Raw genomic sequence first — 57,671 nt, forward strand, 5'->3', positions numbered from 1 at the left:
GTGGGCTGTGGCTGGGCGACGGCTATTGTGATGTGGTTCATGGCCATCGGTATGGTGGTCTGGACATGGCGTGGGGCAATCTACCAGTCGAGCAAGGTCTACAGCCATTTTGAATGGCCCCAGTGGGCGATTCTCAAGCGCTTGCTCAGCGTGGGCTTGCCGATTGGTATCGCGGTCTTTGCCGAGTCGAGCATTTTTGCGGTGATTGCGCTGCTGATCGGCAGTTTGGGTGCAACCGTTGTAGCGGGCCATCAGATCGCATTGAACTTCAGTTCACTGGTTTTCATGATTCCGTATTCGCTGGGCATGGCCATTACGGTGCGTGTAGGCCAGGCCTTGGGCCGCCAGCAACCTCGTGAGGCACGGTTTGTGGCTGGCGTCGGCATGGGCACCGCCCTGGTCTGGGCGGCCATTTCCGCCAGTCTGATCCTGCTGCTGCGTGAGCAAATTGCGACCGTCTATACCGCCGATCTAAGGGTGATCGAGGTGGCAACCATGCTGCTGATGTTTGCCGCGCTGTATCAGTTTTCAGACGTGATCCAGGTGACGGCCGCCGGCGCATTGCGCGGCTATCAAGACACGCGGGTGACGATGGTCTTGACGTTGTTTGCGTATTGGGGGATTGGTCTGCCGGTGGGCTACGCGCTGGGGCTGACGGACTGGTTTGGCGCAGCCAATGGCCCGAGCGGGCTGTGGCAGGGTTTGATCGTTGGCCTGACCTGCGCCGCGCTGATGCTTGGCGTGCGGCTGGCGCGCAGTGCGAAAAAACATATTCGCCGCAGCGCCTGACGTGTGGGAGTGAGCCTGCTCGCGAACGCCTCAATGCGGCGACTTTCGCGAGCAGGCTCGCTCCCACGGTAGCAACCTGAACGTTTAATCCTGCTTCTTGCGGATCCAGTACAGGTACTTGCCCGCCTCTTCCTGTTGCCCCACCAGTTCATGGTCCAGAAACACGCAGAACTTGGGAATGTCACGGCGAGTCGAGGGGTCGGTGGCGATGACTTTCAACAAGCCACCCGGCGCTAGATCGCGAATGTGTTGGTGCAGCATCATCACCGGCTCAGGGCAGTTGAGGCCGGTGGCATCCAGAGTGCCGTCAACCGGCAGGTCAGTAAAACTCATCAGTTACTCCCGAATCAGCGAGATTTAGGTTTTTTAACGTCCAGTCGACGCAAATGGCAGGTCACTTCTTCACGGTCGTGATACAGCTGCTTGCAGCCGATTTCAACCTGGATGCCACGAGCCTTGAAGCCGTCTGCAATCCGGTCGAGCAAGCGACGCACTTCGGCATAACGCTGCTTCATCGGCAGTTTCAGGTTAACCACCGCTTCACGGCAGTGACCTTCACCAATCCACTCTTCAAGCATCGCAGCATTGCGCGCCGGTTTCTCGACGATGTCGCAGACCATCCAGTCCACCGGCTGCTTGGGCTTGAAGGTAAAGCCATCGGCCATCAAGTGCTGCACCAGGCCGGTGTCCATCAGGCTTTCAGCCATTGGGCCGTTGTCGATGGCGGTCACGATCATGCCGCGATTTACCAACTGCCAGGTCCAGCCACCCGGGGCAGCGCCCAGGTCAACGCCGGTCATGTCGCTGTGCAAGCGCTCATCCCACTGATCGCGGGGGATAAAGTGATGCCAGGCCTCTTCCAGCTTGAGCGTCGAACGGCTCGGTGCCTCACGGGGGAACTTGAGGCGCGGAATGCCCATGGGCCACATGGCTGAGTTGTTGGCTTCTGCCAGTCCTAGGAATACTTCGCGGCCACTTTTAAAGGTCAGCAGCAGACGCGGCTTGTGCGCGTCGTCTTCAACCAGCTTTCCGGCCTTGATCAACGCCTTGCGCAGATGGGCATCAAACTTTTTGCAGAAATTGGACAGCTCTTTACCGTCATTGGTATCGACTATTTCCAGCCACAGACTGCCGCACACCGGAAAGTCCGCCATGTGCTCAAGGATAACGCTGATGCGGTCGGTTTCCGGAAGATCGACAAAGCCGCCACGGGCCCATTGGCGCGGGAAGATCAGCTCGGCAAAACGCAAACCTTTCATCAGGCGTTCAGCGCCGCCTTCTTCGGTGCACACAAATTCGGCGCAGGCAGTGCTCGGCTTGGCCTTGGCATAGCCAGACACATTGAGACGGGCGGCGTGTTCGGCAATTTCCGAGCAGACTTCGCCTTCAAACCCGGGCCGGCAGTGCATAAAAACGGTGTTCATTGAATTACTCCTGGGCAGCGGGCAGGAATTGGCCGGCTGCGCATCCTTGATTTGGCGCAAGGACTGTCACGAAAAGGTCGGCATGATAGCCGAGTTCGGAACCTTGAACCCGCAAAGACAGTCCAGTTATTAGCCAGAGCCCGGAATCAGAGCTAGGTTTGAAGCTCTGTTTATGCAACGTGATCCGTCTAAAGGAGTCATTTCATGTCCTCCCTCGATAGCCTGAATACCCTAGCCACATTAAAAGTCGACGATAAGACTTATCACTACTTCAGCCTCCCGCTCGCCGCCAAATCTTTGGGCGACCTGAGCAAGCTGCCAATGTCGCTCAAAGTGTTGCTGGAAAACCTGCTGCGCTGGGAGGACGGCAAAACCGTTACCGAGCCCGACCTCAAGGCACTGGCCGCATGGCTCAAGGAGCGGCGCAGTGACCGGGAAATCCAGTACCGCCCTGCCCGGGTGCTGATGCAAGACTTCACCGGTGTCCCGGCCGTAGTCGATCTGGCCGCCATGCGCGCCGCAATGGCCAAGGCGGGTGGCGATCCGCAGCGTATCAACCCGCTGTCCCCCGTGGACCTGGTCATTGACCACTCGGTGATGGTTGACCGGTTCGCCAGCGCCAGCGCCTTTGAGCAAAACGTCGACATCGAGATGGAACGCAACGGCGAACGGTATGCGTTTTTGCGCTGGGGGCAGAATGCCTTCGATAACTTCAGCGTCGTCCCGCCCGGCACCGGGATTTGCCATCAGGTAAACCTGGAGTATCTGGGTCGTACGGTCTGGACCAAAGACGAAGACGGCCGCACGTATGCCTTTCCAGACACGCTGGTAGGCACCGATTCCCATACAACGATGATCAATGGCCTCGGCGTATTAGGCTGGGGCGTGGGCGGGATCGAAGCTGAAGCTGCAATGCTCGGCCAGCCCGTGTCGATGCTGATCCCCGAAGTGGTGGGTTTCAAACTCAGCGGCAAACTCAAAGAAGGCATCACCGCTACGGACCTGGTACTGACCGTCACGCAAATGCTGCGCAGCAAGGGCGTTGTCGGCAAGTTCGTGGAGTTTTACGGTGATGGACTGGCGGATCTTCCTCTGGCGGACCGCGCCACCATTGCCAACATGGCCCCGGAATATGGCGCCACCTGCGGCTTTTTCCCAGTCGATGAAATCACCCTGGACTACCTGCGTTTGTCCGGGCGCCCAGAAGCCACCGTCAAATTGGTCGAGGCCTATTGCAAGACCCAGGGTTTGTGGCGCACAGCAGGTCAGGAACCGATATTCACCGAAACCCTGGCACTGGACATGAGCACTGTAGAAGCCAGTCTGGCCGGGCCAAAACGCCCGCAAGACCGGGTTTCGCTGCCCAATGTCGGCCAGGCCTTCGACGAGTTTCTCAGCCTGCAATTCAAACCCGCCAATAAAGAAGAAGGCCGCCTTGAAAGCGAGGGCGGTGGCGGTGTGGCCGTGGGCAATGCGGACTTGATCGGCGAAGCTGACTACAGCTTTGAGGGTCAAACCTATCGTCTGAAAAACGGCGCCGTGGTCATTGCAGCCATCACCTCGTGCACCAACACCTCGAACCCGAGTGTGATGATGGCCGCCGGATTGGTGGCCAAAAAGGCCGTCGAAAAAGGCCTGAAGAGCCAGCCCTGGGTTAAGACCTCATTGGCACCGGGTTCCAAGGTAGTGACCGATTACTACAAAGCCGCGGGCCTGACCCAGTACCTCGACCAACTGGGTTTCGCCCTGGTGGGTTATGGCTGCACGACCTGCATCGGCAACTCAGGGCCATTGCCCGAGCCCATAGAAAAGGCAATTACCCAATCCGATCTGACCGTGGCTTCGGTGCTGTCAGGCAACCGCAACTTTGAAGGGCGCGTACATCCATTGGTGAAAACCAACTGGCTGGCCTCCCCTCCGCTGGTGGTGGCGTATGCCCTGGCGGGTACCGTACGTATCGATATCAGTCGTGAGCCACTGGGTACAGGTAACGATGGCCAGCCGGTGTTCCTGCGCGATATCTGGCCCAGCCAGAAAGAAATCGCCGACGCCGTGGCCCAGGTCACGACCGGTATGTTCCACAAGGAATACGCCGAAGTGTTTGCCGGTGATGCCCAGTGGCAAGCCATCGAAGTGCCGCAAGCCGCGACTTATGTCTGGCAGGCTGATTCGACCTACATCCAGCATCCGCCGTTTTTCGACAACATCAGCGGACCTTTGCCGGTGATTGCTGACGTCAAGGCTGCGAATATTCTGGCACTGCTGGGCGATTCAGTGACCACCGACCACATCTCACCCGCCGGCAACATCAAGGCGGACAGCCCCGCCGGCCGTTACCTGCGTGATAAAGGCGTCGAGCCCCGTGACTTCAACTCCTATGGCTCTCGACGCGGCAACCACGAAGTCATGATGCGTGGCACCTTTGCCAATATCCGCATCCGCAACGAAATGCTCGGTGGCGAAGAAGGCGGCAATACGATCTACATTCCCACCGGCGAGAAAATGCCGATCTACGATGCGGCCATGCGTTATCAGGCATCCGGCACACCGCTGGTGGTGATTGCCGGTCAAGAATACGGTACCGGCTCCAGCCGTGACTGGGCGGCCAAAGGCACTAACCTGCTGGGGGTCAAAGCGGTGATTGCTGAAAGCTTTGAGCGTATCCACCGCTCGAACCTGGTCGGCATGGGCGTTCTACCTTTGCAGTTCAAGCTCGATCAGAACCGCAAGAGCCTGAACCTTACAGGCAAGGAGACCCTGGATATTCTGGGTCTGACCGGCGCCCAATTGCAGCCACGGATGAACGTGACGCTGGTGATCACCCGTGAGGATGGCAGCCAGGAAAAAGTCGATGTGCTCTGCAGGATCGACACGCTAAACGAAGTGGAATACTTCAAGGCAGGCGGGATTTTGCACTATGTATTGCGTCAGCTGATTGCCTCTTAGTCACACTTCAACCTTGTGGGAGCCTCCTCGCGATAGCATCACCGCGTTAATCCTGTGAAACGTATTGCATGCATCGCGAGCAGGCTCGCTCCCACAAGTGCCCGAATCGTTATACTGCCGCGCCCCGGACTGGATCCGGGGTGTTTTTTAACGATTCCAAGGATCTTCATGATTGTTCTGCCATGGCCTTATCTGGCACTTCTGACCCTCGGCTACGGACTTGCCCTGAGTTATGGGCAACTGGGTGTTCAAACCCTTATAGCCATTGGCCTACTGACCCTCAGCGGGCTCGCCGTTCTCCAACGCAAAAGCCATTACCTGCGCTATGCCGGACATGCACTGTTTGTAGTGCTGGCTGTGGCGCTGGCCCTGCATTGGCTACCCGGTTTTCATAACGGCCGCGCCATCAACCCGGCAAGGCTGACGCCGGATGCCGTGCCATTCTCGATGTACTTCAACCTGGACAAGCCGCTGATTGGTGTCTGGCTGCTGCTGGTGTGCCCATGGATCGCGCCCCGCTTTGCCTGGCGCGCATCCCTGGGCGCCACGTTGATGGGCCTGGCGCTGGCAGCCAGTATGGCGTTGGGCGGTGCAATGCTGCTGGGCATGATCACCTGGGCACCCAAATGGCCACATCAGGGCACCCTCTGGCTGCTGAATAATCTGCTGCTGGTGACACTGGTGGAAGAGGCTCTGTTTCGCGGTTATATCCAGGGCGGATTGAGCCGCAAACTGAAAATGCTGCCCTATGGCCAGACGGTAGCGCTGGTCGCCGCCTCGACCCTGTTTGGCCTGGCGCATGCGGCTGCCGGCTGGCAATGGATGTTGTTGGCGGGGCTGGCCGGGGTCGGCTATGGCCTGGCTTACCGCTTTGGCGGACTGGGCGCGGCAATTGCCACCCACTTTGGGCTCAATGTGCTGCATTTCGTGTTTTTTACTTACCCGATGCTCACGCCCTGACGGTCTGCATCAGCCGTGACGGGTTGTTCGCCGACAACCCGACACGTGAAATATAAATTAAACAATTTCTTGCCCATGCCGACAGCCTGTCAAAGTCTTGCGGATTGAAACGACATGCGTAACAACCAGCCCATCACTCAACGCGAACGCACATTCCCCGCGCAACAACGGTTGATCTCCACGACCGATGCCAAAGGCGTCATTTCCTATTGCAACGATGCTTTTGTCGAGATCAGCGGGTTTTCGCGTGAGGAGCTGATACGCGCACCGCACAATCTTGTGCGCCATCCCGACGTGCCGTCTGCCGTGTTCGAGCATATGTGGAGCACCCTGAAAAAGGGCGCGCCGTGGATGGGTATCGTCAAGAACCGCTGCAAAAATGGCGACCATTACTGGGTCAATGCGTATGTCACCCCGATCTTCGAGAACGAACGCGTGGTGGGCTACGAGTCGGTACGGATCAAACCGACCGCCGAACAGATCCGCCGTGCCGAAGGCCTGTACTCACGCCTCAACCGGGGCAAATCGGCCGTGCCGCAGCGTGACAAGTGGCTACCGGTGCTGCAGGACTGGCTGCCTTTTATTCTGGTCAGCCAGTTGAGCTTCATGATTGGTGCCCTGCTCAACTCCAGCTGGGGATTTGCCCTGGCAGCCGTGCTATCGATCCCGCTGGGATTGCTCGGCCTGAGCTGGCAACAGCGCGGGATCAAGCGCCTGTTGCGCCTGGCCGAACAAACCACGTCCGATCCGCTTATCGCCCAGATGTACACCGACAGCCGTGGCCCGCAAGCGCGTCTGGAAATGTCCATCCTGAGCCAGGAAGCACGCCTCAAAACCTGCCTGACCCGCCTGCAGGACACTGCCGAGCATTTGAGCGGGCAAGCCCGTCAATCCGACATCCTGGCGCACAAGAGCTCTGTCGGGCTGGAGCGCCAGCGTGTAGAAACAGAACAAGTGGCAACTGCGGTCAATCAAATGGCCGCGACCACTCAAGAAGTTGCCAGCCACGTGCAACGCACTGCGGACGCCACGCAGGAAGCCAACCGCCTGACCAGTCGCGGCCGAGATATTGCCGGTGAAACCCGCGAGGCCATTGAACGCTTGTCGGTGGTGGTAGGAGAAACCGGGGCCACGGTCACGCAACTGGCCAAGGACAGCGACGAGATCGGCGGCGTGGTTGATGTGATCAAGGGCATTGCCGACCAGACCAACCTGCTGGCCTTGAACGCTGCAATCGAAGCCGCGCGGGCGGGCGAAATGGGTCGCGGCTTTGCCGTGGTGGCTGACGAAGTGCGCCAATTGGCACAACGTACCAGCACATCAACCGGGCAGATTCACAGCCTGATTGCAAAGCTGCAACAGACTGCCGCCACTGCCGTGCAAACCATGAACGCCGGGCACCGTCAGGCTGAGGAAGGGGTGGCCCGCGTGCTGGAGGCGGACAAGGCCCTGGTGGGCATCAGCGAAGCGGTGGCCAATATCACCGACATGACTGCCCAGATCGCCGCCGCGACCGAAGAGCAAAGTGCAGTGGCTGAAGAAGTCAGCCGTAACATCAGCACCATTGCCGATCTCGCGGACCAGACCTCCGAGCAGGCGCAGCACTCGGCGCTGTTGAGCGAAGAACTGAGCCAGACCGTAAACAGCCAGTACTCGCTGGTAGCGCGGTTTAACCGCTGACCCTTGTGGGAGCGAGCCTGCTCGCTCCCACAAATCGTTCAAGGTTGCTGCAACCACCGCGCTATCTTGTCTGCCGCCGCATCCAGATGCTGCTCATGGGTCAACCCCGAAGCCTTTAATGGCTTCAGGTCGTGATCCCCCGACACGAGCCACGACACTTCAATACCCGGTGCCAGCGTGTAGGCCTCCACCGCCTCCCGGTTGCCCAGCGCATCACGCTCGCCCTGCACAATCAGAGTCGGCGTTTGCAGTTCAGCCAAGTGCGCCACACGCGGTTTTTCCGGTTTGCCTGCGGCATAAAACGGATAACCCAGGCACACCAGAGCGTGCGTCTCTAGCTCATCAGCAACCAGACTGGCCATGCGCCCGCCCATCGACTTGCCGCCGATGGCTAATTGCCCAGCGACATGCCGTCGCACCTCGGTAAATACCTCATGCCAGCATTCAAGCAATTTTGCCTGCTGATTGGGTGGCCTTTTACCACCATCTAGCCGTCGCTGAGCCATGTACGGGAACTCGAAGCGCAACACGCTCACCCCGCGTGCAGCAAGGCGCTCAGCCATGCCTGTCATCCAGGCACTGTCCATCGGAGCCCCCGCACCGTGGGCCAGAATCAGCGTCATGGATGAGGGGGTTGGCGCGCCATTCCACAGCCAGCCCCGCTGTTCCACGCACTTCAGCCATTGATCCCCGTCAATACCGTCCTTGCCTGCTACACCCATGCTTGCCTCGCTTTTAGTCTGCCTATAACTCCAGGCGTGCCTTTGTATTCGCCTGAACCGTGGATGGGGAACCATGAACACTTCTACAAGTACCGCCTACAACTACAAGGTGGTCCGCCAATTTGCCATTATGACGGTGGTTTGGGGCATCGTCGGTATGGGGCTCGGGGTATTTCTCGCCGCGCAGTTGGTCTGGCCAGAACTCAATTTCAATTTGCCTTGGACCAGTTTTGGGCGCCTGCGCCCTTTGCACACCAACGCGGTCATTTTTGCCTTCGGTGGCTGCGCCTTGTTCGCCGCCTCGTTCTACTCGGTGCAACGCACCTGCCAGGCCACGCTGTTCTCGCCCAAGATTGCGGCGTTTACCTTCTGGGGCTGGCAACTGGTGATTGTGCTCGCAGCCATCAGCCTGCCGCTGGGTTACACCAGCTCCAAGGAATACGCAGAGCTGGAGTGGCCGATCGACATTTTGATCACCATCGTATGGGTCGCTTACGCCATCGTGTTCTTCGGCACGATCATGAAGCGCAAGACCAAGCACATCTATGTAGGCAACTGGTTCTTCGGCGCGTTTATCGTGACCGTGGCCATTTTGCACATCGTTAACAATCTGGAAATCCCGGTCAGCTTCACGAAGTCCTACTCACTCTACGGTGGCGCCACTGACGCCATGGTGCAGTGGTGGTACGGACACAACGCCGTGGGCTTTTTCCTGACGGCGGGCTTTTTGGGGATGATGTACTACTTCGTGCCGAAACAGGCCGAACGTCCGATCTACTCCTATCGCCTGTCCATCGTGCACTTCTGGGCGCTGATCACCTTGTACATCTGGGCCGGCCCCCACCATTTGCACTACACCGCACTGCCGGACTGGGCTCAGTCGCTGGGCATGGTGATGTCGCTGATTCTGCTGGCGCCAAGCTGGGGCGGCATGATCAACGGCATGATGACGCTCTCGGGGGCCTGGCATAAGTTGCGCAGCGACCCGATCCTGCGCTTCCTCGTTGTGTCACTGGCGTTCTACGGCATGTCGACCTTTGAAGGACCGATGATGGCAATCAAGACCGTCAACGCCCTCTCCCACTACACCGACTGGACCATCGGTCACGTACACGCCGGCGCCCTGGGTTGGGTCGCGATGATTTCGATCGGTGCGCTGTATCACATGATCCCGAAAATCTTCGGCCGCCCACAGATGTACAGCCTGGGCCTGATTAACGCTCACTTCTGGCTGGCCACTATCGGCACCGTGCTCTATATCGCATCGATGTGGGTCAACGGCATCGCTCAAGGCCTGATGTGGCGCGCAGTCAACGAAGACGGAACGCTGACTTACTCCTTCGTCGAAACCTTGGTGGCCAGCCATCCGGGGTATGTCGTGCGACTGGTCGGTGGTGCGATCTTCTTCAGCGGCATGTTGCTGATGGCTTACAACACTTGGCGCACCGTGCGTAACGCCGAGCCCGCTGAAGTCGTAGCCGCCGCGCAGATGGCCTGAGGAGTTGGCAATGAAACACGAAGTCGTTGAAAAAAATATCGGCCTGATGCTGTTGCTGATGATTCTGTGTGTGAGTGTCGGCGGCCTGACGCAAATCGTCCCGCTGTTCTTTGAGGACGTGACCAACACCCCGGTGGAAGGCATGAAGCCGTACACCGCACTGCAACTGGAAGGTCGCGACATCTACATACGCGAAGGCTGCGTGCAGTGTCACTCGCAGATGATCCGTCCATTCCGTGCCGAGACCGAACGTTATGGTCACTACTCGGTTGCCGGTGAAAGCGTGTGGGATCACCCGTTCCTGTGGGGCTCCAAACGTACCGGGCCGGACCTGGCCCGCGTCGGAGGCCGTTACTCGGATGACTGGCACCGCGCGCATTTGTACAACCCGCGCAACGTCGTGCCCGAGTCGAAAATGCCAGCGTATCCATGGCTGGTGGAGGCTGCGGTAGACAGCAGCCATACCGAGAAAAAACTCGACGTGATGCGCACCCTGGGCGTGCCGTACACCGACGAAGACATCGCCAATGCCAAGCAGTCGGTACAAGGCAAAACGGAGATGGACGCGTTGGTGGCCTACCTGCAAGTGCTCGGCACTGCCATCAAGAGCAAGAGGTAAGTCATGGTCTTCGAGATGAGTAGTGGAATGATTCGCGGCTTGGGTACCGTGGTGGTGGCCGTGGCGTTTATCGGTCTGGCGTTGTGGGTGTTCAGCCCGCGACGCAAATCGGAGTTTGAAGACGCGACCTTACTGCCATTCAAGGACGATCCAGAGGCGATTCAACACGTCGAGCAAGAACAAGCGTCTAGGAGTAACAAAGCATGACCACCTTCTGGAGTCTCTATATATGCGTGCTGACCATTGGCACGCTGATCGGCCTGACCTGGCTATTGGTCAGTACGCGCAAGGGTGAAACCAAAAGCGATACCGTCGAGACCATGGGCCACAGCTTCGACGGCATTGAGGAGTACGACAACCCGCTGCCGCAATGGTGGTTCATGTTGTTCGTGGGCACGCTGGTGTTTGCGGTGGGATATTTGATTCTTTACCCGGGCCTGGGCAACTGGAAAGGCCTGCTGCCGGGCTATGAAAATGGCTGGACCGGCGTGCATGAGTGGGAAAAGGAAATGGACAAGGCTGACGCCCGTTTCGGACCGATCTTTGCCAAGTACGCCGCCATGCCCGTAGACCAAGTCGCACAAGACCCTGCTGCACTGAAAATGGGGGGGCGCCTGTTTGCCTCCAACTGTTCGGTGTGCCACGGCTCGGATGCCAAAGGTGCGTTCGGCTTCCCGAATCTGGCCGACAACACCTGGCGCTGGGGCGGCGATGCCGACACTATCAAGGCCACCATCATGGGCGGACGCATCGCTGCGATGCCGGCCTGGGGTGAGGTACTGGGTGAATCCGGGGTCAAAAACGTGGCCGCCTACGTACGTCACGATCTGGCCGGCCTGCCTTTGCCGCAGGACGCCACCCTGGATCTGGCGGCGGGCAAGCAAGCCTTCGATACCACCTGCGTGGCGTGTCACGGTGCAAACGGTAAAGGCATGCCAATGATGGGTGCGCCGGATCTGACACAACCTGCCGGCTTTATCTACGGCACCAGCCTGGCACAATTGCAGCAAACCATTCGCCACGGGCGTCAGGGTCATATGCCTGCGCAAAACGAGTTGCTGGGCAACGACAAGGTACAGCTGCTGGCGGCATACGTGTTCAGCTTGTCACATGGTAATCAAGAGGAAAAAACAGCCGAATAATTACCAGACATTTCCTGCCGCATCATTTTGGTGCGGCAGTTCCCGCCTCAAAGCGCGACCAAGTGTCGCACCTCTTTTTAGTCCGCCATTGCTCTCCCGCCATTCAGGACTAAGCTCTTGTCTTGCGTGTTCGGGATTTTCCCGGCGCTACGTCAAGTGAAATTAATCGGTAGGTTGAAGGGCACTGTTACGGGCCACACTAGTGGGTTTACAACGGCTGTCGTCCATTGCGAAGTTCGCCATGCTCTCGCCATGCCTTACCCCCAGTTGAACCTGCCCGCATCTCCCCCTTGGATTTTGCCCTCCGTGCGGCATTTTAGAGAGGTCCGTTTGACCTTACTCCCTGCATGGAAAGGCCGCAGAATAAGCCTTGGAAAGCATTGACCGGGGTCATGCTTCGTTGCAATACCCCTACGCTTTATACATACTTGCGACCGATTTTTATCCTAATAAAACACCTAAACCGTGGAACCTTAGAATGAGCACAGCAATCAGTCCGACTGCTTATAACTATAAGGTAGTCCGCCAGTTCGCCATCATGACGGTGGTCTGGGGGATCCTTGGCATGGGGCTCGGGGTTTTCATCGCGTCACAGCTTGTGTGGCCTGAATTGAACCTTGGCCTTGAATGGACGACCTTCGGCCGTCTGCGCCCCTTGCATACCAACCTTGTGATCTTTGCCTTTGGTGGCTGTGCATTGTTTGGCACCTCTTATTACGTCGTGCAGCGCACCTGCCAAACGCGGCTGATCTCTGACTCGCTGGCCGCGTTCTCCTTCTGGGGTTGGCAGGCCGTTATCATCGGCGCGATCATCACCTTGCCGCTGGGTTACACCACGAGCAAAGAATACGCAGAGCTGGAGTTGCCTCTGGCTATCCTGCTGGCAATCGTCTGGGTGGTGTACGCCATTGTGTTCTTCGGAACCATAACCAAGCGTAAAACCAAGCATATCTATGTCGGTAACTGGTTCTACGGTGCCTTCATTCTTGTGACTGCAATGCTGCACATCGTCAACCACGCATCCCTGCCGGTGAGCTTCTTCAAGTCCTACTCGGCATACGCCGGTGCGACTGACGCCATGATCCAGTGGTGGTACGGACACAACGCTGTAGGTTTCTTCCTGACTACTGGCTTCCTCGGCATGATGTACTACTTCGTGCCGAAACAGGCCGAGCGTCCGATCTACTCGTATCGCCTGTCCATCGTGCACTTCTGGGCGCTGATCACCCTCTACATCTGGGCAGGTCCGCACCACTTGCACTACACCGCCCTGCCGGACTGGGCCCAGTCGCTGGGTATGGCGATGTCGATCATTCTGCTGGCTCCAAGCTGGGGCGGCATGATCAACGGCATGATGACCCTGTCGGGCGCATGGCATAAATTGCGCACTGACCCGATCCTGCGATTCCTCGTTGTGTCCCTGGCCTTCTACGGCATGTCGACCTTCGAAGGCCCTATGATGGCAATCAAGACCGTCAATGCGCTTTCGCACTACACCGACTGGACCATCGGCCACGTTCACGCGGGTGCACTGGGTTGGGTTGCGATGATTTCGATCGGCGCCATGTACCACATGATCCCGAAAGTCTATGGCCAAAAGCAGATGTACAGCACCGGCCTGATCAACGTGCACTTCTGGCTCGCGACCATCGGTACCGTGCTTTACATCGCTTCGATGTGGGTCAACGGCATCACTCAGGGCCTGATGTGGCGTGCAATCAACGACGACGGCACGCTGACCTACTCGTTCGTCGAAGCGCTGCAAGCCAGTCACCCGGGCTTTATCGTTCGCGCCCTCGGCGGTGCCATTTTCGCCAGCGGTATGCTGTTCATGGCCTACAACGTGTTCCGCACCGTACGTGCGTCGAACCCGGCAGAAGCTGAAGCGGCGAGCAAGATCTCTGTAGTTGGAGCCCACTGATGAAGCACGAAACAATCGAGAAGAATATTGGCCTCATGGCCTTCTTCATGGTCATCGCCGTGAGCATTGGCGGCTTGACCCAAATCGTTCCGCTGTTCTTCCAGGAAGTGACCAACACTCCGGTTGAGGGCATGAAGCCTCGCCCCGCACTGGAACTGGAAGGCCGTGATATCTACATCGCCAACGGCTGTGTCGGCTGCCACTCGCAGATGATCCGTCCGTTCCGTGCCGAAACCGAACGTTACGGCCACTACTCGGTCGCCGGTGAAAGCGTGTGGGATCACCCGTTCCTGTGGGGTTCCAAGCGTACCGGCCCGGACCTGGCCCGTGTCGGCGGTCGTTACTCCGATGACTGGCAGCGAGCGCACTTGTACAACCCGCGCAACGTTGTGCCTGAGTCGATCATGCCCGCGTACCCGTTCCTCGTAGAGCGCAAGCTGGACGGCAAGGACACCGCGAGAAAAATGGAGGTCTTGCGCGACCTCGGCGTTCCTTACACCGACGAAGACATCGCCGGTGCCAAGGATGCCGTGAAGGGCAAAACTGAAATGGACGCACTGGTGGCTTACCTCCAGGGCTTGGGCACCATCATCAAAAGCAAACGGTGATCTGAATGGATATCGGGATGATTCGTGGCCTGGGCACTGTCGTCGTGATGGTGGCTTTTATCGGTTTGGCCTTGTGGGTATTCAGCCCGCGACGCAAGTCAGAATTTGACGACGCTACCTTGTTGCCGTTCAAGGATGATCCCGAAGCCATCAAGCACGTCGAGCAAGAGCAAGCTTCTAGGAGTAACAAAGAATGACTACGTTCTGGAGTCTGTACGTTACAGTCCTCACTCTGGGTACCATCTTCGCCTTGACCTGGCTGTTGCTGGCCACCCGCAAGGGCCAGCGCAGCGAGCAGACCGACGAGAAAGTCGGGCACGCTTATGACGGGATCGAAGAGTACGACAACCCAATGCCTAAATGGTGGTTCATGCTGTTTGTCGGCACCGTCATTTTCGCCCTCGGTTACCTCGTTCTGTACCCGGGCCTGGGTAATTGGAAAGGCCTGTTGCCGGGCTACCAGTACCTAGACACCAAAGAGCAAACCCAGTTTGCCAATGGCCAGACAGGCTGGACCGGCGTTCATGAGTGGGAAAAAGAAATGGCCAAATCGGACGCCAAGTTCGGCCCGATCTTCGCCAAATTCGCTGCCATGCCCATTGAAGAAGTAGCCAAGGATCCGCAAGCACTGAAAATGGGTGGCCGTCTGTTCGCATCCAACTGCTCGGTGTGCCACGGTTCTGACGCCAAGGGCGCCTATGGCTTCCCGAACCTGACCGACGCCGACTGGCGCTGGGGCGGTACGCCAGCTGACATCAAGACCACCATCATGGCCGGCCGTCACGCCGTCATGCCGGGCTGGTCCGAAGTGATTGGCGAGCAAGGCGTCAGCGACGTAGCTGCCTACGTACTGACCAACCTGGACGGCCGTAAATTGCCGGAAGGTGCAAAAGCCGACCCTGCCAAGGGCAAAGAGCTTTTCGCTACCAACTGTGCGGTTTGTCACGGTCCTCAAGGTAAAGGCAATCCGCTGATGGGCGCACCTGACCTGACCCATCCGGGGGCGTTCATCTACGGTTCGAGCTTCGCTCAACTGCAGCAGACCATCCGTTACGGCCGCCAGGGCCAGATGCCTGCACAGGCTGACCTGCAAGGGAACGACAAGGTTCACTTGCTGGCCGCCTACGTTTACAGCCTGTCCCATGGCGATGAAGCCAAGGCAGACGAATAACGCAGACGTCTGAACGCAGCAAAAAATGGCCCCGCCAACGAGAGTTGGCGGGGCCATTTTGTTTCAGGATCCGGCAAGCTGTTGCAGCGTCCGCCCAAAAGGTAGTAACGTTTCTACATTGTATTTTCAGGGGAGGAACAGCCCATGTCCATCACGACCATTTCAAGCCGCGATTTCAACCAAGACACAAGTGGTGCCAAAAAAGCAGCCCAGGCTGGGCCGGTTTACATCACCGATCGTGGTCGCCCCGCCCATGTACTGCTATGCATGGAAGAGTACCAACGACTGACCGGACTGAACGCCAGCATCGTCGACCTGCTCGTCATGCCAGAGCCAGCGGTCGAATTTGAACCCGAACGCGCAATCATCACCCCGCGCCCAGTGGACTTCTAATGTTCCTGCTCGATACCAACGTCATCTCTGAACTGCGCAAACCCCAGGCCAATCCCAACGTGGTGGCCTGGGCCAGCACTGTCCCAGCCTACAGACTGTACATCTCGGCGATTAGCCTGCTAGAAATCGAAACCGGCATCCTGCGCCTGGAGCGGCGTGACCCTACGCAAGCCGTACCGTTGCGCAACTGGCTGGACAACCATGTCATCCCTGCCTTTGCCGGGCGCGTACTGTCAGTCGACGGCAGCGTTGCCCGACGATGCGCCCGCCTCCACGTCCCTGACCGCAGCAATGAGAGCGATGCCCTGATCGCTGCCACGGCATTGGTTCATGACATGACTGTCGTCACCCGCAATACAAAGGACTTCGCCTTCAGCGGCGCCGCCCTGCTCAACCCTTGGGAGCTATGATTCAAGGCTGCGCGCAACTCACCTGCCGCCTTAAGTCAATTGATCTATGTCATGACTTGTTACAACTCCTATACCAACTTCTTCTTTTCCGGAACGCGACCAAAGGTCGCACCCTTGAGCTAGAGTCACAGGCGTATCATTACGTTACTGCAACACCTTCTGACCGCGGTCGGCATGTACTGACCGAGGCATTTTCCACTGCCGTGGGACGCACTAATGAGCAATCAGATTCCTGTACACGACGTCACTCCACCTGCCAAAAAAACCACTGAAAGCACCGATCTGTACGCAGCCCGGGAAAAAATTTACACCCGAGCCTTCACCGGTCTTTTCCGCAACCTGCGTATCGGCGGCGGAGCCCTGTTGTTTCTGCTGTATTTCGGAACGGTGTGGCTCAACTGGGGCGGTCACCAGGCGGTCTGGTGGAACCTTCCGGAGCGTAAATTTTTTATTTTTGGCGCCACGTTCTGGCCACAGGATTTCATCCTCCTGTCCGGGCTGTTGATCGTCGCCGCCTTTGGCCTGTTTTTTATTACCGTGTACGCCGGGCGCGTGTGGTGCGGCTACACCTGCCCGCAAAGCGTCTGGACCTGGGTGTTCATGTGGTGCGAAAAGGTCACTGAAGGTGATCGCAACCAACGCATCAAGCTCGACAAGGCGCCGATGAGCGCCAACAAGTTTCTGCGCAAGCTGAGTAAACACAGCCTGTGGCTGTTGATCGGCTTTGTCACCGGCATGACCTTTGTCGGTTACTTCTCGCCGATTCGTGAACTGGTCATCGACTTCTTCACCGGCCAGGCCGATGGCTGGGCGTACTTCTGGGTCGGCTTCTTCACCCTCGCCACCTACGGCAACGCAGGCTGGCTGCGTGAGCAAGTGTGTATTTACATGTGCCCGTACGCCCGTTTCCAGAGCGTGATGTTTGATAAAGACACCCTCATCGTGTCGTACGACCCGCGTCGCGGCGAAGTCCGTGGCCCGCGTAAAAAAGATGCGGACTACAAGGCTCAAGGCCTGGGCGACTGCATCGACTGCACCATGTGTGTGCAGGTATGCCCCACCGGGATTGATATTCGTGACGGCCTGCAGATCGAGTGCATCGGCTGCGCCGCGTGTATCGACGCCTGCGACAGCATCATGGACAAGATGAACTACCCGCGCGGCCTGATCAGCTACACCACCGAACACAACCTTTCGGGCCAGAAAACCCAAAAGCTGCGGCCGCGCCTGATTGGCTATGCCCTGGTGCTGCTGACCATGATGGGGCTGCTGGCTGCTGCATTCTTTACCCGCACACTGGTTGGTTTCGACGTCAGCAAAGACCGCGTGCTCTACCGCGAAAACGCTGAAGGCCGCATTGAAAACGTCTACAGCCTGAAGATCATGAACAAAGATCAGCAAGACCACACCTATGTGCTGGACGCCACCGGCCTGCCCGATCTCAAGCTGCAAGGCAAACGGGAAATCAAGGTCGCTGCAGGCGATATCGTCAGCCTGCCGGTGGAGTTGTCGATTGCCCCCGAGAAGCTACCGTCCAGCACCAACGAGGTGTTCTTTATCCTCAAGGATGCCGACAACAACGACATCAATGTTAAAGCCAAGAGCCGATTCATCGGCCCACAAATCAGATAAGAGAATTCGACATGCCCGCAGCAAAGCCCTCCAGCCCCTGGTACAAGCATCTTTGGCCGTGGATCATCATTGCCATCCTCGCCTGCTCGGTGACCCTGACCCTGTCGATGGTCACCATTGCCGTGAACAACCCGGATCATCTGGTTAACGACAATTACTACGAGGCCGGCAAAGGGATCAACCGCTCGCTTGATCGCGAGCTGCTGGGCCAGACCCTGCAACTGAAAGCCAAATTGCGTCTGGACGAGATGACCGGCGAAGTGGTGCTGTTGCTTGAAGGCAACAGCAAACCGCAGGTTCTGGAACTGAACCTGATCTCCCCGACCCAACCCGAGAAAGACCGCAAGATCAGCCTGACCCAGAGCGAGTCGGAACCAGGACGCTACATCGGCCAGCTGGATGACAAGATCGAAGGTCGCCGCTTTGTCGAATTGATGGGCGTTGAAGACGGCCAAACCTGGCGCCTGTTTGAAGAAGAACTGGTCGGCCACGACAAGGATCTGTTGTTGGGTGACGAGCCGCTGCAAGGCGCTGAAGACCACAACAAGAAGTAACCTCTTCGCGGTCAAGCCCGCGGCCACAGATGTGGCTGCGGGCTTGACCGCGATGACGTATTTCCCGGCGCCACCACACCGCGATAGACCGCCATGACCTCTCCCGTACCTTGCTATCACTGCGCTTTGCCCGTCCCGCCAGGCAGTCGGTTTACTGCCGTTGTTCTTGGTGACGTTCGCGAGTTTTGCTGCCCGGGCTGCCAGGCGGTGGCTGAAGCCATCGTAGCCGGCGGCCTTGAAAGCTATTACCAGCACCGCAGTGGAGCTTGCGCCAACCCCGATGCCCTGCCCGTGCAACTGGTAGAAGAGCTGGCACTGTATGACCGCCCTGACGTGCAAAAGCCTTTTGTGCGGCACGAGGGTGAACAGGCCGAAACCACTCTGCTGATCGAAGGCATCAGTTGCGCAGCCTGTGGCTGGTTGATTGAAAAACACCTGCGCCTTTTGCCTGCCGTGGGCGAAGCCCGTCTCAACCTGTCCAACCACCGGCTGCACGTACGCTGGGACCAGCGCCAACTGCCGCTGAGCGCGATACTGAGCGAGCTGCGGCATATCGGCTATGTCGCGCACCCGTATCAGGCCGATCGCGCCACTGAACAGCTTGCCAGTGAAAACCGACTGGCCTTGCGCCAACTGGGTGTCGCCGGACTGCTGTGGTTTCAGGCGATGATGGCAACCATGGCCACCTGGCCCGAATTCAATATCGACCTCAGCCCCGAGATGCATACCATCTTGCGCTGGGTGGCGCTGTTCCTGACCACGCCGATTGTGTTTTACAGCTGTGCTCCCTTCTTCAAGGGGGCCATGCGCGACCTGCGCACCCGTCATCTGACCATGGATGTGTCGGTGTCCCTGGCCATCGGCGGCGCTTACATCGCCGGAATCTGGACGGCCATCACCGGTGTCGGTGAGCTGTACTTCGATGCGGTAGGCATGTTTGCCTTGTTCTTGCTGGCCGGGCGCTACCTCGAACGCCGAGCCCGCGAGCGCACTGCGGCGGCCACCGCACAACTGGTCAATCTGCTGCCCGCCTCCTGCCTGCGCCTGGCTGACGACGGCCAAAGCGAACGCATCCTGCTGACCGAGCTTAAGGTCGGCGACAAGGTACTGGTGCACCCCGGCGCGATTCTTCCGGCAGACGGCCAAATCCTTGATGGCCAATCAAGCGTCGATGAGTCCCTGCTCACCGGCGAGTACTTGCCGCAGCCACGCCGTATAGGCGACGCCGTGACGGCGGGCACCCTGAATGTCGAAGGCGCTCTGACCATTGAAGTCACAGCCCTGGGCCAGGACACACGCCTGTCCGCCATCGTGCGCTTGCTGGACCGCGCCCAAACCGAGAAACCACGCCTGGCCGAAATTGCCGACAAGGCCGCGCAATGGTTCCTCCTGTTTTCGTTGATCGCTGCTGCCGCGATCGGCTTGCTGTGGTGGCAACTGGACCCGTCACGGGCCTTCTGGATTGTCCTGGCGATGTTGGTGGCCACATGCCCTTGCGCATTGTCCCTGGCAACGCCCACTGCACTCACCGCCGCAACCGGCACGCTGCACAAACTGGGACTACTGCTGACCCGTGGCCATGTGATTGAAGGCCTCAACCAGATCGACACCGTGATTTTCGATAAGACCGGCACACTGACCGAAGGCCGTCTGACGCTGCGGACCATTCGCCCCTTGAGCGACCTGGACAGCGATCAATGCCTGGCCCTCGCCGCCGCCCTCGAAAATCGCTCCGAACATCCGATTGCCCGTGCTTTTGGCCGCGCGCCGCAAGCCGCCGAAGAAGTCCACAGCACTCCAGGCCTGGGCCTTGAAGGACGGGTTGGCGAACAGCGTTTGCGCATCGGTCAGCCCGGGTTTGTCTGCGAGTTGAGCCAGTGCCGGGTCCCGGCCATGCCGGATGAGCCTGGGCAATGGTTATTGTTGGGTAATACCGAAGGTGTACTGGGCTGGTTTGTTCTGGATGACCGCCTGCGTGATGATGCTCCCGCGTTGCTGGCTGCGTGCAGGGCACGAGGCTGGCGTACGCTACTGCTCTCGGGAGACAGCTCGCCGATGGTGGCCAGCGTGGCTGGCGAACTGGGCATCGATGAAGCGCGAGGCGGATTACGCCCGGATGACAAACTGCAAATTTTGCAACAATTGCATGCACAGGGGCGCAAGGTGTTGATGCTGGGGGACGGGGTCAATGATGTCCCGGTACTCGCTGCGGCCGATATCAGCGTGGCAATGGGATCGGCCACGGACCTGGCCAAGACCAGCGCCGATGCGGTACTGCTCTCTAATCGCCTGGGCGCACTGGTGCAAGCCTTTAGCCTGGCTAAACGTACTCGACGGGTGATCATCGAGAACCTGTTGTGGGCTGGCCTGTACAATGGCCTTATGCTGCCATTTGCCGCACTGGGCTGGATCACACCGATCTGGGCCGCCATCGGCATGTCAATCAGCTCGTTGACCGTGGTGCTCAATGCCTTGCGCCTGACGCGCATGCCTGATCAGGCACATACTTCGGCCACGCCACACACCCGCCCGCATCCGGCCTGAACCGGTCGCCTGGAGCCTATATGCCAGCGCTATACGTCATGATTCCTGCGGCCCTGCTGATTGTCGCCATCGCCATCTACATCTTTTTCTGGGCCGTGGACAGCGGCCAGTACGACGATCTGGACAGCCCCGCCCACAGCATCCTGTTCGACGACCAGGACCCGCAACACACCGCCGCCGTCGAAGAAGCCAAGAACCAGCACCCGGAGTCGATTACCGACAACCACAACAAAACCCCGCCCCATGCTTGAGTTAGCGCCACTGCTGGTCTCGGCGGTCATTTTGGGCCTGCTTGGCGGCGGGCATTGCCTGGGCATGTGTGGCGGCCTGATGGGTGCGCTAACCCTTGCCATTCCCAAAGAGCAACGCAGCCGACGCTTCAGGCTGCTGCTGGCCTACAACCTTGGGCGAATTCTCAGCTATGCCACTGCAGGATTACTGCTGGGGCTGGCGGGCTGGGCAGTGGCCAATAGCCCCGCAGCAATGTTCATGCGCATCCTGGCCGGACTACTCCTGATTTGCATGGGCCTGTACCTGGCCGGCTGGTGGAGCGGCCTGACCCGAATCGAAAGCCTGGGGCGCGGCCTGTGGCGGCATATCCAGCCCGTGGCCACCCGTTTGTTACCCGTGTCGAGCCTGCCGCGGGCATTGCTGCTGGGTGCGCTCTGGGGCTGGCTGCCCTGCGGATTGGTGTATAGCACGCTGATCTGGTCCGCCAGTCAGGGCAGTGCGATCGACAGTGCATTGCTGATGCTGGCGTTTGGTCTTGGCACATGGCCCGTGTTGCTGGCCACCGGCCTTGCTGCCGAGCGGGTCACTGCACTATTGCGCAAACGCAGCGTGCGCATGGCCGGGGGGCTGCTGGTCATCCTGTTCGGCATCTGGACCCTGCCCGGCCCGCATCAGCATTGGTTGATGGGGCATTAGCTTCGAGCACCTTCCATCCGCAATCACAGCCCTTGATGCAAATCAAGATGCAACATCGACTCACCCCCTAGACTCTTGGGCATTGCCAGCCATCCCAGGGGAATGCCCGCATGCTCGACGCCATTCGTTGGGACCCAGATTTGATCCGCCGCTACGACCTGGCGGGTCCGCGCTATACCTCGTATCCGACCGCGATGCAGTTCAACAATCAGGTCAGCCCGTTCGACCTGTTGCACGCGCTGCGCGAAAGCCGAAAGGCGCTGCGCCCGCTGTCGCTGTATGTACACGTGCCGTTCTGCGCCAACATTTGCTATTACTGCGCCTGCAACAAGGTCATCACCAAAGACCGTGGCCGGGCACAGCCTTACCTGCAAAGGCTTGAGCAAGAAATCCAGATGATTGCCTGCCACCTCGATCCGAAACAAAAGGTCGAGCAACTGCACTTTGGCGGCGGCACGCCCACCTTTCTCAGTCACGATGAGTTGCGCCATCTGATGGCTACGTTGCGCCAGCACTTCAACCTGCTGGACGACGACTCAGGTGATTACGGCATCGAAATCGACCCGCGGGAAGCCGACTGGTCGACCATGGGTCTGTTGCGTGAACTGGGCTTCAACCGTGTCAGCATCGGCCTGCAAGACCTCGATCCAGACGTACAGCGAGCCGTCAATCGCCTGCAAAGCCTGGAGGAAACACGGGCGGTGATCGAAGCCGCACGCACCCTGCAGTTTCGCTCGATCAATATCGACCTGATCTACGGCTTGCCCAAGCAAACCCCCGAGGCCTTTGCCCGTACGGTTGACGAAGTAATCAGCTTGCAGCCGGATCGCCTGTCAGTGTTTAACTACGCCCATTTGCCTGAACGCTTCATGCCTCAGCGCCGGATCAATACGAGCGACCTGCCTTCGCCTGCCGCGAAATTGCAGATGCTCGAACGCACCATCGAGCAATTGACTGGCGCCGGCTATCGCTATATCGGCATGGATCACTTCGCGCTACCGGACGATGAACTGGCAATCGCTCAGGAAGAATCAACCCTGCAGCGCAACTTTCAGGGCTACACCACCCACGGCCATTGTGACCTGGTCGGGCTTGGCGTCTCGGCCATCAGCCAGATTGGTGACCTGTACTGCCAGAACGACAGCGACCTGGCCAACTATCAGCACACCCTCGCCAGTGACCAGCTCGCCACCCACCGTGGCCTGCTGTGCAATCAGGATGATCGCATCCGCCGGGAAGTGATCCAGCAGATCATTTGCAATTTGCACCTGCCGTTTGCACACATCGAGCAGGCCTTCAATATCGACTTCCGGGGGTATTTCGCACACCAGTGGACGATGCTCGAAACCATGGCGGCGGACGGGCTGATTGCTCTGGACGATCGGCAATTGACCGTATTGCCTGCCGGTCGGTTACTCGTTCGTTCGGTGTGCATGGTGTTCGATGCCTACCTGGAGCAGCAAACACGCCAGCGATATTCGCGGGTGATTTAAGGTCTCGAACACGGCCTCTATTGCATGAGATGAGTGCACTGGTGTGGTGCGGCTGGCCTAGCCTCCCCCACTGGGTTACCCTTGCATCTTATGTGTGTTTTCCTACAAGGATTTAAGAAATGCCCGAGCCAGTAAAAGTGCGCGCTCATAGCCAGGCCCAATGCAAGGACTGCAGCCTGGCACCTCTCTGCCTGCCACTTTCGTTGGACCTGGAAGACATGGACGCGCTGGAAGAAATCGTCAAGCGCGGGCGCCCACTGAAAAAAGGCGAGTTTTTGTTTCGCCAAGGCGACACGTTTGGCTCGGTGTACGCAGTTCGATCTGGCGCACTGAAAACGTTCAGCCTGAGTGACAACGGTGAAGAACAAATCACTGGTTTCCATCTGCCAAGCGAACTGGTAGGCCTATCCGGGATGGACACGGAAACCTACCCGGTATCGGCTCAGGCGCTGGAAACCACTCCGGTGTGCGAAATTCCTTTCGAACGTCTGGACGAGCTTTCTGTGCAACTGCCCCAGCTTCGTCGCCAACTGATGCGCGTGATGAGCCGCGAAATTCGCGACGACCAACAAATGATGTTGCTCCTGTCGAAAAAAACGGCCGACGAACGTATTGCGACCTTTTTGGTTAACCTGTCAGCCCGCTTCCGCGCCCGTGGTTTCTCGGCCAATCAATATCGCCTGAGCATGTCGCGCAACGAAATCGGCAACTACCTGGGTCTGGCCGTAGAGACTGTGTCCCGGGTGTTCACACGCCTGCAGGAAAACCAGCTGATCACAGCCGAAGGCAAGGAAGTGCATATTCTTGACCCGATCAAGTTGTGCGCCCTGGCAGGTGGTTCGCTGGAAGTCTAAAGCGGCTTGAGGGGTTATACTGGCGCGCTTAACGCACGCCAGGACACCTGATATGGTCTTCGACGATTTTTGCCTCAAATCCCTGATCCGCCCGGTAGTTGATTTTCCCAAGCCGGGCGTCATCTTTCGCGATATTACCCCGCTCTACCAATCCCCCCGCGCCATGCGCGTGATCGCCGACAGCTTTATCGAGCGCTACGTCGAGGCTGACTTCAGCCACATCGGCGCCATGGATGCCCGCGGCTTTTTGATCGGCTCGGTGCTGGCCCATCAGCTCAACAAACCGCTGGTCCTGTTTCGCAAACAAGGCAAATTGCCCGCTGACGTTTTGGCCGAAGGCTATCAGACGGAATATGGCGAAGCATTTCTGGAGGTTCACGCCGACAGTTTGTGCGAAGGCGACTCGTTGCTGATCGTCGATGACTTGATCGCCACCGGCGGCACCCTGATCGCCGCTGCCAATCTGGTTCGCCGCATGGGCGCTCAGGTATTCGAAGCGGCAGCGATTATTGATCTGCCTGAACTGGGCGGCTCGCAGCGCCTGCAGGATTTGGGTGTACCTACCTTCTGCCTGACCGAGTTTTCACTGACCGAGTAATACCGGCACATCACCCGTGGGAGCGGGCTGGCTCGCGATGCAGACACCGCGGCATTCAGTTGAACCGCGCTGATGCCATCGCGAGCAAGCCCGCTCCCACAGGCGTCACCCCCGGCAATCCCTATCAGAGCGTAATCGGTCGACGCCCCGAGAACGAGTGAGCCAGCGTGCCGCCATCGACCAGCTCAAGCTCCCCCCCCAACGGCACACCATGCGCGATACGTGAAGCGATCAGGCCTTTATTGCTGAGTAGTTGAGCAATGTAATGGGCAGTTGCTTCGCCTTCGACCGTAGGATTGGTCGCCAGGATCACTTCTGCAAAGGTGCCCTGCTCTGCAATGCGCGTCATCAATTGCGGAATGCCAATCGCCTCTGGCCCCAAACCATCCAGCGGCGACAAGTGCCCCTTGAGCACAAAGTAACGTCCGCGATAGCCGGTCTGCTCAACGGCATACACATCCATCGGCCCCTCGACCACGCACAGCAACGTGTCATCACGGCGCACGTCGGCACACTGCGGGCACAGATCGTCTTCGGTGAGGGTTCGGCACAGACGGCAGTGCCCAACGCCGTCCATCGCCTGGGTCAACGCCAAAGCCAGACGCGAGCCGCCACTGCGATCACGCTCAAGCAATTGCAGAGCCATGCGCTGCGCGGTCTTTTGACCCACACCCGGCAAGGTACGCAAGGCATCGATCAGTTGGCGAATCAGGGGGCTGAAGCTCATAGGGAAAGGTCCGACAAAACAACGAGACGCGGTTTATACCCGCGGTGTGGGATGACGTCAAATGCCCGTAAAAAAGGCAAAAAAATGCCAGGTTCAGGGCCTGGCATTCTAGAGCGCCTTAGAACGGCAGCTTCATGCCCGGCGGCAGTTGCATGCCGGCGGTCACGCCAGACATTTTGTCCTGGCTGTTTGCTTCGATCTTGCGAACGGCGTCATTGACCGCAGCGGCGAACAGGTCTTCCAGCACTTCACGGTCGTCTTCGCTGACGCCTTCCAGCAGGGCCGGATCGATGCTTACACGCTTGATGTCGTGACGACCGGTCATGACCACAGTCACCATATCGCCACCGGCCTTACCGGTGACTTCTGCATTGGCCAGTTCTTCCTGCATCTTGGCCATTTTTTCCTGCATCTGCTGCGCCTGCTTCATCAGGCCGGCCATGCCACCTTTCATCATGGGAATCACCTCAAACGTTATTTGGACAATGCACCCGCAATCACTACGACTGCGGGTTGTAAGTATTTATTCTGGCGTTGCTAAGCCGGGGCCTGGGCAACGTCTACAGGTTGAATCGTATCGTCTCGGACTGCCGCGCCGAACTGCTCGATCATTTGCTGGATCAGCGGATCGGCATAGATCGACTCTTCTGCCAGTCGCTGACGCTCTGCACGAAAACGCGAAGCAGCCTGGGCCGGGGTTTCCTGTTCCGGCTTGACCAGCTCGATAGTCACTTTGAGCGTGCGTTGAGTGTACTGGTTCAACGCATCGTTGAGTCGGCGCTGCTGGGTCAGGTTAAAGAGCGCACTGTGAGCCGGATCCAGGTGCAACAGCCAGTCATCCCCGTCAACGGCGATCAAGGTGCAGTTGGCGCCAATGCTGGCGGTCATGCCCGATACCGGTAATTTGGGGAACATATTCAGCCATTCAAGGGCCAGCCCGGTCGCAGGCATTGCGGCAGGCAAGGGCTCGGGTTCCGGCGCAGGCTCAGCCGCGTGCTCGCTGGCCAGTTCGTCGAGGTAGCTGTACGCCGCCGAATCCATGTCCGGCTCGATATAGTCTTCGTCCAGAGGCGGCTCGTCGTCACGATCCATTCCCGTCAGGGCCGCATCAACCTGTTCAGGCGTCGGATCGGGGATCGGTGCTTCGCTCCACTGCGGCGCGTCTGGTACCACGCTGTCAGGTGTAGGCAGGGGCATCGGCGGTAACTCAGGCGGCTCGCCGACGGTGTCCAGCACCGACTCAGGAGCAGCCTCGACCTCAATCACCGGAATTGACGGCTCGTTCCAGGGTAAGTCCTTTTCTGGCACGACAGGCGCCTTGGGAGGCTCCACAGGCGCAGGAGCGATCACTGGCTCTGCAACCTCGACAACCGGCGTGGGCGCAACAGCAGGCGCAATGACTACTGGCGCAACAGGTGTTGCAGCCGCCAGGGTTTGAGTGGAATCAACTGTGGCCTGGCTGATCCCCACTGGCTTTAGCGGCTGACTCGGCACATTGCCGGTGTCCGCTGGACGGAAGGCCAGCATTCGCAGCAGGACCATTTCAAAGCCACCACGCGGGTCTGGCGCCAGCGGTAAATCGCGCCGGCCAATCAGGCCCATCTGGTAATAAAACTGGACGTCTTCGGCCGGCAACGCTTTGGCCAGGGCCAATACGCGGTCGCGGTCGCCGTGACCATTGTCGACGCCATCCGGCAATGCCTGGGCAATGGCAACACGGTGGAAAACGTTGAGGATCTCGGACAGGACGCCATTCCAGTCCGGGCCCTGCTCGGCCAGATGGCGCACGGCTTCAAGCAGCGCCCGAGCATCGCCTTCGATCAAGGCATGCAGCAGATCAAATACCTGACCGTGGTCGAGGGTACCGAGCATAGCGCGCACATCGCCCGCCAGGACCTTGCCCTCACCAAACGCAATGGCCTGATCGGTGAGGCTCATGGCATCACGCATCGAGCCATCGGCCGCACGGCCCAACAGCCACAGCGCGTCATCTTCGAATGGCACGTTTTCAGCACTGAGCACGTGGGTCAGATGCTCGACCACACGCTCGGGCGTCATGTTTTTCAACGAGAACTGCAGGCAACGCGACAAGATCGTGGCCGGCAATTTTTGCGGATCGGTGGTCGCCAGGATAAATTTTACGTAGGGCGGCGGTTCTTCGAGGGTCTTGAGCAGCGCATTGAACGAATGGCTGGAAAGCATGTGCACTTCGTCGATCAGGTAGACCTTGAAGCGCCCACGGCTCGGCGCGTATTGCACGTTGTCGAGCAGTTCGCGCGTGTCCTCTACTTTGGTTCGGCTGGCCGCGTCGATTTCGATCAGGTCGACAAAACGCCCTTCATCGATCTCGCGACACACCGAACACTCGCCGCAGGGGGTCGAAGTAATACCTGTTTCACAGTTCAGGCATTTGGCGATGATCCGCGCGATGGTGGTCTTGCCGACGCCACGGGTACCGGTAAACAGGTAGGCATGGTGCAGGCGCTGACTGTCCAGGGCATTGATCAGAGCCTTGAGCACATGGGTCTGGCCGACCATTTCGCGGAACGAGCGCGGACGCCATTTACGTGCAAGAACCTGATAACTCATTGATAACCGTCGCGTCTGAAAAGCGGAAGGGGCTAATGCTAGCGGAGCAAGGCCAAAATTGCATCCGATGAGCACTTTTAACTGCTCGCAGCCTATGCAGAACAGGTTTTACCCACGCACGGCAACACGCCGACAGTTCAGCAGAATGCCTGGAGAGACAGGATCACACGATTGGAATTTTGACTAAAACCCTGCAGAACTGAGGATTTTTAAAATGGAGGCAACCCCACCAGCCACACCCCGGCACACAATGTTCCCGCTGTGGCTGCTTCCTTCCGGATCTGACCAGGTTCACGGGTAATCGTTGCGGGGGGACCGATAGGGTCACCATAACAACATCCGCCTAGCAGCGAACGGCGCCATTGTACCTGTCTGAGAAAAACTTACAACCGCTGCTGCAATAATAAAAAAATGAATGGGTTCAAGTACTTGGATTCGGGAGTGCGCTCGCACTCTATAGTGACTCTGTTGCAGTTCTAGCAGGGGTAGCAGCTGCCGAAGGAACGAGGCTGCGTCCGACGATGCAATCGTCGTAAACCCGTTCAGCATGATGTATCTAAAACACCAAAGCTGAATGGTTTACGACTGCTACGCAGCCGAACGTAGCCTCGCGCTGCTCGTCAACTGCTACTAGGGCTTAGTCGCGAGCCCCTGCTCTTTCAAAAAGGCCACAAAAGCTTCTTCATCCAGCACCTTGAGCCCCAGCTCATTGGCCTTGACCAGCTTAGAGCCAGCCCCTGGCCCTGCGACCACGTAATGGGTCTTGCCAGAAACCGAACCTGAGACCTTGGCCCCAAGACTCTCCAGCTTGTCCTTGGCAACATCTCGGCTCATCAACTCCAGCGAACCGGTCAGCACCCATGTCTGACCCGCCAGTGGCAAGCCCTCAACGATCTTCTTCTCACTCTGCCAGTGCATGCCGAAATCCCGCAGTTGCGCTTCTACTTCCAGCGCCAGACGGGCATTTTCGGGATTATCGAAAAATTCACGTACCGCCTTGGCCTGCTTTTCGGGCAAGGCCTGACGCATATCGAGCCAGTCCGCATGGATCACGCCTTCGAGCGAGCCAAACTTCTCGGCCAGCTTCTGTGCGCCACCCGGTCCTACCGAGGGAATGTGCAGCTTGTCGATCAGACCGCCCAGCGTCGCACTGGCCGCGAATTCAGCCCCCAAATCGCCCTGATCCTGCAATTCCAGGCCACGCTCCAGCAATTGAGCAATCACCTGCTGGTTATGCGCATCGCTGAAGAAGCTGTGGATTTCGTGCGCCACTTCGAGTCCGACATCAGGCAAGTAGGTCAGTACTTGAGGCAAGGCACGCTGTACGCGATCCAGAGAGGCCAGGGAGCGGGCCAGGACCTTGGCCGTCTCCTCACCGACATCAGGAATACCCAGCGCATAGATAAAACGCGCCAATGTCGGACGCTTGCTGTCGGCAATGGCCTGGAGCAGGTTCTTGCTCGACAACTCGGCAAAGCCTTCGAGGTCGACAATCTGTTCGAAAGCCAGGGTATAAAGGTCGGCGGGCGAACTCACCAGCCCCTCGTCCACCAACTGCTCGACGCTTTTTTCGCCCAGGCCTTCAATGTCCATCGCACGACGCGAGACAAAATGAATAATCGCCTGTTTGAGCTGGGCACCGCAGGCCAGACGTCCGACGCAGCGATAAACCGCACCCTCGGTGATGGTTTCACGCCCCTTGCTGCGTTTGATCAGTTGCGTGCGCTCAACATGGGAGCCACATACCGGGCAGCTTTCAGGGATCTGCACCGCACGGGCATCTTCAGGACGACGCTCGAGCACTACCTGCACCACCTGCGGAATCACGTCGCCTGCACGGCGAATAATCACCGTATCGCCAATCATCAGCCCAAGACGTGCTACTTCATCCATGTTGTGCAGGGTCGCATTGGAGACAGTCACGCCGGCCACCTTGACCGGCTTGAGGCGAGCCACGGGCGTTACCGCACCCGTGCGCCCGACCTGAAACTCCACATCCAGCAACTCCGTCAGCTCTTCCATCGCCGGGAACTTGTGGGCAATCGCCCAACGTGGCTCGCGAGCCCGAAAGCCCAGCTCACGCTGCGATGCCAGGTTGTTAACCTTGAACACCACACCGTCGATCTCATAGGGCAGCGCAGCACGGCGCTCGCCAATATCACGGTAGTAATCCAGGCACTCGGCAATCCCGCGGGCCAGTTTCAACTCGTGGCTGATGGGCATACCCCATTGCTGCAACTGCTTGAGATTGCCTATATGGGTATCAGAGAATTCCTCGGAGACTTGTCCCAGCCCATAACAGCAAAACTCCAGCGGCCGACTGGCGGTGATCTTAGAGTCCAGCTGGCGCAAGCTGCCCGCCGCCGCGTTACGAGGGTTGGCAAAGGTCTTGCCGCCAACAGCGAGCTGAGTCTCATTGAGGCGCTCAAAGCCTGCCTTGGACATGAACACCTCGCCACGTACTTCCAGCACCGCAGGCCAGCCGCTGCCATGCAGCTTGAGGGGTATATTGCGCACGGTGCGCACGTTGACGCTGATGTCTTCACCCGTGGTGCCATCACCTCGCGTAGCGCCACGCACCAGATTGCCATCCTGATACAGCAAACTGACCGCCAACCCGTCCAGCTTTGGCTCACAGCTGTACTCAACTTCGGCGCCACCGCCAAACAGATCCCCTGCAGGCAGGTCCAGACCTTCGCTGACACGGCGATCAAACTCACGCATATCGGTTTCATCGAAGGCATTACCCAAACTCAGCATGGGCACTTCGTGACGCACCTGAGTAAAGGCCGACAAGGCCGCACTCCCCACGCGCTGGGTCGGCGAGTCGGCAGTCACCAGCTCCGGGTGTTGGGCTTCCAGCGCTTTCAACTCATGAAACAGGCGATCGTACTCGGCGTCCGGAATGCTCGGTTCGTCCAGCACGTGGTAGCGATAGTTGTGCTGATCCAGTTCAGCGCGCAGCTCTAAAATGCGGGTATTGGCGGCGGTCATGGGGTGTTCTCTCACAAAGCAAAAGAGCAGCCGAGGCTGCTCCTTGTATTATTCATTCTGCATGTGTGCGGGAGCAAGCAAGCCGGCCCCCCACATGTTCAGCGTTTTTGAGTCAGGGCGCGACGCTCGAATTCAACGATGCGCTGGCGGTAGTGCTCAATGGTTTGGGCCGTCAACACACTGCGCTGATCGTCTTTAAGCTCGCCATTGAGCTCCTGGGACAACTTGCGTGCTGCAGCAACCATCACGTCAAAAGCCTGTTTGGGATGACGCGGACCAGGCAACCCAAGGAAGAAGCTCACAGCTGGCGTACTGAACAGATCAATATCATCCAGATCGAATACACCCGGCTTAACCGCGTTGGCCATGGAGAACAGAACTTCGCCATTACCGGCCATGCTTTCGTGGCGGTGAAAAATATCCATCTCGCCAAAACGCAAACCGCTTTCAAGGATGTTCTGCAACAGTGCCGGGCCTTTGAACCCTGCAGGGTCACGACTGATCACGCTGATCACCAGGACTTCTTCAGCGGCCTGCTGTGGTTGTGACTCTTTGGCCTCAACGGCCGACACGGCAGGAGCCGAACGAGCACGCGGCTTGGTTTCTTGCGCAAAATCATCATCGCGGGCGCTGATGCTTGGGCCGTCATCCAGATCAAGATTGAGGTTCAGGTCACCCTGACTCGGCTCACCGCCACGCTTGCCACGCTTGGCACCTTTATCACGCGCCGGCATGCTCACGGATGGCAGGTCGTGCTCGTCAAGCAGCGGCTCTTTATGATTTGGGGTATCAAGAACCCGTGAAGGGCCCAGAAGCTCGGGGCTGGTATCGTCGTCAGGGGCGTTGGAAAAGCTGCGATCAAGACGAAATTTGAGCTTCCCCTTGCCACCGCGCATACGGCGCCAGCCATCAAAAAGAATACCGGCGATAACCACTATGCCGATGACTATCAGCCACTCGCGCAGACCGATTTCCATGTAATCCCGTGCCCCTAAAAAATGATTCTATGAAGAAGAGCCTAAAGCCCTTTAAAACGTGGCGCCAACTCTATGTTCTGAATGGCGTTTTACCCACGTACAAAAAAATTAGACGTTAAATTAACACGACCAAAGATAACTTTACACCGTCTGTCGCATTGAGCTATGCCCATATACCCTTCGACTTGTGAGTCATATCGGTCAAATAGTTGATATTTCTCTTACAAGAAGAAAAAAATCGTCCTACATGCTTATAGCTCAAGCATCGACCATTGCCATCGCCTCCTCCACATCAACCGCTACAAGACGTGAGCAACCCGGCTCATGCATCGTTACGCCCATCAACTGATCAGCCATCTCCATGGCAATCTTGTTGTGGGTGATGTAGATGAATTGCACGGTCTGCGACATCTCTTTCACCAAGCGTGCGTAGCGGCCTACGTTAGCGTCATCAAGCGGTGCATCGACCTCGTCGAGCATGCAGAAAGGCGCCGGATTGAGCTTGAAAATAGCAAAAACCAATGCCAAAGCCGTCAAAGCCTTCTCGCCACCGGACAGCAAATGAATGGTGCTGTTCTTCTTGCCCGGTGGCCGCGCCATGATTGTTACCCCTGTATCGAGTAAATCTTCGCCCGTCAGTTCCAAATAAGCGCTGCCGCCACCGAAAACTTTTGGGAAAAGCGCCTGTAATCCACCATTTATCTGATCAAAGGTGTCTTTGAAGCGGCTCCGGGTTTCTTTGTCGATCTTGCGGATGACGTTTTCCAGGGTATCGAGTGCCTCGACCAGATCGGCATCCTGAGCATCAAGATAACGCTTGCGCTCCGATTGCTGCTGGTACTCATCGATGGCCGCGAGGTTGATCGCGCCCAAGCGTTGAATCCGCGCGGCAATGCGCTCCAGCTCCTCTTCGGCCTGCTGCTCGTTGACCTCGCTGTTCAAGGTGGCAAGCACCCCATGCAAATCATAGCCGTCTGCCAGCAACTGGTCCTGTAACGCCGTACGGCGCACAGTCAGGGCCTGCCACTCCATACGCTGCTGTTCCAACTGACCACGAATCAGCTGCGATTGTTGCTCAGCCTGATTGCGGCGCTTCTCAGCGTCGCGCAGTTCACGGTCAGCATCTTCCAGCGCGGTCTGGGCAATTTTGAGCTCCTCATCCACGGTCAGGCGCTTGTCGAGCAACTCTTCAAGTTTGAGACGCAACTCTTCGAGAGGGGCTTCCCCCTCCTCCAGATTGAGACTGAGCTGCTCGCGCTTTTCAGCCAGGCGTTCAGCCTGCAGTTGCAGCCGCTCAAGTGCCTGACGGGTCGAATCATGCTGCGCTTTAAGCGAGCCCAAACGAACCGCTAACTGGTGCGCGTGATCTTTATGCTGACGGGCATCCTGACGCACGCGATCAAGACGCTCGCGCAGGCTGTCACGCTGGGCCAGCAATAATTCGCGCTGCTCCGTGTCGGTGGCCATTGCGTCCAGCGCGTCCTGCAAGAGCAGGCGAGCCTCGCCCACCTGCTCATGCTCAAGGGCACGCTGCTCACCCAACTCGGCCAGCTCTTCGTCCAGACGACGACGGCGCAAGGTCAATTGCTCGACCTTAGCCTTGCTGGCAGAAAGCCTGGCTTTAATCTCGCCCTGCTGACGCCCTTCATCCTGCAAGCGACGGCGGACCTGCTCACGGGAGTCCTCCTGGGTGAGCTGTTGCTCTCTCAGACGCTGAAGCTGCTCTTCGAGCGTGGCAAGCACCGCCTCGCGCTCATCGCGCTCAAGCCCCAGACGCTGGATTTCTTGACCCCGCGCCAGGACGCCACTTTCGGCTTCACTGGCACGGCGCACCCGCAAAAAGTGACGACCAACCCAATAGCCATCACGACTGATCAGGCTTTGACCGTCGACCAATTGCGCACGCAAGGCCAGCGCTTGCTCAAGGGTCTCGACCGGTTTGACCTGGGCCAACCAGGGCGCCAGATCAAAATCGGCCTCAACCTTATCGAGCAAGCTGCCCGCCAAACGAGATTCCTGAGATCCGCCACTGAACAGACGCAAATCCCCTTGGGCAAAGCCGCCCAGGTCCAGCCGTGAGAAATCGTCGACCAACACGGCCTGCAAATCTGCACCCAGCACAGTCTCGACCGCCAATTCCCAACCGGCCTCAACCCTCAAACCTTCAGCCAGACGCGGCTGCTCAGCGAGTTGCTGCTCACGCAGCCATTCACCTGCACCGGTACCGGGATCGAGCGCGGCCTGTTGCAGGGCCTCAAGGGAAGCCAGTCGACCGTTGAGCCGCTGCAGCTCGCCCTGAGCCTGTTGTTGATTCTGCATCGCCTGGTGCAAGTCGTGGCGCACTTGCTCCAGGCGTTCTACCAGTTGCTCTTCGCTGGCGTGTAATGCTTCCTGGGTCAGCTCGCTGGTAGCCAGTTGCTCACTAAGCTCGAGGATCGCCGCATCTTCAGGGTCTGCCGCGAGCAAGGCGCGCTCTTCAGCCAAGCGGCGCTGACGCTCTGCGACGCGTTCCATGCTGGTCTCCAACTGCTGGATACGGGCCTGAAGCACTTCGGACTGGCGCTGCGGCTCGGCAGAGCGCTGATTGAAACTGTCCCACTGCTCCTGCCAACCGTGCATGCTGTGCTCGGACACCTCAAGCGCAGCAGCGGCCTCTTCCGCAGCGGCGCTGGTCAGCTCTTGCTCGGGCTCAAGCAAGTGCAGCTCTTCACCCAGTGTGGCGAGCATCGTGCGGTCATGCCCCAGATGGGACTCGGTTTCCAGACGCGAGCGCTCGGCTTCGCGCAGGTCATCCTGCAATTGGCGCAAGCGTTGCTGACCGTGCTGAATGCTCTGCTCGACGCGAGCGATATCACCGCCCACCGAATAGAAGCGACCTTGCACCAGATTAAAGCGCTCTGACAGATCGTGGTGCCCGTCACGCAGACGCTCGATGCTGGCATCGGCATTGCGCTGATCGGCCACCAAGGCTTCAAAGCTGACTTCCTGATTACCAATGACCGCTTCGCGCTGCCCCACCTGCTCGTTCAGCGCCTGCCAGCGCAAGGCCGACAGCTGCGCCTTGAGCTGACGCTCCTCGGCCTTGTACTCCTGATACTTTTCGGCAGCCTGGGCCTGACGATGCAAGCGCTCAAGCTGACGCCCCAACTCGTCCCGCAGGTCAGTCAGACGCGCGAGGTTTTCGTGGGTACGGCGAATACGGTTTTCGGTCTCGCGGCGACGCTCCTTGTACTTGGAGATGCCAGCCGCTTCCTCGATAAAGTTGCGCAGGTCTTCAGGCTTGGACTCGATCAACTTGGAGATCATGCCCTGCTCGATAATCGAGTAGCTGCGCGGTCCCAGGCCCGTTCCGAGAAAAATATCGGTGATGTCACGACGACGGCATTTGGTGCCATTGAGGTAATAGGTGGTCTGGCTGTCACGGGTGACTTTGCGTCGAATGGAGATTTCGGCGTAGGCCGCATATTCACCCAGCAGCGTGCCGTCGGAGTTATCAAATACCAGCTCGATACTGGCCTGACTCACCGGTTTACGGGTGGTAGAACCATTGAAGATGACATCCGTCATCGACTCGCCACGCAGGTTTTTGGCCGAGCTTTCGCCCATTACCCAACGTACGGCATCGATGATGTTCGACTTTCCGCAGCCGTTAGGACCTACAACCGCAGCCATATTGCTGGGAAAGGTAACCGTGGTCGGGTCTACGAAAGACTTGAAGCCAACCAGTTTGATACACGTCAGGCGCACGCTCAGGCATCCGTCAAGGCAGACAGCACCAACGCACAACTGCGCTGGGCATAGTTGCTCAGCACCACGCGGATTTGCACCAGATCACGAGCCAGTACGGCTTCGAGCAGCTGCGCAAACAACGCCAGATACTCGCTCATCTCAGCCTTGCGCTGATCCAGCGCCAGGTAATAGGCGCGGCTCATGGCCGGATGGAGGTTCTCGACGGTTTCCTGCAAATACGGATTGTCGGCAAACGGGTATGCCGCACGCATTACATTGAAGCTGTCTTCAACGAAGCTGCTGATGTCCTGGCGTTCGTAGCTGGCAATCAGACGTTGCTGGATTTGCAAAAACGGCCCCAGATCGGCCTGCACGGCCCAACGCTGGGCAACGGCATTGCCGAGCAGGATGTACATCTCGCTCATCAACGTGCACAGGCTCTGCACCTTGTGCGCGGTGAGCTCGGTCACGTGGGCGCCACGTCGTGGAAGGATGGCGATGAGATGTCGCCGCTCAAGGATCAACAACGCTTCGCGCACAGAGCCACGGCTGACATTTAGCGCCAGCGTCACTTTCTGTTCTTGAATGCGTTCCCCAGGCTTGAGCTCGCCGCGAATGATGCGTTCGGCGAGGTGGTGAGCGATTTGCTCGGCGAGGCTGTCCGGCGCCTTGAACGTCATGTTTTACCTTCAAAATCTTTGATCAGTGCAGGCGGCGCAGTGTAACGCACTTGGTGTGTGCTCGCGCAGCGCTTCAGGGGCCGAATATGGCACGAAATAAGCAAATAAATCCCGTGGATTCAAATCACAGGGATGCCTGATCTCTATTTCTTGACCCGCAGGTCAGCTTTAGCTAAATTCAGTACATCCCGCGTTACAACAATAATGATTATGCGAGGCCTTCCGTGATCCAGTTCCTACTCAATCAGACGCTGCGCACCGAGCACACGCTGGACCCCAATTTAACCGTGCTCAATTATTTGCGTGAACACCTGAACAAATCCGGCACCAAAGAAGGTTGCGCCAGTGGAGACTGTGGCGCCTGCACCGTCGTGGTCGGCGAACTGCACACGGACGACCGGGGCCTTGAACGTGTGCGCTATCGCAGCCTCAACTCCTGCCTGACATTTGTGTCTGCGTTGCACGGCAAGCAACTGATCAGCGTCGAAGACTTGAAGCACAAAGGTCAACTGCACAGCGTGCAACGGGCGATGGTCGACTGCCACGGCTCACAGTGCGGTTTCTGCACGCCGGGTTTTGTGATGTCACTCTTCGCCCTGCAAAAAAACAGCACCGGCCAGCCTGACGGCCATCAAGCCCACGAGGCACTGGCGGGCAACCTGTGCCGCTGCACCGGTTACCGGCCGATCCTGGCCGCCGCCGAACAAGCCTGCGGCGTTCAGCAATACGATCAATTTGACGCGCTCCAGGACGACACTATCGCCCTGCTCAAGTCTATTTCGCCCACCCAGACCGGTGAACTGAACAGCGGCGACAAACGTTGCCTGCTGCCCTTGACCATCAGCGATCTGGCCGAGCTGTATGAGTCCCAACCCCAGGCCCGCCTGCTGGCGGGGGGCACCGACCTGGCCCTGGAGGTCACCCAGTTCCATCGCCCGTTGCCGGTCATGATTTACGTCGGCAACGTGGCCGAAATGAAGCTCATCGAGCGCTTCGAGGATCGTATTGAAATAGGCGCAGCCGTTTCGCTGACGGACGCTTACGGCACGCTCAAGGCCGAATACCCGGACTTCGGCGAACTGCTGCAACGCTTCGCCTCGCTGCAAATCCGCAACCAGGGGACCTTGGGCGGCAATATCGGCAATGCCTCGCCGATTGGCGACTCACCGCCGCTGCTGATTGCTCTGGGCGCACAGCTGATACTTCGCAAAGGCCCGACCCGCCGCACGCTGGCGATTGAGGACTACTTCATCGATTACCGGATAACGGCGCGCCAGGAAGGGGAATTTATCGAAAAGATCATCATTCCCCGCGCCGACGCCAACCATTCATTTCGCGCCTACAAAATCTCCAAGCGTCTGGACGACGACATCAGCGCCGTGTGCGCCGCATTTAACCTGCGTATCGACAACGGCGTGGTGACCGGGGCTCGCGTTGCATTCGGAGGCATGGCCGCCACCTCCAAACGCGCCAACGCCTGCGAAGCCGCCTTGCTCGGCGCAGACTGGAACTCAACCACTGTTGAGCGCGCCTGCACAGCATTGGCCACTGATTTCACCCCGCTGTCGGACTTTCGTGCCAGCAAGGAGTACCGCCTGCTGAGCGCCCAAAACCTGCTGCGCAAATACTTCATCGAACTGCAGGCACCACTGCTTGAGACGCGGGTAACAGCTTATGTCTAACCATCACACGAATGAGCCGACCCAGGCCGAATTGACGGCCCTCTTCCAACAGGACCTGAAAACCGGTGTAGGTCGCAGCGTCAAGCATGACAGCGCCGAAAAGCACGTCTCGGGTGAGGCGCAGTACATCGATGACCGGCTCGAATTCCCCAACCAGTTGCATCTTTACGCACGCCTGTCAGATCGGGCTCATGCCAAAATCATCCGCGTTGACACTACGCCCTGCTACGCCTTTGAAGGCGTGCGCCTGGTCATTACCCACGAAGACATTCCCGGCCTCAAGGACATCGGCCCGCTGCTGCCCGGCGACCCGCTGTTGGCCATCGACAAGGTGGAATATGTAGGCCAGGCAGTGCTGGCGGTTGCTGCCCATGACCTCGATACGGCGCGCAAGGCGGCAATGGCCGCCATTATCGAATACGAAGACCTGGAGCCCGTGCTGGATGTAGTCCAGGCCCTGCGCAACAAACACTTCGTGCTGGACACCCACACCCATGAGCGCGGCGACTCAATCAACGCACTGGCCGCAGCTGAAAATCGCCTGCAAGGCAGTTTGCATATCGGCGGACAAGAACACTTCTATCTTGAAACCCAGATTTCATCGGTCATGCCCACCGAAGACGGCGGAATGATCGTGTACTGCTCCACGCAAAACCCCACCGAAGTGCAAAAGCTGGTAGCTGAAGTACTGGATGTTTCGATGAACAAAATCGTCGTCGACATGCGGCGCATGGGCGGCGGTTTTGGCGGCAAGGAGACTCAGGCCGCTGGCCCCGCTTGCATGTGTGCGGTGGTGGCGCGCCTGACCGGGCAGCCCGCCAAGATGCGCTTGCCACGGGTCGAAGACATGTTGATGACCGGCAAGCGCCACCCGTTTTACATCGAATACGACGTTGGCTTCGACGCCAGCGGTCGTCTGCAGGGCATCAAGCTGGACCTGGCGGGGAACTGCGGTTGCTCACCGGACTTGTCCAACTCCATCGTCGACCGCGCCATGTTCCACGCCGATAACGCCTATTACCTTGGCGATGCAACGATCAATGGCTATCGCTGCAAAACCAATACCGCGTCAAACACGGCCTATCGCGGATTTGGCGGCCCACAAGGCATGGTCGCAATCGAAGAAGTCATGGACCACATTGCCCGCCATCTGGGCCTTGATCCACTGGACGTGCGCAAAGCCAACTACTACGGCAAAACCGAACGCAATGTGACTCACTACTACCAGACCGTGGAGCACAACCTGCTGGAAGAAATGACCGCTGACCTTGAGGCCAGCAGCCAATACGCCGAGCGCCGGCAAGCGATCAAGGCATTCAACGCCAACAGCCCGATCCTCAAAAAAGGCCTGGCACTGACGCCGGTCAAGTTCGGTATTTCCTTCACCGCCAGCTTCCTCAATCAGGCGGGTGCACTGATTCACATCTACACCGATGGCAGCATCCACCTCAACCACGGCGGCACCGAGATGGGGCAGGGCTTGAACACCAAGGTTGCACAAGTGGTGGCCGAGGTATTTCAGGTGGATATCAGCCGCGTGCAGATCACGGCTACCAACACGGATAAGGTTCCGAACACCTCGCCTACTGCAGCGTCTAGCGGGGCGGATCTCAACGGCAAAGCCGCGCAAAATGCTGCGCAAACCATCAAGCTGCGGCTGGTTGAATTTGCCGCCGGCAAGTATCAGGTCGACCAGCAGGAGGTTATTTTCCACAATGGCCAGGTGCGCGTTGGCGAGCAGGTCATCAGCTTTGAAACCTTGATTCAGCAGGCCTATTTCGGTCAGGTGTCGCTATCGAGTACCGGTTTCTATAAAACCCCAAAAATCTTTTATGACCGTACTCAGGCTCGCGGACGGCCGTTTTACTACTTTGCCTTTGGTGCGGCCTGTGCCGAAGTGATCGTTGACACCCTCACCGGCGAATACAAAATGTTGCGCACTGACATCCTGCACGACGTGGGCGCCTCGCTGAATCCCGCCATCGACATCGGCCAGGTTGAAGGCGGCTATATTCAAGGCGCCGGGTGGCTGACCATGGAGGAGCTGGTGTGGAACGCCAAAGGCAAGCTGATGACCAATGGCCCGGCCAGCTACAAGATACCGGCCGTGGCAGATATGCCACTGGACTTGCGCGTCACGCTGGTAGAAAACCGTAAAAACCCTGAAGACACCGTCTTTCACTCCAAAGCCGTCGGCGAACCGCCGTTCATGCTCGGTATCGCGGCCTGGTGCGCGATCAAGGACGCCGTGGCGAGTTTGGCCGACTACCGCGCACAACCCGCCATCGACGCGCCCGCTACGCCGGAGAGGGTCCTGTGGGGCTGTGAGCAAATGCGCGAACTCTCTGTAGCGGCGGCGGCAAGGTGCGAAGAGGCACACAGTCATGAATAACTGGATCAGCGCCCTGGCGCAGTTGCAGCTGCAGGGAGAGCCCTGCGTGTTAGTCACCATCATCGAGGAGCAAGGTTCGACCCCGCGCAATGCCGGCTCAAAAATGGTTATCTGCGCCGATCAAACATTCGACACCATTGGCGGTGGCCACCTGGAATACAAGGCCATGGAAATCGCCCGCCAGATGCTCAATAGCGGCAAGCAAGACACCCATCTTCAGCGCTTCAGCCTGGGCGCCAGCCTGGGCCAGTGTTGCGGTGGGGTGGCCGTGTTGCTGTTTGAACCCATGGGCCAGGTGCAGGCACACATCGCCGTGTTTGGCGCAGGGCATGTGGCCCGGGCCCTGGTGCCCCTCCTCGCCAGCTTGCCATGCCGGGTGCGCTGGATCGACTCGCGGGAACAAGAATTCCCGACATTCATCCCCCAAGGCGTGCAAAAAATCGTCACCGACGAGCCCGTCGACGAGGTGCAGGATCTGCCAGCGGGTTGCTACTGCATCGTCATGACGCATAATCACGCCCTGGATCTGGAACTCAGCGCTGCCCTGCTCAAACGCAATGACTTTACCTACTTCGGCTTGATTGGCTCTAAAACCAAACGCGTGAAGTTTGAACACCGTCTGCGTGATCGGGGTATTAGCGCGTCACATTTGCAACGCATGCGCTGCCCGATGGGCTTGAGCGAAGTCAAAGGCAAACTGCCTGTCGAAATCGCGATTTCCATTGCAGGCGAAATCATCGCCACCTACAACACCCACTTCGGCCAGCACAGCGCCGGAGCCGACACCGCGTCATCCGAATCCATTAAACAATTACTGCCGTCTTCACGACGCAGTCATGCCACACACTGAGAATTATCATGACCTGTAAAGCCTATCGCGCCGCCATTTTGCACAGCATCGCCGACCCCGCCGACGTCGGGATCGAAGCCTCCTATGAGTATTTCGAAGACGGTCTGCTGGTGGTCGACAACGGGCAGATCAAAGCGGTCGGGGCTGCCAGCGAACTGCTTGCAACACTCGCTGATGACATTGAAGTCACCGAATACAAGGATGCCCTGATCACACCGGGCTTTATCGATACACACATCCACTTTCCACAGACCGGAATGATTGGCGCCTACGGCGAGCAATTGCTCGACTGGCTCAACACTTACACCTTCCCGTGCGAAAAACAGTTCGCCGACAAGGCACATGCAGACGAAGTCGCCGATATTTTCCTCAAGGAACTGCTGCGCAATGGCACCACCACAGCGCTGGTGTTTGGCAGCGTGCATCCGCAATCGGTCGATGCCTTGTTTGAAGCTGCCCAGCGACTGGACCTGCGCCTGATCGCCGGCAAAGTGATGATGGACCGCAACGCCCCCGACTACCTGACCGACACCGCCGAAACCGGCTACAGCGAAAGCAAGGCGCTAATCGAGCGGTGGCACGGTAAAGGCCGCCTGCATTACGCGGTTACCCCGCGCTTTGCGCCCACCAGCACCCCTGAGCAATTAACCCTGGCGGGCAAGTTGCTTGGCGAATATCCGGATGTGTATCTGCATACCCATATCAGCGAGAACCTTCAAGAAATCGAGTGGGTCAAATCGTTGTTCCCTGAGCGCAAAGGCTATCTGGATGTGTATGACCACTACCAACTGCTGGGTGAGCGTTCCGTGTTTGCCCACGGGGTGCATTTGTGTGACGAGGAATGTGCACGACTGGCCGAAACCGGGTCGGCGGTGGCTTTCTGCCCGACGTCCAACCTGTTCCTGGGCAGCGGCCTGTTCAACCTGCCGATGGCCGAGAAGCACAAACTCAATGTAGGCCTGGGGACGGATGTGGGTGCGGGTACCAGCTTCTCACTGCTCAACACCCTTAACGAAGCGTACAAGGTCATGCAATTGCAAGGCGCTCGTCTGGATCCGTTCAAGTCCCTGTATCTGGCCACCCTGGGCGGCGCGCGGGCGCTGCGTCTGGAAGACCGGATCGGCAACCTGCAACCGGGCAGCGATGCTGACTTCCTGGTACTGGATTACAACGCAACACCACTGATGAGCTATCGCCTCAAGCAGTCAAAAAACATCGCTGAAACGCTGTTCGTCTTGATGACCTTGGGCGATGACCGCACCGTTCAGCAAACCTATGCCGCGGGCCGCCTGGTGCATCAGCGTTGAAATAACGGCTACTTTGACCTGCACACACTGTTGCAGGTCATAGAGAGTCAAATCCTTGTAGCCGCTGCCGAAGGAACGAGGCTGCGTTCGGCGGCGCAGCCGTCGTAAACCCTGAAAACCGGGTTTAACTGATACACCGCAGTATCAGATTTTACGACGGCTGCGCCGCCGAACGCAGCCTTCGTTCCTCGGCAGCTGCCTTGCAGACACGTGGCCACACGACTGCAATGAATCTTAGAGCTTGGCAGCAGGTCGAGGGCTTTTGCCCTTGGTTTGCAGCAAGTGCGAGAACACCGCGTGCAGATCATCCGAGGCACTTTCTTCGTCGAGGTTGAGCTTACTGTCGATGTGGTCCATGTGATGCATCATCAAGTGCACGGCCTGGGCAGCATCACGGGCTTCAATGGCATCGATCAATTGCATGTGTTCGTCGTAGGAGCAGTGCGAGCGGTTGCCACTCTCGTATTGGGCAATGATCAACGAAGTCTGCGATACCAGGCTGCGCTGAAAGCTGATCAACGGCGCATTCTTGGCCGCTTCAGCCAGCTTCAGGTGGAACTCGCCAGACAAGCGGATCCCCGCACCACGATCGCCTCGTGAAAAGCTGTCGCGTTCGTCCTGCACCATTTTGCGCAGTTGCAACAAATCGTCTGCAGTCGCATGGACCACCGCCAATTCAGTAATGGCCTTTTCAACCAGCCGCCGGGCCAAAAATACCTGGCGTGCTTCTTCTACGCTCGGGCTTGCGACCACCGCTCCACGGTTGGGCCGCAGCAGCACGACCCCTTCATGAGCTAGGCGCGACAATGCACGACGAATGATGGTGCGGCTCACCCCGAAGATTTCGCCCAGTGCCTCTTCACTCAACTTTGTGCCAGGCGCCAGACGCTGTTCGAGGATCGCCTCAAAAATATGCGCATAGACGATATCGTCCTGGGTTCCACTGCGGCCGGCCTTGCCTGAGCGGGATTGTTTCTTGAGAGGCTGCAACTGTTCGTTCATGGGTACTCGTGTGGGGAAGCGGCGGCGGATGAAGTTACGTTAATACGTAAACGGGCGTCGCTGACTGGGAATTAATGCAAAAAGCAAGGCGCATTGTACACAAGCCAGAGTGCCAGTACGACTGTACGGTCATTTACGACCCCGTCTGTATCGCAATGAAATGTGACATTTGCGTTTAGGCTTGCGCCTTGCTCGAACTCTTATCAAGAACAAGGAATAGCGTTCCATGACTGACGCCACGCAGCCGCGACTGCACCCTCTGGCAGACACCTCTCCCTCGGCTGTGGTCGCAGGGTTTATCGCCATGATGACCGGTTACACCAGCTCTCTGGTCCTCATGTTTCAGGCAGGCCAGGCAGCGGGACTCACCAGCGGGCAGATTTCGTCATGGATTTGGGCGCTATCGATCGGCATGGCAATTTGCAGCATAGGCCTGTCTTTGCGTTATCGCACCCCGATTACCATTGCCTGGTCCACACCAGGCGCTGCGCTGCTGATTACCAGTCTGGGCGGTGTCAGTTACCACGAAGCCATCGGTGCCTACATCACCTGTGCGGTGCTGGTCATTATCTGCGGCATGACCGGCAGCTTTGAACGCCTGGTCAAACGCATCCCCTCGTCACTGGCAGCCGCTTTGCTGGCAGGTATTTTGTTCAAGATCGGCAGCGAAATCTTCGTCGCAGCGCAGCACCGAACCGGCCTGGTCATTGGCATGTTTTTCACTTACCTGATAGTCAAACGCCTGTCGCCCCGCTATGCAGTGTTGGCGGCACTGGTGATTGGCACTCTGATCTCGGGCTTGCTAGGGCTCCTTGACTTCAGCGGTTTTGCGCTCGAAGTGGCCGTCCCGGTATGGACAACACCTTCGTTCTCACTGGCTGCGACCATCAGCATCGGTATCCCGCTGTTTGTCGTCGCCATGACGTCGCAAAATATGCCCGGCATCGCCGTTCTGCGAGCCGATGGCTATAACGTGCCCGCTTCACCGCTAATTACCACCACCGGTGTGGCCTCATTGCTGCTGGCACCTTTTGGCTCCCACGGGATTAACCTGGCTGCGATCAGTGCCGCAATCTGCACCGGCCCTCATGCTCACGAAGACCCTAAAAAGCGCTACACCGCAGCCATGTGGTGCGGGATTTTCTACGGCATCGCCGGCGTTTTTGGCGCGACACTCGCCGCGCTGTTCGCAGCCTTGCCCAAGGAGTTGGTGCTGTCGATTGCTGCATTGGCCCTGTTCGGTTCAATCATCAATGGCTTGACCATTGCGATGAGTGAATCCAAGGAGCGTGAGGCGGCCCTGGTTACCTTTATGGTCACAGCATCGGGCATGACCCTGTTCTCGGTCGGTTCGGCTTTTTGGGGAATTGTCGCGGGGGTGCTGACCCTGGTGATCCTGAACTGGAAAGCGCGCTAATAACACGCTAGGAACCTGCGGACCGGGCATATCCTGGGTTCGCATTAAATCGCCAACGCACCGCCATCTATAGCCAACGAATGCCCCGTGGTGAACCCCGCGCCGTCCGAGCACAAGTACAGGACGGCACTGGCCACTTCCTCGACTTTACCGATACGCCCTACTGGATGAATGGCTGCGGCAAACTCGGCCTTGCGCGGATCGGCTTCATGGGCGCGCCGGAACATATCGGTATCAATCACCGCCGGGCACACCGCATTCACCCGAATATGCTTTTTCGCATATTCAATGGCGGCTGATTTTGTCAGCCCAATGACCGCATGTTTGGATGCCGAGTAGATGCTCATTTTTGGCGCAGCCCCCAGCCCGGCAACCGACGCTGTATTGACTATCGCCCCGCCACCCTGAGCCAGCATCAGCGGTAACTGATATTTCATGCATAACCAGACACCTTTGACGTTCACCCCCATGATCGCGTCGAACTCATCCATCGTGCCGTCAGCCAGGCGACCTTGCTCGATCTCGATCCCTGCATTATTGAAGGCATAATCCAGCCGACCGTAGTAGCTGATGACCTGCTCCATCAGCTGCTTGACCTGCTCCTCGACTGTGACATCGCAGCGTACAAATACAGCGCTGCCACCCACCGCCTTTATCTGCTCGACCGTGCATTCACCGCCTGTCACATCCAGATCGGCCACCACCACTTTCAAGCCTTCGCCGGCAAACGCCAAGGCCGTGGCACGACCGATACCAGCTCCTGCGCCCGTAACCACCGCTACTTGTCCGGTAAACGTCATGCCCATTATTTTTATCCTCTCAAGGGTGCACCTGCACTGTGAACCGTTCAAATGCAGTGATCGAGTTATTTATCCGAGTGATATAAGCCTGCCTATGAAGATCACCACCACTGATAAAAACCTATTCGTAAACCTGCATTCACTTGCCCTGAAGCTGAAGAAGGTCTATCAACAGACATCTATTTCAAAGGGGTTATTGCAATGACTGACCAGACAAACCGCCAATTTCTGCTCGCCAAACGTCCATTCGGTGCACCAACCCCTGACACATTTACGTTCCAGAGCGTTGCGGTAGTGCAACCAAAAGAAGGCCAGATCTTGGTCAAGAACGAATACCTGTCCCTCGACCCGGCCATGCGCGGCTGGATGAATGAAGGCAAATCCTATATTCCGCCCGTGGCTCTTGGTGAAGTCATGCGGGCCCTGGGTGTAGGTAAAGTCATTGCCTCCTCCCACCCTGGTTTTGCCGTTGGTGATTACGTCAACGGCGCCTTGGGCGTACAGGATTACTTCGTGGGTGAGCCACGCGGCTTCTATAAAGTAGACCCCAAACTGGTTCCACTGCCTGTGTACTTGTCCGCTTTGGGCATGACCGGCATGACGGCTTACTTTGCCCTGCTCGAAGTCGGTGCACCTAAAACGGGTGACACGGTGGTGATTTCTGGCGCAGCAGGCGCAGTCGGCAGCATTGCCGGTCAAATCGCCAAGCTTAAAGGCTGCCGTGTAGTCGGCATTGCAGGCGGGAAAGAGAAGTGCGCGTTGTTGACCCAAGAGTTGGGCTTTGACGGCGCGATCGACTACAAGAACGAAGATGTTATCGCGGGGCTTAAACGAGAATGCCCTAACGGCGTCGATGTATTTTTCGACAACGTCGGCGGCGATATTCTTGACGCCGTGCTGAGTCGCCTGAACTTCAAGGCTCGCGTCATCATTTGCGGTGCAATTAGTCAGTACAACAACAAGGAAGCCGTGAAAGGCCCGTCCAACTACTTGTCACTGCTGGTCAATCGCGCACGCATGGAAGGCTTTGTAGTGATGGACTACTCCGATCGCTATACAGCAGCCGGGCAGGAAATGGCGGGATGGCTGGCCAAAGGCCAACTAAAAAGCAAAGAACATATTGTTGAAGGGCTTGAAAGCTTTCCGCAAAGCCTGATGAAACTGTTTAGCGGAGAAAACTACGGCAAGCTGGTGTTGAAGATCTGAATCCAAAGTGTGCCTCGGGAGCTGGCTGACCAGCCCCCGAGCAACTCGTTAAGCCAGCTCGGCGACCACTGCAGCCAGTGCTTTGGCCGGATCAGCCGCCTGGCTGATTGGACGACCGATCACCAGGTAATCAGAGCCAGCATCCAGTGCCTGGCGCGGCGTAAGGATACGGCGCTGATCATCCTGAGCGCTGCCTGCGGGACGAATACCCGGGGTTACCAGTTGCAGAGTCGGGTGCGCAGTCTTCAGCGCTTGTGCCTCCAGAGCAGAACACACCAAACCATCCATCCCGGCCTTCTGCGCCAGGGCTGCCAGACGCAACACCTGTTCTTGAGGCTCGATATCCAGGCCAATGGCAGCAAGGTCCTCTCGCTCCATGCTGGTCAACACCGTTACGCCAATCAGCAGAGGCTGCGGGCCAGTACGCTTGTCGAGCACCTCTCGGCAGGCAGCCATCATGCGCAAACCGCCCGAGCAGTGCACGTTAACCATCCAGACGCCCATTTCAGCAGCCGCTTTAACCGCCATTGCCGTGGTATTGGGGATGTCGTGAAACTTGAGATCCAGGAAAACCTCGAAACCCTTGTCACGCAGAGTCCCGACAATTTCCGAGGCGCAACTGGTGAAAAGCTCTTTGCCTACCTTGACGCGGCACAACTTTGGGTCCAATTGATCAGCCAGCTTCAGTGCGGCGTCACGCGTAGGGAAATCCAGGGCGACGATAATAGGAGTCTGGCAGTCGGACATTAGCGGGTTCTCAGGCTGGTCGAAATCGGCGCGCATTGTAGCGGAACCAGCCGCTAACCGGCACCCGATGATCGTAAATTCATGATTATAGTCATTACCGGGGTAATAACGCGCGCTACTGTATAACCGGCCTACAATGGAACGAGTAGACACTTACCGACTCAATATCATAGACAGCTATCCACTGCGCAATCCTTGCCCAGTGAAGTTCCAACCAAGGAGAACACTATGCCCTGGTATGCCTGGTTAATACTGATTGTCGCCATCGGTGCCATCGTGGGCGGCCTGATGACGCTGCGTGACACCGCCAACAAAGTTGAACTGACCGACGAGCAACGCAAGCGCGTAGCTGAACGCAATGCAGAAATGGACGCCAAAGAATCGAAGGATCGATAAACACCTGATTCAGTCAGGGCCTGCATCACAAAGAGTGAGTTTCCAAGGGCAAAAACCTACGCACAATTACATGAATGCCCAATGCATCGCCTTTGAGCTCAACGCTATGATGGTCCATTGCATAAAGAGACACGTGTCATGCGCTACTCACAAGATCATAAAGCCCAAACCCATCAGCGCATCGTCAAAGAAGCATCCGGTCTCTTTCGCAGAGACGGCATTGGTGCAACGGGCCTGCAGCCCCTGATGAAATCCCTGGGCCTCACACACGGCGGTTTTTACGCCCATTTCTCATCCAAAAACGACTTGGTGGAAAAGGCATTGCAACACGCCGCTGGCCAGGTTGACGGTATATGCGCCGAGCTGTTCAGCCAGCCACGACCCCTGCATGCATTCATTGATGCATATTTGTCCGAATGGCATCTGACCTCCCCTCAAGAAGGCTGTCCATTGCCGACCATGTCTGCAGAAATGGCACAACAGGGGCAGGCTAGCGCAACCACCGATTACGTGATCGATACCAGACTCAAACAGATCCAGGCCACACTGCAAGGGCCAGACGCCGAAGACCAAAGTATTGTGATTTTCGCGACTCTGGTAGGAGCACTGGTTCTCGCGCGCGGGGCTGAGAACACTGCGTTAAAGGAAAAGATCCTCGACGTGACGCGTAGCGCCTTGAAGCAATCAACGTCAGACACATGAATACTTTCGTCAGAACAAAAAAAAGCCAGTCAGTGACTGGCTTTCTTCGTTCAACTGCCTGACTTACTTGACCGCCACCTTATTGCGATTCTTTTCAAAGATAGCTTTGCCTATGCCTTTGACTTCAAGCAACTCATCCGCGGACACGAACTCACCATTAGCTTCGCGATAAGCCACGATCGCCTTGGCTTTAACAGCGCCAACGCCAGAGAGCTCACGTTGAAGCGTTACCTCATCAGCGGTGTTGAGATTGATCGTCACCACCTGTGCGCCCGACTCGACTTGCGCAGCTGCAACCGGCTCAGTTGCTTCTACCGAGGGAGCAGCATGAATCACGCTCGAAAAACCCACCATCAACGCCAAAAAGATCGAAGAGATAAAAGCGATACGCATAAGTGACACTCCATTACAGCGTTAAGTTGAAAACAGCTCTCCTGAGCTGTATTCCAAACGTAGGCGATGTGAATCGAGTGTCAAAAATCAGTGCATTGCAGAGTATGTAGTCAAGTTAACTCACTGCGGCGCTGCTGATGAATCCAGTCCACAATTTCACCTTCTGGCGCATAGCCACTGACGGTCTCACGTAGCAACTGGCGAACCCGGACATAATCATCCTTATCTACCGCATCAAGCAGTTGAGACAACCGCTGCTTCAACTCATCCCACGGCAACATGTCCTCGTTAGCGCACATAATCATGGGATGCCGGGTCGCGACTACGTTGTCACCAATCAGTAACTCTTCGTAAAGCTTTTCGCCGGGGCGCAAGCCAGTGAACTCAATTTCTATGTCGCCATGCAGGTTTTTATCGGAGCGAACACTCAAGCCTGAGAGATGAATCATCTTCTCGGCCAACTCGACAATACGCACAGGTTCGCCCATGTCCAGGACAAATACATCGCCCCCCTGCCCCATTGAGCCCGCCTGGATCACCAGTTGCGCGGCCTCAGGAATAGTCATGAAGTAACGAGTAATCTTGGGGTGGGTCACTGTCAGCGGGCCACCGGCCTTGATCTGCTTGTGGAAAAGCGGAATCACCGACCCGGAAGACCCCAGCACATTACCGAAACGAACCATAGTGAAGCGGGTCTTGTTAACCCGTGACACATTAGCGGCATCGTCAAACAATACCGGCGCAATCTCGCGACTGAGCGCCTGCAACGTCATCTCGGCCAAGCGCTTGGTACTGCCCATCACATTGGTCGGTCGCACGGCCTTGTCAGTGGAAATCAGCACAAAGTTCGCGACACCGGATTGCAGCGCCGCCTGGGCGGTGTTGAGCGTACCCATAACGTTATTGAGCACGCCTTCGGCAATATTGTGCTCAACCATGGGGACATGTTTATACGCGGCTGCGTGATACACCGTATCGACATGCCACGTCTTCATCACGTCCAGTAACTTATGTGAATTACGCACTGAACCCAAAATCGGTAGCACTTTCACTGAGAGGGACTCGCGACTAACTCGCTGGTCCAACTCGCCAAAAATGCTGTAAAGATTAAATTCACTGTGCTCGTACAAAAGCAACATCGTCGGTTTCAGGGCCAGAATCTGACGGCACAACTCCGATCCAATGGAACCACCCGCCCCGGTTACCAGCACGCACTGACCTTTAATGCAGTGTTCCAGCAACTCACCTTGGGCCGGTACCGGATCGCGACCCAGCAGGTCAGCGATGTCCACTTCCTGAATGTCATCAACTTTGACCCGGCCACTGGCCAGATCCATAAAGCCGGGAACACTGCGAACGTGGAGCGGAAAACCCTCAAGCAAACCCAGAATTTCACGCCGCCGACCACGGGACGATGAAGGAACAGCCAACAGAAGCTCCTGGGCTCCCGTACGATCAATCATCTGCTGAATGTGTTCTGGCTTGAAGACCTGCAAGCCCGAGATGATGCGATCAGAAATACCCTCATCATCATCAATGAACGCCACAGGCCGCATCGCCCGCCCCATTCGCAAGGCTGCAACCAGCTGATTACCGGCTGCACCGGCACCGTAAATCGCTACACGCGGCAGGCCATCGTCACGACTGGTGAATGGCACATGCTGAGCAGCCGAGAACCAGTCACCCAAAAAGTACTGACGCATAGCTAGGCGCAAACCACCGAGCATCACCAGACTCAGCCACCAGTAGTTAAAAATGATCGAGCGCGGGACGACATTGGCGGGGGTGCTGTACCAGTACATCACCACTGCCAAAACCAACGACGAAAGACTGACGGCTTTGATAATAGCGATCAGCGCATCGTTGCCGAAATACCGCATCACGGCGCGATACATGCCAAAGCGAATAAAAAAGGGGATGGCAACTATTGGTGCGGCTACAAACAGCCAAAAGTGCAATATGACCGGGTTGATCATCTCGTCGATGCCAAGACGTACAACGAACGCAAGCCACAAGGCAATCCAAACGAGTACTACATCTGTGGTGACTTGAATTACGCGTTTTTGTCGCCGAGAAAGGTTGAGTAAGTACGCTCGAATTTTATCCATAAATCCCATGACACCTTTGTTGCTCTAAAAAACCATCAGCCCTTTGCGGCCCGGTACTCCGAACCAACACCGCAAGGTTACACCTCACGCCAACGAAGCTTGCTGAACAACCTCGCTGATTACTTTGCAGGTCAACTCGATTTCTTGCGAGGTCAATGTTGGATGAACCATAAACATCATACTCGTGTCACCCAGTTCTCTCGCATTAGCCAGACGCTGCACAGGACGCCAGTCAGTATTGTCGAAAGCTTTTTCCAGATAAACCTCTGAGCATGAACCGGCAAAGGCGGGCACACCCCGAGCGGCAATTTCATTGAGAATCCGGTCTCGGGACCAGTCCGACTTGAGACAATGAGGGCGTACGAATACATAACATTTATATGCTGCGTGGACCGCATCGTCAGGCAACACGGGAACGCGCAGTGCCGGAAGCTGCTGTGCAACTTTCCAGATAGCCTGGGCATTACTCAGACGAGCGCGGTGCCAATCCTGCATGCGACGCAACTGAATACGACCGATCACGGCCTGAACTTCAAGCATCCGCCAATTGGTACCAAAACTTTCATGCAGCCAGCGAAAGCCAGGAGCATGCTCACGCTCGTAGACAGCTTCCCAGCTCTTACCATGGTCTTTATAAGCCCACATATCGGCCCAGAGCTGACGATCGTTAGTGGTGACCATGCCGCCCTCACCGCCAGTGGTCATGATCTTGTCCTGACAGAATGACCAGGCGCCAATATGACCAATAGAACCGACGGGACGACCTTTATAGTGAGCACCGTGAGCCTGGGCACAGTCTTCAATTACTTTCAGGCCATACTCGTTGGCCAAGGCCATGATCGGGTCCATATCACATGGCCATCCCGCCAAATGAACGCAGATCAATGCCTTGGTACGAGGAGTCAAAACCGCCTGGATGGTTTGCGCTGAAAAATTCTGTGAATCCAGATCAACGTCAGCAAAAACGGGTATCGCACCTGCATTAACAATGCTCGAAACCGACGCGAGGAAAGTACGTGGCGTAACGATAACCTCATCCCCGGCACCTATTGCGAGTGCTTTCAATGCCAGATCAAGAGCCACGGTACCATTAGCCAGGGCAACGGCATAAACAGTGCCCGCCCATTCGGCGAACTCTTTTTCAAAAGATCGTGTCTCTTGGCCTGTCCAGTAATTGACCTTGTTAGACAAGATGACATCACGTGCGGCGTCTGCTTCTTCTTCCGTGAAAGAAGGCCAAGGAGAAAATGGGGTATTCAACACAATTCAGTTCCCATAATTTTTAATGTTATGAAAGTCAGCCCACGTCTGCCCGGGATGAAATAAACCAGCTACGAAGGAATACATTCTCGCGATTATTATTTTGACAAAGCTCTGGCAGGTACACCGACGACAGTCACACCATCAGTAATATTGTTGACCACTGCGGCGCCGGCACCAACCGTGACCTTGGCCCCTATGCTGATCTCTTGCCTGACGCAGGCACCAATTCCAATCCAGCTCATACGCCCAACCTGCACAGCCCCCGCAATTCTCGCGCCAGGACTGACATGAACACAGTCATCTAAAACACAATCATGATCAATACTGCAGCCCGTATTCAAGATAGCGCCATCGCCAATCTTAACACCGGCATTTACAACAACCCCTGCAAAAGCGACGACACCCGCTCCAAGAGTAGCGTATCGACTGATCGTTGCCGATGGATGGACCAAAGAGTCACAAACAATACCGCCCTTGCTCAACTCATCCATTTTTAAGCGTCGAATTTCATTATTACCGATAGCGACGATGACACCATCAAATTCATGGAAGCGTGCTAAAAGCGTCTGTGTATCACCAACGACAGCCCAATGACCCGCAAATTTAGTGGAGGGCCAGTTGTCATCAAAAAACTCTATGTCTGTCCAGCCGCAGCATTCGGCAGTATCGGCCACAACTCGCGAGTGACCTCCAGCTCCCAGGATTGCAAATTTTCTGGGGGGCTTCTCACCCAAAAACTTTGACATGGTTACCTCACCCTCAGCGCTTATTCCTTCACGCACAAAAACCTTTTTAAGGGTCAAGGCAATAATCTTGCAATCCAGCCAAAATGACTGATTTTCAACGTACCAAATGTCGTATTGAAATTTTTGTTCCCAGCTTATGGCATTACGACCGTTGACTTGTGCCCAGCCAGTAATACCGGGCTTTACATCATGACGACGGGCCTGGGCAGGACTATAAAGCGGGAGGTATTCCACCAATAAAGGTCTCGGTCCCACCAGACTCATGTCACCTTTCAATACGTTCCAAAGCCCTGGTAATTCGTCAAGACTGCTGGAACGTAAAAAACTACCCAACCGTGTCATTCGAGCGCTATCCGGCAGCGGGTTACCTGAGTGATCAAATGCATCACGCATGGTTCTGAATTTAATCATTTCGAAGAGTTTGCCATTCAGACCTGGTCGTACCTGACGAAAAAGAACCGGGGATCCAAGATAGCGCCTGACTAACCAAGCAACAAAAAGCAAGATGGGAAATAATAAAATCAATGCAACCATCGAAACAACAACGTCAAATAAACGCTTGAGCATATACCTCACCTGCACCTTGTCTAACTCTCAGCCATCAATAGGGTGATCAAGAACAATATTCTATTTCTTAGCAAGAAAGTTAAAAGCCTTCGAAAACTTTAAGACCCCTTGGTCAAGCGATAAGTGTTTACGATAAAAATCATGCCCTTTTTGAGACATCAGTGCGAGTTCTTCAGCGCTGGAATTCAACAGTAATTCAACACCTGAGACGAGAGAATCTACATTCTCGGACTCAACCACTACGCCACAACCACTCTGTTTTACAAGTTCGGCAGCATCACCATCAACAGCCATCAATAATGGCCTGCCAACTGCCATATAAGCCTGCGTTTTAGAAGGAATAGTGATTTTGAATAAGGGGTCTTTTTTAAGGTGCACCAAAAGGGCATCGGCAGCTTTCAGATAGCCTCCGACTTCCGCCATCGGAACAGCAGGTAAGAAAGTAACGTTTGTGAGTGACTTCTCGATAGCGATTCTTTTTAGAGCATCAACTTCAATCCCCCCACCAAGAAATATGAATTCAACAGGCCTGCTACGCGATTGCAAGGTATACGCCGCATCCAAGACGGCATCCAGTGCTTGAGCTTTGCCCATATTTCCAGCAAAGAGGATACGAAATCTGGCGTTATCAGAGAAACAAATAGGGGTTTCTGCACTGGCGGTGATTTGCTCTTCGGCGCACCAATTATAAATAACTTCAATCTTATCTTCTGGCACCCCCCGCTCAATCAAGACCTTTTTAAAGCCAGGCGAAAGCACCACTAGCTTATCAACATGCCTATACACCCAATCACAAACTTTAGACACAACACCTAGTAGTTTGTCATTAGAGAACATACCGGTTGCTTTGAGTGTGTCCGGCCACATATCCTGAATATCGTACAGTACAGGTACACGACGAAAAAAACGGATAATCGAGGCTGCTATACCCACCGTCAGGGGTGGATGGTACGCATAAATAACATCTGGACGTTTCGCGAAGAACACACCATAAAAAAGACTGGCTGCAGCAAAGCTCACATAATTGAAAACTCGACCAATGCCGCTTTGTCCATGGCTAGGGTACAAAGGAAGCCGAGTTATTTTAACGCCATCAATGAATTCTCTTTGAAACAACTTCAGCTTAAATCCTGGATAGATTTTGCCACCAGGATAATTAGGAAATCCCGTTACCACCTCGACTTCAAATCCTTGCTTGACCAACGCCCTTGCAAAAACAAGTCCTTTGAATGTGGGTTCGGGATCAAACCATTGAGTCAACAGTAAAACACGGACTCCCATTTATTTAATACCTCTTCCAGACCACACGCATGACATAGTCGCGATAGCTGTGAATGATACGAACAATTTTTTCGGCGACATTTGGCATGCTGTAATCTTCTACCAGTCTAAACGACCGCGCTGCGCCACGTTGCTGGGTGCGCAGCAACTCCAATGCTTGCATAACCCGCTCAACCTCCAAGCCCACCATCATCACCGCAGCCTCCTCCATTCCTTCTGGCCGCTCATGAGCTTCACGCAAGTTGAGCGCCGGAAAATTGAGAATTGACGATTCTTCATTAATCGTGCCGCTATCGGACAAAGCCGCTTTAGAATCAAGTTGCAGTTTGTTGTAGTCTTTGAAGCCCAACGGTTTAAGCAGACGCACATTATTGTGAAATGTGACGCCCATGGCATCTACGCGTTTTTGAGTCCGAGGATGAGTAGAGACAATCACCGGATAATCATAATGCTCGGCTACTGTGTTCAAAACATCAACGAGCTTCAAAAAATTCTTATCAGAATCGATATTTTCTTCACGGTGCGCACTGACAACAAAAAACTTGCCTGCCTCAAGACCTAATCGCTCAAGTACATCAGAGGCCTCAATACCTGGACGATAGTAATTCAGCACCTCAAACATTGGACTGCCAGTCTTTATTACCATATCTGGCGACAGGCCTTCACGGAGCAAATAGTCACGCGCAATCGTGCTGTAAGTCAGGTTGATATCAGCGGTGTGATCGACTATACGTCGATTAATTTCTTCAGGGACACGCATATCAAAGCAACGATTACCCGCCTCCATATGGAACGTAGGAATCTTACGACGCTTTGCTGGAATAACAGCCATACAGCTATTAGTATCGCCCAAAACCAGAAGTGCTTCGGGCTCAACTTCAGCCAGTACACGGTCAACGGCAATGATGACATTACCGATGGTTTCGGCACCGGTGCTACCTGCTGCGTTTAAAAAATAATCAGGCTTACGGATGCCGAGGTCATCAAAAAAAATCTGATTAAGTTCATAGTCGTAGTTTTGACCTGTATGAACCAGTATATGTTCACAGCTAACGTCCAATGCAGCCATCACTCTGGACAGGCGTATGATCTCAGGACGCGTACCGACAACAGTAACTACTTTCAATTTTTTCATGACAAACTCTGATTAAAATATATTTAGGCTTTGATACCAACAGGCATTGTGTAAGTATCCGGGTGTTGACGATCGAATATTTCATTCGCCCAAAGCATGACCATCATTTCATCACTGCCAATATTGGTGACATCGTGAGTCCAGCCAGGAACAGTTTCAACAATCTCTGGTTTCTCACCGGAAGTGAACAATTCGTAGAATTCACCTGATACAACATGACGAAAGCGAAAACAGGCTTCGCCCTTGATAACCAAAAACTTTTCAGTTTTTGAGTGATGGTAATGTCCACCTCGCGTGATACCTGGGTGAGCCGTAAAATAAGAAAATTGACCCGCGTCACGCGTTTTTAGCATCTCCACAAATACACCACGAGCATCTCCATATTTAGGAACCTCGTAGGTAAATTGCTCAGGAGGTAAATAGCTTAGGTACGTCGAATAAAGTGCTCGTGTCAGCCCTGACCCTACTGCCTCCGTGATCAAACTATGGCGGCTATCACGAAATGCAACGAGCTGATCAGCCAACTGCCCAACCGTTATCGAATATGCAGGTTCAACTGCGACAAAAGGAGTGCCATGATTTACTCCCTCCATAACGGCAATGAAATGAGCAATGACATCGTCAATGTAGACTAGATTAATAACTGCATCAGGGTTGTTAATCTGAATTGGTAGATTGCGCGAAATATTGTGGCAAAAAGTGGCTACTGCCGAGTTGTAATTAGGCCGAGCCCATTTACCGAACACATTTGGCAAACGAAATAGATGTACCGGTATATTTTGTTTGTCAGAGAAATCCATGAGCGCATTTTCAGCTGCTAACTTACTGATGCCGTAGTCATTCTCGAGTTCTGCTTGGCTTGAAGACGTATAGAGAACGGGTATCTTCCGTCCGCTTGCAACTATTCCATCACACACGGCCTGTGTAAGATCCACATTGCCGGATTTATAATCATTGGGGTTTTCGGGTCGATTAACGCCTGCAAGGTGAAACACGAAGTCCGCTTGCAAAAGCATCTCCTTCAACGAGAACAAGTTGTCCTCCCGGGAGAAGCGTAAAACCTCTATATCCTTGCGTTCGCACAGCTGAACGTACA

50 protein-coding genes, 1 other RNA gene and 1 pseudogene (2 of these 52 cut by a window edge) are annotated in these 57,671 nt (G+C 56.6%); 30 read left to right on the forward strand and 22 right to left on the reverse strand.

The annotated features are described in order from the left end of the window. Positions 1–789: the 3' portion of an MATE family efflux transporter gene (locus TU76_RS20315; RefSeq protein ID WP_037032484.1), read on the forward strand. Its footprint begins 612 nt before the window's first position; 789 of the gene's 1,401 nt are visible here — the last part of the coding sequence; its start codon lies off the left edge, out of view; it ends in the stop codon at positions 787–789. 84 nt (positions 790–873) lie between these two features. Here the strand turns inward: TU76_RS20315 and tusA are convergent, their stop codons facing one another. Further along, positions 874–1,122 carry a sulfurtransferase TusA gene (gene tusA, locus TU76_RS20320; protein ID WP_019826659.1) on the reverse strand — a complete coding sequence of 83 codons (249 nt, stop codon included), beginning with the start codon at positions 1,120–1,122 and terminating at the stop codon, positions 874–876. 14 nt (positions 1,123–1,136) lie between these two features. Continuing rightward, a complete protein-coding gene (gene rlmM / locus TU76_RS20325; RefSeq protein ID WP_019826660.1) occupies positions 1,137–2,213 on the reverse strand; it encodes a 23S rRNA (cytidine(2498)-2'-O)-methyltransferase RlmM in 1,077 nt (358 codons plus the stop codon). Between the two features lie 204 nt (positions 2,214–2,417). On the opposite strand from rlmM, the gene acnA reads away from it, so the two are divergent. The 3 genes from acnA (at position 2,418) to TU76_RS20340 (ending at position 7,799) form a co-directional block, all read left to right on the forward strand. After that, positions 2,418–5,159, forward strand: coding sequence for an aconitate hydratase AcnA (acnA, locus tag TU76_RS20330; protein WP_048352404.1), 2,742 nt, complete (start codon positions 2,418–2,420; stop codon positions 5,157–5,159). Positions 5,160–5,327: 168 nt separating this feature from the next. Continuing rightward, positions 5,328–6,119, forward strand: coding sequence for a CPBP family intramembrane glutamic endopeptidase (locus TU76_RS20335; protein ID WP_019826663.1), 792 nt, complete (start codon positions 5,328–5,330; stop codon positions 6,117–6,119). Between the two features lie 114 nt (positions 6,120–6,233). After that, the gene (locus TU76_RS20340) at positions 6,234–7,799 is read left to right on the forward strand and encodes a methyl-accepting chemotaxis protein (protein ID WP_046809932.1); all 1,566 of its coding nucleotides are present in this window, start codon (positions 6,234–6,236) and stop codon (positions 7,797–7,799) included. Positions 7,800–7,837: 38 nt separating this feature from the next. Here TU76_RS20340 and TU76_RS20345 read toward each other — a convergent pair whose 3' ends face one another. Then, complete coding sequence (locus tag TU76_RS20345) at positions 7,838–8,521, reverse strand: alpha/beta family hydrolase (protein WP_019826666.1); 684 nt, start codon at positions 8,519–8,521, stop codon at positions 7,838–7,840. 73 nt (positions 8,522–8,594) lie between these two features. Here TU76_RS20345 and ccoN (TU76_RS20350) point away from each other — a divergent pair, with 73 nt between their 5' ends. The 18 genes from ccoN (TU76_RS20350) (at position 8,595) to TU76_RS20435 (ending at position 24,885) form a co-directional block, all read left to right on the forward strand. Beyond that, positions 8,595–10,019 carry a cytochrome-c oxidase, cbb3-type subunit I gene (ccoN, locus tag TU76_RS20350; RefSeq protein WP_019826669.1) on the forward strand — a complete coding sequence of 475 codons (1,425 nt, stop codon included), beginning with the start codon at positions 8,595–8,597 and terminating at the stop codon, positions 10,017–10,019. Positions 10,020–10,029: 10 nt separating this feature from the next. After that, positions 10,030–10,638: a cytochrome-c oxidase, cbb3-type subunit II gene (ccoO, locus tag TU76_RS20355; protein ID WP_019826671.1), complete on the forward strand. Its 609-nt coding sequence runs from the start codon at positions 10,030–10,032 to the stop codon at positions 10,636–10,638. A gap of 15 nt (positions 10,639–10,653) precedes the next feature. Beyond that, positions 10,654–10,845, forward strand: a complete 192-nt coding sequence (locus TU76_RS20360) for a cbb3-type cytochrome oxidase subunit 3 (protein WP_019826673.1) — start codon at positions 10,654–10,656, stop codon at positions 10,843–10,845. Then, positions 10,842–11,780 carry a cytochrome-c oxidase, cbb3-type subunit III gene (gene ccoP / locus TU76_RS20365; protein WP_048352405.1) on the forward strand — a complete coding sequence of 313 codons (939 nt, stop codon included), beginning with the start codon at positions 10,842–10,844 and terminating at the stop codon, positions 11,778–11,780. Before TU76_RS20360 ends, ccoP (TU76_RS20365) begins: the two co-directional genes overlap by 4 nt. A 478-nt stretch (positions 11,781–12,258) precedes the next feature. Next, the gene (gene ccoN, locus TU76_RS20370) at positions 12,259–13,701 is read left to right on the forward strand and encodes a cytochrome-c oxidase, cbb3-type subunit I (protein ID WP_019826676.1); all 1,443 of its coding nucleotides are present in this window, start codon (positions 12,259–12,261) and stop codon (positions 13,699–13,701) included. After that, the gene (gene ccoO, locus TU76_RS20375; protein WP_019826678.1) at positions 13,701–14,309 is read left to right on the forward strand and encodes a cytochrome-c oxidase, cbb3-type subunit II; all 609 of its coding nucleotides are present in this window, start codon (positions 13,701–13,703) and stop codon (positions 14,307–14,309) included. The genes ccoN (TU76_RS20370) and ccoO (TU76_RS20375) overlap by 1 nt, the downstream gene beginning before the upstream one ends. A 5-nt stretch (positions 14,310–14,314) precedes the next feature. Further along, positions 14,315–14,506, forward strand: coding sequence for a CcoQ/FixQ family Cbb3-type cytochrome c oxidase assembly chaperone (locus TU76_RS20380; protein WP_003447209.1), 192 nt, complete (start codon positions 14,315–14,317; stop codon positions 14,504–14,506). Beyond that, the gene (gene ccoP, locus TU76_RS20385) at positions 14,503–15,480 is read left to right on the forward strand and encodes a cytochrome-c oxidase, cbb3-type subunit III (RefSeq protein WP_019826684.1); all 978 of its coding nucleotides are present in this window, start codon (positions 14,503–14,505) and stop codon (positions 15,478–15,480) included. Before TU76_RS20380 ends, ccoP (TU76_RS20385) begins: the two co-directional genes overlap by 4 nt. A 144-nt stretch (positions 15,481–15,624) precedes the next feature. Beyond that, on the forward strand, positions 15,625–15,873 hold the full coding sequence (locus tag TU76_RS20390; protein WP_048352406.1) for a type II toxin-antitoxin system Phd/YefM family antitoxin: 249 nt from the start codon (positions 15,625–15,627) through the stop codon (positions 15,871–15,873). Beyond that, positions 15,873–16,283 carry a type II toxin-antitoxin system VapC family toxin gene (locus TU76_RS20395; protein WP_019826688.1) on the forward strand — a complete coding sequence of 137 codons (411 nt, stop codon included), beginning with the start codon at positions 15,873–15,875 and terminating at the stop codon, positions 16,281–16,283. The genes TU76_RS20390 and TU76_RS20395 overlap by 1 nt, the downstream gene beginning before the upstream one ends. Positions 16,284–16,499: 216 nt before the next feature. Then, positions 16,500–17,915, forward strand: a complete 1,416-nt coding sequence (gene ccoG, locus TU76_RS20400) for a cytochrome c oxidase accessory protein CcoG (RefSeq protein WP_019826691.1) — start codon at positions 16,500–16,502, stop codon at positions 17,913–17,915. 11 nt (positions 17,916–17,926) lie between these two features. Further along, on the forward strand, positions 17,927–18,469 hold the full coding sequence (locus TU76_RS20405) for a FixH family protein (RefSeq protein ID WP_019826693.1): 543 nt from the start codon (positions 17,927–17,929) through the stop codon (positions 18,467–18,469). 93 nt (positions 18,470–18,562) lie between these two features. After that, positions 18,563–21,013, forward strand: a complete 2,451-nt coding sequence (locus TU76_RS20410) for a heavy metal translocating P-type ATPase (protein ID WP_048352407.1) — start codon at positions 18,563–18,565, stop codon at positions 21,011–21,013. Between the two features lie 20 nt (positions 21,014–21,033). Continuing rightward, a complete protein-coding gene (gene ccoS / locus TU76_RS20415) occupies positions 21,034–21,264 on the forward strand; it encodes a cbb3-type cytochrome oxidase assembly protein CcoS (RefSeq protein WP_019826698.1) in 231 nt (76 codons plus the stop codon). Further along, the gene (locus TU76_RS20420; protein ID WP_016780296.1) at positions 21,257–21,940 is read left to right on the forward strand and encodes a sulfite exporter TauE/SafE family protein; all 684 of its coding nucleotides are present in this window, start codon (positions 21,257–21,259) and stop codon (positions 21,938–21,940) included. Before ccoS ends, TU76_RS20420 begins: the two co-directional genes overlap by 8 nt. Before the next feature lie 110 nt (positions 21,941–22,050). Next, positions 22,051–23,433: an oxygen-independent coproporphyrinogen III oxidase gene (gene hemN / locus TU76_RS20425; RefSeq protein WP_046809964.1), complete on the forward strand. Its 1,383-nt coding sequence runs from the start codon at positions 22,051–22,053 to the stop codon at positions 23,431–23,433. Positions 23,434–23,552: 119 nt separating this feature from the next. Further along, positions 23,553–24,287 carry a fumarate/nitrate reduction transcriptional regulator Fnr gene (fnr, locus tag TU76_RS20430; RefSeq protein WP_019826703.1) on the forward strand — a complete coding sequence of 245 codons (735 nt, stop codon included), beginning with the start codon at positions 23,553–23,555 and terminating at the stop codon, positions 24,285–24,287. A 52-nt stretch (positions 24,288–24,339) separates the two neighbouring features. Next, positions 24,340–24,885, forward strand: coding sequence for an adenine phosphoribosyltransferase (locus tag TU76_RS20435; protein ID WP_019826705.1), 546 nt, complete (start codon positions 24,340–24,342; stop codon positions 24,883–24,885). A gap of 124 nt (positions 24,886–25,009) precedes the next feature. Here the strand turns inward: TU76_RS20435 and recR are convergent, their stop codons facing one another. The 8 genes from recR to TU76_RS20470 form a co-directional block, all read right to left on the reverse strand. Further along, positions 25,010–25,612, reverse strand: coding sequence for a recombination mediator RecR (recR, locus tag TU76_RS20440; RefSeq protein WP_019826708.1), 603 nt, complete (start codon positions 25,610–25,612; stop codon positions 25,010–25,012). Between the two features lie 118 nt (positions 25,613–25,730). Then, positions 25,731–26,069, reverse strand: coding sequence for a YbaB/EbfC family nucleoid-associated protein (locus TU76_RS20445; RefSeq protein ID WP_019826710.1), 339 nt, complete (start codon positions 26,067–26,069; stop codon positions 25,731–25,733). 80 nt (positions 26,070–26,149) lie between these two features. Further along, positions 26,150–28,201: a DNA polymerase III subunit gamma/tau gene (gene dnaX / locus TU76_RS20450; RefSeq protein ID WP_048352408.1), complete on the reverse strand. Its 2,052-nt coding sequence runs from the start codon at positions 28,199–28,201 to the stop codon at positions 26,150–26,152. Positions 28,202–28,425: 224 nt separating this feature from the next. Then, positions 28,426–28,522, reverse strand: an RNA gene (gene ffs / locus TU76_RS24930) — signal recognition particle sRNA small type. A gap of 309 nt (positions 28,523–28,831) precedes the next feature. Next, positions 28,832–31,195, reverse strand: coding sequence for an NAD-dependent DNA ligase LigA (gene ligA / locus TU76_RS20455; protein ID WP_048352409.1), 2,364 nt, complete (start codon positions 31,193–31,195; stop codon positions 28,832–28,834). A gap of 98 nt (positions 31,196–31,293) precedes the next feature. Then, on the reverse strand, positions 31,294–32,172 hold the full coding sequence (zipA, locus tag TU76_RS20460) for a cell division protein ZipA (protein WP_048352410.1): 879 nt from the start codon (positions 32,170–32,172) through the stop codon (positions 31,294–31,296). A 258-nt stretch (positions 32,173–32,430) separates the two neighbouring features. Further along, positions 32,431–35,919: a chromosome segregation protein SMC gene (gene smc / locus TU76_RS20465; protein WP_048352411.1), complete on the reverse strand. Its 3,489-nt coding sequence runs from the start codon at positions 35,917–35,919 to the stop codon at positions 32,431–32,433. Between the two features lie 2 nt (positions 35,920–35,921). Next, positions 35,922–36,581: a GntR family transcriptional regulator gene (locus TU76_RS20470; RefSeq protein ID WP_019826717.1), complete on the reverse strand. Its 660-nt coding sequence runs from the start codon at positions 36,579–36,581 to the stop codon at positions 35,922–35,924. Positions 36,582–36,805: 224 nt separating this feature from the next. Between TU76_RS20470 and xdhA the strand changes: the two genes are divergently transcribed. Genes xdhA through guaD form a run of 4 tightly spaced genes read left to right on the forward strand, consistent with a single transcriptional unit; the run spans position 36,806 to position 42,812 of the window. Then, entirely contained in the window at positions 36,806–38,263 is a 1,458-nt protein-coding gene (gene xdhA, locus TU76_RS20475) for a xanthine dehydrogenase small subunit (protein ID WP_019826719.1), read from the forward strand. Then, positions 38,256–40,655 carry a xanthine dehydrogenase molybdopterin binding subunit gene (gene xdhB / locus TU76_RS20480; protein ID WP_048352412.1) on the forward strand — a complete coding sequence of 800 codons (2,400 nt, stop codon included), beginning with the start codon at positions 38,256–38,258 and terminating at the stop codon, positions 40,653–40,655. The genes xdhA and xdhB overlap by 8 nt, the downstream gene beginning before the upstream one ends. Beyond that, entirely contained in the window at positions 40,648–41,505 is an 858-nt protein-coding gene (xdhC, locus tag TU76_RS20485) for a xanthine dehydrogenase accessory protein XdhC (RefSeq protein ID WP_048352413.1), read from the forward strand. Before xdhB ends, xdhC begins: the two co-directional genes overlap by 8 nt. Before the next feature lie 8 nt (positions 41,506–41,513). Next, the gene (gene guaD / locus TU76_RS20490; protein WP_162207966.1) at positions 41,514–42,812 is read left to right on the forward strand and encodes a guanine deaminase; all 1,299 of its coding nucleotides are present in this window, start codon (positions 41,514–41,516) and stop codon (positions 42,810–42,812) included. Positions 42,813–43,046: 234 nt separating this feature from the next. Here guaD and TU76_RS20495 read toward each other — a convergent pair whose 3' ends face one another. After that, complete coding sequence (locus tag TU76_RS20495; RefSeq protein WP_019826729.1) at positions 43,047–43,814, reverse strand: GntR family transcriptional regulator; 768 nt, start codon at positions 43,812–43,814, stop codon at positions 43,047–43,049. Between the two features lie 226 nt (positions 43,815–44,040). Here TU76_RS20495 and TU76_RS20500 point away from each other — a divergent pair, with 226 nt between their 5' ends. Next, complete coding sequence (locus TU76_RS20500) at positions 44,041–45,231, forward strand: benzoate/H(+) symporter BenE family transporter (protein ID WP_048352415.1); 1,191 nt, start codon at positions 44,041–44,043, stop codon at positions 45,229–45,231. A 44-nt stretch (positions 45,232–45,275) separates the two neighbouring features. On the opposite strand, the gene TU76_RS20505 is transcribed toward TU76_RS20500, so the two are convergent. Then, entirely contained in the window at positions 45,276–46,037 is a 762-nt protein-coding gene (locus tag TU76_RS20505) for an SDR family oxidoreductase (protein WP_019826732.1), read from the reverse strand. A 195-nt stretch (positions 46,038–46,232) separates the two neighbouring features. Between TU76_RS20505 and TU76_RS20510 the strand changes: the two genes are divergently transcribed. Next, positions 46,233–47,237: an NADP-dependent oxidoreductase gene (locus TU76_RS20510; protein WP_019826733.1), complete on the forward strand. Its 1,005-nt coding sequence runs from the start codon at positions 46,233–46,235 to the stop codon at positions 47,235–47,237. Positions 47,238–47,285: 48 nt separating this feature from the next. Here TU76_RS20510 and pyrF read toward each other — a convergent pair whose 3' ends face one another. Beyond that, entirely contained in the window at positions 47,286–47,984 is a 699-nt protein-coding gene (pyrF, locus tag TU76_RS20515; RefSeq protein WP_162207968.1) for an orotidine-5'-phosphate decarboxylase, read from the reverse strand. A 228-nt stretch (positions 47,985–48,212) separates the two neighbouring features. Between pyrF and TU76_RS24935 the strand changes: the two genes are divergently transcribed. Next, positions 48,213–48,380 (forward strand): DUF2897 family protein, encoded by a 168-nt coding sequence (locus TU76_RS24935; RefSeq protein WP_019826736.1) that lies wholly within the window; start codon positions 48,213–48,215, stop codon positions 48,378–48,380. Positions 48,381–48,518: 138 nt separating this feature from the next. Then, on the forward strand, positions 48,519–49,082 hold the full coding sequence (locus TU76_RS20520) for a TetR/AcrR family transcriptional regulator (protein ID WP_048352416.1): 564 nt from the start codon (positions 48,519–48,521) through the stop codon (positions 49,080–49,082). A gap of 63 nt (positions 49,083–49,145) precedes the next feature. On the opposite strand, the gene TU76_RS20525 is transcribed toward TU76_RS20520, so the two are convergent. The 8 genes and pseudogenes from TU76_RS20525 to wbjC form a co-directional block, all read right to left on the reverse strand. Further along, positions 49,146–49,475 (reverse strand): ComEA family DNA-binding protein, encoded by a 330-nt coding sequence (locus TU76_RS20525; RefSeq protein ID WP_019826739.1) that lies wholly within the window; start codon positions 49,473–49,475, stop codon positions 49,146–49,148. A 110-nt stretch (positions 49,476–49,585) separates the two neighbouring features. Further along, positions 49,586–51,583, reverse strand: a complete 1,998-nt coding sequence (locus TU76_RS20530) for a polysaccharide biosynthesis protein (RefSeq protein WP_048352417.1) — start codon at positions 51,581–51,583, stop codon at positions 49,586–49,588. Between the two features lie 84 nt (positions 51,584–51,667). Continuing rightward, positions 51,668–52,846, reverse strand: a complete 1,179-nt coding sequence (locus TU76_RS20535; RefSeq protein ID WP_048352418.1) for a DegT/DnrJ/EryC1/StrS family aminotransferase — start codon at positions 52,844–52,846, stop codon at positions 51,668–51,670. A 95-nt stretch (positions 52,847–52,941) separates the two neighbouring features. Beyond that, a complete protein-coding gene (locus tag TU76_RS25670; protein WP_231984278.1) occupies positions 52,942–53,592 on the reverse strand; it encodes an acetyltransferase in 651 nt (216 codons plus the stop codon). Then, positions 53,569–54,159 (reverse strand): annotated as a pseudogene (locus TU76_RS25675) (sugar transferase); the annotation flags it as partial. The pseudogene TU76_RS25675 and the gene TU76_RS25670, both read right to left, overlap by 24 nt. A 60-nt stretch (positions 54,160–54,219) precedes the next feature. Continuing rightward, positions 54,220–55,440: a glycosyltransferase family 4 protein gene (locus TU76_RS20545; protein WP_048352420.1), complete on the reverse strand. Its 1,221-nt coding sequence runs from the start codon at positions 55,438–55,440 to the stop codon at positions 54,220–54,222. Positions 55,441–55,444: 4 nt separating this feature from the next. Then, complete coding sequence (wecB, locus tag TU76_RS20550) at positions 55,445–56,575, reverse strand: non-hydrolyzing UDP-N-acetylglucosamine 2-epimerase (RefSeq protein ID WP_048352421.1); 1,131 nt, start codon at positions 56,573–56,575, stop codon at positions 55,445–55,447. Positions 56,576–56,598: 23 nt separating this feature from the next. Then, on the reverse strand, positions 56,599–57,671 hold the 3' portion of the coding sequence (wbjC, locus tag TU76_RS20555; protein WP_048352422.1) for a UDP-2-acetamido-2,6-beta-L-arabino-hexul-4-ose reductase. The gene runs 46 nt beyond the window's last position; the window shows 1,073 of its 1,119 coding nt (coding positions 47–1,119); the start codon falls outside the window, past its right edge; the stop codon is at positions 56,599–56,601.

Source organism: Pseudomonas psychrophila, assembly GCF_001043005.1.
Classification (GTDB): Bacteria; Pseudomonadota; Gammaproteobacteria; order Pseudomonadales; family Pseudomonadaceae; genus Aquipseudomonas; species Aquipseudomonas psychrophila.

Excerpts from the sequence above, each read along its gene's own strand:
- tusA (WP_019826659.1), bottom strand. The coding sequence starts at position 1,122 with ATGAGTTTTACTGACCTGCCGGTTGACGGCACTCTGGATGCCACCGGC.
- rlmM (WP_019826660.1), bottom strand. The coding sequence starts at position 2,213 with ATGAACACCGTTTTTATGCACTGCCGGCCCGGGTTTGAAGGCGAAGTC.
- acnA (WP_048352404.1), top strand. The coding sequence starts at position 2,418 with ATGTCCTCCCTCGATAGCCTGAATACCCTAGCCACATTAAAAGTCGAC.
- TU76_RS20335 (WP_019826663.1), top strand. The coding sequence starts at position 5,328 with ATGATTGTTCTGCCATGGCCTTATCTGGCACTTCTGACCCTCGGCTAC.
- TU76_RS20340 (WP_046809932.1), top strand. The coding sequence starts at position 6,234 with ATGCGTAACAACCAGCCCATCACTCAACGCGAACGCACATTCCCCGCG.
- TU76_RS20345 (WP_019826666.1), bottom strand. The coding sequence starts at position 8,521 with ATGGGTGTAGCAGGCAAGGACGGTATTGACGGGGATCAATGGCTGAAG.
- ccoN (WP_019826669.1), top strand. The coding sequence starts at position 8,595 with ATGAACACTTCTACAAGTACCGCCTACAACTACAAGGTGGTCCGCCAA.
- ccoO (WP_019826671.1), top strand. The coding sequence starts at position 10,030 with ATGAAACACGAAGTCGTTGAAAAAAATATCGGCCTGATGCTGTTGCTG.
- TU76_RS20360 (WP_019826673.1), top strand. The coding sequence starts at position 10,654 with ATGAGTAGTGGAATGATTCGCGGCTTGGGTACCGTGGTGGTGGCCGTG.
- ccoP (WP_048352405.1), top strand. The coding sequence starts at position 10,842 with ATGACCACCTTCTGGAGTCTCTATATATGCGTGCTGACCATTGGCACG.
- ccoN (WP_019826676.1), top strand. The coding sequence starts at position 12,259 with ATGAGCACAGCAATCAGTCCGACTGCTTATAACTATAAGGTAGTCCGC.
- ccoO (WP_019826678.1), top strand. The coding sequence starts at position 13,701 with ATGAAGCACGAAACAATCGAGAAGAATATTGGCCTCATGGCCTTCTTC.
- TU76_RS20380 (WP_003447209.1), top strand. The coding sequence starts at position 14,315 with ATGGATATCGGGATGATTCGTGGCCTGGGCACTGTCGTCGTGATGGTG.
- ccoP (WP_019826684.1), top strand. The coding sequence starts at position 14,503 with ATGACTACGTTCTGGAGTCTGTACGTTACAGTCCTCACTCTGGGTACC.
- TU76_RS20390 (WP_048352406.1), top strand. The coding sequence starts at position 15,625 with ATGTCCATCACGACCATTTCAAGCCGCGATTTCAACCAAGACACAAGT.
- TU76_RS20395 (WP_019826688.1), top strand. The coding sequence starts at position 15,873 with ATGTTCCTGCTCGATACCAACGTCATCTCTGAACTGCGCAAACCCCAG.
- ccoG (WP_019826691.1), top strand. The coding sequence starts at position 16,500 with ATGAGCAATCAGATTCCTGTACACGACGTCACTCCACCTGCCAAAAAA.
- TU76_RS20405 (WP_019826693.1), top strand. The coding sequence starts at position 17,927 with ATGCCCGCAGCAAAGCCCTCCAGCCCCTGGTACAAGCATCTTTGGCCG.
- TU76_RS20410 (WP_048352407.1), top strand. The coding sequence starts at position 18,563 with ATGACCTCTCCCGTACCTTGCTATCACTGCGCTTTGCCCGTCCCGCCA.
- ccoS (WP_019826698.1), top strand. The coding sequence starts at position 21,034 with ATGCCAGCGCTATACGTCATGATTCCTGCGGCCCTGCTGATTGTCGCC.
- TU76_RS20420 (WP_016780296.1), top strand. The coding sequence starts at position 21,257 with ATGCTTGAGTTAGCGCCACTGCTGGTCTCGGCGGTCATTTTGGGCCTG.
- hemN (WP_046809964.1), top strand. The coding sequence starts at position 22,051 with ATGCTCGACGCCATTCGTTGGGACCCAGATTTGATCCGCCGCTACGAC.
- fnr (WP_019826703.1), top strand. The coding sequence starts at position 23,553 with ATGCCCGAGCCAGTAAAAGTGCGCGCTCATAGCCAGGCCCAATGCAAG.
- TU76_RS20435 (WP_019826705.1), top strand. The coding sequence starts at position 24,340 with ATGGTCTTCGACGATTTTTGCCTCAAATCCCTGATCCGCCCGGTAGTT.
- recR (WP_019826708.1), bottom strand. The coding sequence starts at position 25,612 with ATGAGCTTCAGCCCCCTGATTCGCCAACTGATCGATGCCTTGCGTACC.
- TU76_RS20445 (WP_019826710.1), bottom strand. The coding sequence starts at position 26,069 with ATGATGAAAGGTGGCATGGCCGGCCTGATGAAGCAGGCGCAGCAGATG.
- dnaX (WP_048352408.1), bottom strand. The coding sequence starts at position 28,201 with ATGAGTTATCAGGTTCTTGCACGTAAATGGCGTCCGCGCTCGTTCCGC.
- ligA (WP_048352409.1), bottom strand. The coding sequence starts at position 31,195 with ATGACCGCCGCCAATACCCGCATTTTAGAGCTGCGCGCTGAACTGGAT.
- zipA (WP_048352410.1), bottom strand. The coding sequence starts at position 32,172 with ATGGAAATCGGTCTGCGCGAGTGGCTGATAGTCATCGGCATAGTGGTT.
- TU76_RS20470 (WP_019826717.1), bottom strand. The coding sequence starts at position 36,581 with ATGACGTTCAAGGCGCCGGACAGCCTCGCCGAGCAAATCGCTCACCAC.
- xdhB (WP_048352412.1), top strand. The coding sequence starts at position 38,256 with ATGTCTAACCATCACACGAATGAGCCGACCCAGGCCGAATTGACGGCC.
- xdhC (WP_048352413.1), top strand. The coding sequence starts at position 40,648 with ATGAATAACTGGATCAGCGCCCTGGCGCAGTTGCAGCTGCAGGGAGAG.
- guaD (WP_162207966.1), top strand. The coding sequence starts at position 41,514 with ATGACCTGTAAAGCCTATCGCGCCGCCATTTTGCACAGCATCGCCGAC.
- TU76_RS20495 (WP_019826729.1), bottom strand. The coding sequence starts at position 43,814 with ATGAACGAACAGTTGCAGCCTCTCAAGAAACAATCCCGCTCAGGCAAG.
- TU76_RS20500 (WP_048352415.1), top strand. The coding sequence starts at position 44,041 with ATGACTGACGCCACGCAGCCGCGACTGCACCCTCTGGCAGACACCTCT.
- TU76_RS20505 (WP_019826732.1), bottom strand. The coding sequence starts at position 46,037 with ATGGGCATGACGTTTACCGGACAAGTAGCGGTGGTTACGGGCGCAGGA.
- TU76_RS20510 (WP_019826733.1), top strand. The coding sequence starts at position 46,233 with ATGACTGACCAGACAAACCGCCAATTTCTGCTCGCCAAACGTCCATTC.
- pyrF (WP_162207968.1), bottom strand. The coding sequence starts at position 47,984 with ATGTCCGACTGCCAGACTCCTATTATCGTCGCCCTGGATTTCCCTACG.
- TU76_RS24935 (WP_019826736.1), top strand. The coding sequence starts at position 48,213 with ATGCCCTGGTATGCCTGGTTAATACTGATTGTCGCCATCGGTGCCATC.
- TU76_RS20520 (WP_048352416.1), top strand. The coding sequence starts at position 48,519 with ATGCGCTACTCACAAGATCATAAAGCCCAAACCCATCAGCGCATCGTC.
- TU76_RS20525 (WP_019826739.1), bottom strand. The coding sequence starts at position 49,475 with ATGCGTATCGCTTTTATCTCTTCGATCTTTTTGGCGTTGATGGTGGGT.
- TU76_RS20530 (WP_048352417.1), bottom strand. The coding sequence starts at position 51,583 with ATGGATAAAATTCGAGCGTACTTACTCAACCTTTCTCGGCGACAAAAA.
- TU76_RS25670 (WP_231984278.1), bottom strand. The coding sequence starts at position 53,592 with ATGTCAAAGTTTTTGGGTGAGAAGCCCCCCAGAAAATTTGCAATCCTG.
- TU76_RS20545 (WP_048352420.1), bottom strand. The coding sequence starts at position 55,440 with ATGGGAGTCCGTGTTTTACTGTTGACTCAATGGTTTGATCCCGAACCC.
- wecB (WP_048352421.1), bottom strand. The coding sequence starts at position 56,575 with ATGAAAAAATTGAAAGTAGTTACTGTTGTCGGTACGCGTCCTGAGATC.